Source organism: Bacteroides sp. 14(A) (assembly GCF_000526555.1).
Classification (GTDB): Bacteria; Bacteroidota; Bacteroidia; order Bacteroidales; family Bacteroidaceae; genus Bacteroides; species Bacteroides cellulosilyticus.
The window spans coordinates 519,043-576,713 of record NZ_JAGH01000005.1 but is presented as its reverse complement, the minus strand read 5'-3'; the positions used below and the strand labels follow the sequence as shown (position 1 = coordinate 576,713).

Sequence of the window (57,671 nt, the reverse complement as noted above, 5' to 3'; positions counted from 1 at the left end):
AATTGTTGTATGAATCCTGAACGGATTAGGTGCAGCCATTAGTCCGAAAAACTAAGTGCAGTATATAAACTGCATAATATATAATAATTAAAGAATGGCAGTAAAAAGAGTAACATCAAGTAAAAGAGACAGAGAAAAAGCGAAACAGAGTAAGCGAGAAGAAAAACAAAAGAGAAAAGAAGAACGCTTGAGCAGCGGTAGCCGTAGCTTCGAAGAGATGCTGGCTTATGTGGACGAAAACGGTATTCTTCACTCCACACCAGAAGGTGTAAAGCCTAAAGAAGAAATAGATGCTTCTGAAATAGAAATATCAATTCCGAAAAAAGGCGAAGCAGAAGAAGTTCTGCCATTAAACGGACGTATTGAACATTTTAATGTGTCCAGAGGTTATGGTTTTATTAAAGATTTAGGAAGTGGTGAGAAATATTTTTTCCACGTTACTTCCGCTCCCGAAGGGATAACCGAAGGGGATAACGTAACATTTGAAATTGAACGTGGTACGCGAGGTATGAACGCCGTGCGGATCTCAATCATTAATAAATAACAATTTTAACTTACAAAAAGAAATGAACATTTATGTTGCAAACCTAAGCTGGAACACAAACAGTGACAGCTTACAGGAATTATTTTCACAGTATGGCGAAGTAACTTCAGCCTACATTATTAACGACAGAGAGACGGGACGTTCACGCGGTTTCGGCTTCGTAGAAATGCCGAATGATGAAGAAGGTCAGAAGGCTATTGACGCTCTTAACGAAACAGAATTCGAAGGCAAGAACATCGCTATTAGCGTAGCTCGCCCCAGAACAGAAAGACCTGCAGGTGGTAACCGTGGTGGTGGCTATGGCGGCGGTGGCAACCGTGGTGGTGGCTATGGCGGCGGCAATCGTGGCGGTGGCTACGGCGGCGGCAATCGTGGCGGTGGCTATGGCGGCGGAGATCGCGGTGGAAGATATTAATCTTACAACTTAACAAAGAAATGAAAACTGTTCGGGATGATTTCCGAACAGTTTTTTTATGTCCCTGTTTCACTTATTATATATCAATAATATCTATATTTGCATATATGATAACGAGCAAACATATTCTACTGACACTTTCACTGCTACTGTGCAATGTTTGTATCTACGCTGCTGCGGTCAACTACTCCGTACGCGGAAAAGTTATTGATAAACAATCACGCCAACCGGTGGCTTATGCCAACGTTGTGGTTGCAGGTATTCCCGGTAAAGGAGCATCGACAGATTCTCTAGGCATATTTCGTATAGAGCAGATACCCCCTGGCATTTATCGCTTCGAAGCAACACTGATAGGTTATAAAAGCGCAGTGACCTCCGAGTATTTGGTTTCCGCCTCTACGCCTTTCATCGAGATAGAGATAGAGGAAGATGAAAATATGCTATCAGCAATAGTGGTCACCCCCTCTCCTTTCCGGAAAACAGTGGAAAGTCCGGTAAGTATGAGGATTATCGGCTTGCAGGAGATAGAAAAAAGTCCGGGAGGAAACCGCGATATCTCACGCATCGTGCGAGCCTATCCGGGTGTCTCTTTCTCTCCCATCGGTTATAGAAACGACTTGATAGTACGAGGCGGATCACCTTCCGAGAATCGCTTCTATATGGATGGAATAGAAATACCTAATATCAACCACTTTGCCACACAGGGAGCATCGGGTGGCCCGGTCAGTATAGTCAATGCAGATTTGATACGGGAAATCAGTTTCTACACCGGAGCATTTCCGGCCAATCGTTCCGGAGCCATGAGTTCAGTATTAGATTTTCGTCTGCGCGATGGTAACCCGGACAAACAGACATTTAAGGCAACCCTGGGAGCATCCGAAGTTTCTTTCAGTGGTAACGGACATTTGAGCGATAAGACAACCTATCTGTTTTCTATACGGCAATCTTATCTGCAACTACTGTTCAAGGCTTTAGGACTTCCTTTTCTGCCAAACTTCATTGACGGTCAATTCAAATTGAAGACCAGACTATCAGCACATGATGAACTGATCCTACTTGGCTTAGTCGGCATTGATAAGATGAAACTGAATACAGACGAGAAAGGAGAAGACGCGGAATACATATTAAGTTATCTGCCTACCATTCACCAGGAGACATTCACAGTGGGAGCTTCATACCGCCATTATGCAGGGAAACATGTACAATCGGTCACCTTAAGCCATAACTACCTGAACAATCGTAATATAAAATATCTGAATAATGATGAATCTTCCGAAGACAATCTGACACTCCGGCTTCGTTCAGTAGAGCAAAAGACCACCCTGCGCTTTGAAAACCAAACGAGATTAGGGCAATGGACATTGAAGGAAGGTGCAGAAATGAATTATTCCAACTATACGAATCAAACGAATCAGCGAATATTCGGTATAACCTCTACACTCTCTGATTACCGGACGGATTTGAACATATTCAGTTGGGGTGGTTTCTTCTCAACAGATTATACCACCGCCAATAAACGTTTTTCCGCATCCGCAGGCATTCGTACAGATGGTAATAACTACAATAAGGAGATGAAAGAATTATGGAAACAGCTCTCTCCCCGCCTCTCCTTATCTTACGAACTAACCCAGCAATGGACATTAAGCGGAAATGCAGGTCTATATTACCAGCTACCACCTTATACAGCATTAGGTTTCAAGGACAACGACGGTCTTTATGCAAATAAGAATTTAAAGTATATGCAAGTGATGGAAACCAGCCTCGGACTTGATTGGCATTTACAGGATAGGTTGATGATTTCGGCAGAAGGTTTCTTTAAGCGTTACAGCCGTATGCCTCTTTCTCTCCGTGACGACATCGCTCTGGCATGTAAGGGAGACGATTACGGCACAGTAGGTAATGAGGCATTGATACCGACCGCACGAGGGCGTGCTTATGGTGTAGAAACCATGTTGCGTTGGCAGATACCGGAGCGCTTCAACTTTGTATCTTCCCTTACTGTCTTCCGCAGTGAATATAACAGCATCGCTTCTGCTTGGGACAACCGTTTCATTCTTAATGTAAGTGGTACGTACAATTTACCACGCCGTTGGAGTATCGGAGGAAAGCTAAGTTATATAGGTGGTGCTCCTTACACTCCTTACGATGAAGAAAAATCCTCACTGGTTGAAGCTTGGAATGCACAGGGGCGTCCGTATTATGATTACTCAAAGTACAATACGGAGCGTCTACCCAATTTCGCCCAACTTGATATTCGTGTAGATAAATCTTTCTATTTTCATCGCTGCATGGTAGGTTTTTATCTCGATTTGCAGAATATCACAGGAAGTAAGTTGAAGCAGCAGGATGTGATTATGAGTACAGGAGTTATTGAAAACCCGTCTGCGCCTGTAGGAGAACAAAGATATAAGATGAAATATCTGAAACAGGAAAGTGGAACGATATTACCGTCGATTGGAATTACCGTAGAATTCTAATGCCAGGCCTTTGTTATTGACCTACAAAAAGTAAAAAGCCGGAATGATCTCAAATAAATCATTCCGGCTATTATAATAAAACTATGGCACTTTTCTTTTTATTGAAATATCATTTATTGATGTTGTTCTCTCAGCAAATCATTCACCGTCTTTACCGGATTGAACGTACTCAGAGAAACTTCTACAAACACCGTATTCCAATCGCTCATGGCACCGTTCCACAGACCGGGAAGTTCAAGTGCTTTAAGATCCTTGCCATTCTTCGATTTATAAGAGATGAAACCGGTAGCCTTATCTACGAAATTAACAAGATCAAACTTATGACCCTTATAATCGCGCACAGCACAAACCAAATCTACAGGATTAAAGTGCGTACCCTTTTCGAACATCTCTTTTTTCTCCGGATCGTCCATATCAATTTGAGAACTTTCAAGAATTTGCAGGGAAATAGTACCGTCACTATTATATGCCAGGAACGGACCGCCACCCGGCTCTCCTACATTTTTCACCATACCGCATACACGCATCGGACGATTCAGTTTCTCTTTCAGATAAAGTACGAGTTCAGCATCTTCCAGATTCTTGGTCTCAGGATTTTTACAGAACAATTTCTTTTGCAGGAATTGCAGAATTTCAAGCACTTGTTCGTGAGTATATCTGCCGCTATCCAAAAGTTCCAAATAAGCAAATGCTTTTTGTTGCAGCGCCACTAATACTCCGGCAATCAACTTCTTATACAACACGGTGTCACCTTTCAGTTTATCAGGCACTACATTGTCGATATTCTTGATAAAGATAATATCTGCATCAAGATCATTCAGATTCTCGATCAGCGCACCATGACCACCCGGACGGAATAACAACTTGCCGTTATCACGGAAAGGCTGATTATTCATATCGGCAGCAATAGTGTCCGTACAGGGCTTTTGTTCAGAAAAAGTTACATTGTAATCTACACCGTATTTCTTGGCATAGACAGCTGCTTTGTCTGCCACCAGGTTTTCGAACAAGCGGCGATGTTCAGGAGAAACGGTAAAATGCACATTGACTTTTCCATTCTTGTTAGCAGCATAGAGAGCACCTTCCACAAGATGTTCTTCCAATGGAGTACGGCTTCCATCTTCATATCTGTGGAATTTCAACAAACCTTTCGGAAGCGCACCATAATTCAGTCCTGCCGCCTCAAGCAATGCAGCCACTACAGCTTTATAATCACCCTCAGCCGTCAATGCGGGAATGTTCTTCTCGAATGCTTTCTCACAGGCGGCATTCAAGTCATTATAGAAAGCAAACTTTTCAATCTGCTCAAAGAATGTTTTTTCGAATTTAGTTTCGGGCACATCATAATCAGCCCCGAGAAATTCGAATAAATTCTTGAACATACGGCTTGCCGCACCTGAAGCAGGAACAAACTTCACTACTACTTTATCTGTCCGCGTATATGCATCCCATGCATCGAGATAGAGCTTCTGCTCTTCTGCTGCAGGTGCCAGAATACCTTTTTCCAATGAAGCGGCAGCAGCCAGCTTTAAGTACGGGAAACCTTTCTCAAAACAGGTCAGCTGTTCAGCTATCTGCTCTTCTGAAATACCTTTTTGCCTAAGCAACTCTTTGTCTTGCGGTGTTATCATACTATCTATTTTTTATTAATTGATTGCCAAAAATACAAAAAAAGCACAAGCCTTATAATAGAAAGGAAGAAAAAAACTACCTTTGGGCAACAAAAATGGACAATTATGGAAAGAGATGAATTTTTCACTACTGAAGAGAAGGAATTGCTCTTCTCTCTCTACAGAAAATTATTGCAGTTGACCGGTGAGACATTACAGAAAGGTGACTGTAGAAAACTGAAAACACATCTTATCAACTCTATAAAGGATAACCGCGTTCAGCGTGACACTTTCGGACTGAATCCACTGGTTAAAGATATGCAGACTGCCGTTATCGTGGCCGAAGAAATCGGAATGAAACGGGCGTCTATTCTGGGCATCATGCTGCACGAAAGCGTGAGAAACGGAGCTTGTACCCCCGAAGAAGTGCAAGCCGCTTTCGGTGAAGACGTGGCAGGCATCATCCGCGGGCTTATCCGTGTCAATGAGCTTTACTCCAAAAGCCCGACTATCGAATCGGAAAACTTCCGCAACCTGTTGCTTTCTTTTGCGGAAGATATGCGTGTGATCCTGATAATGATTGCCGACCGTGTGAACATCATGCGGCAAATCAAAGACAGTAAAAATGACGAAGCCCGTCGGCAAGTGGCAAATGAAGCGGCCTACCTGTACGCTCCCCTCGCCCACAAACTGGGTTTATATAAGCTGAAATCGGAACTGGAAGACCTTTCGCTGAAATATACGGAGAAAGAGGTTTACTATCATATCAAGGATAAGCTGAACGAGACAAAAGCGTCCCGTGACAAATATATTGCCGCCTTCATCGCTCCGATGCAGAAGAAACTGGAAGAAGCCGGATTGCATTTCCACATCAAAGGGCGTACAAAATCTATTCACTCCATCTATCAGAAGATGAAGAAGCAGAAATGTCCGTTTGAAGGGGTATATGACTTGTTTGCCATCCGCATTATCCTGGATTCGCCTGTAGATAAAGAAAAGCAGGAGTGCTGGCAAGCATATTCCATTGTAACAGATATGTACCAACCTAACCCGAAGCGCTTGCGTGACTGGCTATCTGTACCAAAAAGCAACGGTTACGAGTCATTACACATTACTGTAATGGGTCCCGAAAGCAAATGGGTGGAAGTACAGATACGTACCGAACGTATGGACGATATCGCCGAACGGGGGCTCGCTGCTCACTGGCGTTACAAAGGTGTAAAGGGAGAAACAGGATTGGATGAATGGCTGACTACTGTCCGTGAAGCATTAGAAAACTCGGATAGTAACGGGTTGGAAGCTATGGACCAGTTCAAACTGGATTTATACGAGGATGAGGTCTTCGTATTCACTCCGAAAGGCGATCTGTTTAAGTTAGGTAAGGGAGCCACGGTGCTGGATTTTGCTTTCCACATCCATAGCAAATTAGGATGTAAGTGTATCGGTGCGAAAGTAAACGGCAAGAATGCCCAATTGCGGCAAGTGCTGAATAGTGGTGATCAAGTGGAAATTATGACCTCGAATACACAGACACCCAAACAGGATTGGCTGAATATTGTAACCAGCTCCAAGGCACGTACCAAGATACGCCAGGCATTGAAGGAGATGGTTGCCCGCCAACATGCCTTTGCCAAAGAAACGATAGAGCGTAAATTCAAGAACCGGAAAATAGAATATGATGAAGCCGTAATGATGCGCCTGATCAAACGTCTCGGCTTCAAGACAGTGACAGACTTTTATCAAAGCATCGCAGATGAAACACTGGATGTGAACGAAATCATCGATAAATATCTGGAACAACAGAGGAGGGAAAGTGATACGCATGACGACATCACATACCGCAGTGCCGAGGGATATAATCTGCAACAGACACAGAACGACGAAATCACCCGTTCGAAAGAGGATGTACTGGTAATTGATCAGGATCTGAAAGGACTGGACTTCAAGCTGGCACGCTGCTGTAGTCCGATTTATGGAGATGATGTTTTCGGTTTTGTTAGTGTGACCGGCGGCATCAAGATACATCGTAGTGACTGCCCTAACGCCACACAGTTACGTGAACGATTCGGATACCGGATTGTAAAAGCGCGCTGGGCCGGTAAATCGCAAGGTACGCAGTATCCGATTACGCTGCGCGTTGTGGGACATGACGATATAGGCATTGTTACAAATATCACTTCGATCATATCCAAAGAAAATGATATCTCATTGCGCTCTATCGGTATTGACTCCCATGATGGTTTATTCTCCGGAACGATGACGATTATGGTAGGTGATACAGGACGACTGGAGACACTGCTCAAAAAGCTGAGGACGGTGAAGGGAGTAAAACAAGTTTCAAGAAGCTAAGTTAGCTACGAGTGACAGGCTACGAGTGACAAGAGTTTACCCCAGACTGAAGACCCATCTACCCGCAGACTAACGTTTAGTCTACCCTAGACTAGACGTTAGTCTAATAGCTAACAGATACTAACAAAAAAAGAGGTAAAGTGAAATATAGTTTAAAAAAGCAGATCCGCAGTTTCGGATATGCCTGGAAAGGTATCCGGCAATGTGTAGGGAAAGAACAGAACTTAAGTTTTCATCTCATTACTACAGCAGTGGTGATAGCTGCCGGTTTTTTCTTTGGCATAACACGTACGGAATGGATAGTCATTATCTTATGTATTGGCGTGGTAATAGCCGCAGAATTGTTTAATACAGCCATTGAGAAATTGGTGGATCTGGTTTCTCCCGAGCGTCACCCCATTGCAGGGCAGGTAAAAGACATTGCCGCCGGAGCAGTGCTGGTGTGCGCTGTTGCGGCGGCAATTATCGGGATTATTATTTTTCTCCCGTATTTAAGTTAAGAGAGAGGGGAAAGAAGTATGAATCCGATAGATTGGCGGATTTACAAGTTTCATCTTACTTTTTTCCTCTTATAATAAGGATACGTCAGCAAAAAGAAAAAAGCCAAAGCTACCAGAATTCCAATACCGATTACCTTATAAATCAACTGAAAATCAGTATATAGATAAACATCTGCAATACCGGTCCCATCTGCAAATTCAGAATACATTTCTCCATGATTCGATAGAAAACAACAAACTGCAAGACCAATCAGAATACCAGTTTCCATAGCCAAATGGCAAGTTGTATTCGCTGTTCCCCGTTGACAATGTTGCGAGAGCTTAACAAATATCTTCGTAAAAGGTATCGTAAGCACTACTAGAACAACGAGAAAAAACAGTGCAGCATAATCCCCTTGTTTGATTAACAATAATGCAATCCCGGGAATAAAAGCAATCAGTACCAAATTGAGGGCGGGAAGCCAACCCCGCAACAACAAAAAACGATCAAGATTGCAATGCCCCACTCCTATCGGTGCACGGAAAGCTACATATACCCGCAATGCAAATAGAATACTGAATATACTGCATAATATAGAAAAATATGCCGTCATACTGAAACCTTTGAGCTGGAACATCCATATTCCCGCTGCCACTCCTACCAGCATACCCAAGCGGGCTGCCAGTGCAAAGCCCAGATTTCCGGCACTACGGCGCGAAGCAGTAGTGATATCGATGGCCACCGTAATGCCTGCCGTCGCAGCCAATCCGAATGCTCCACCCTGCACAGCAGCAAGCATCAGCAACCTCGGAAAAGTATCGACAAAGATATAGCCTAAAGTCGTTCCCAAAATCACAAATATGGAATAGACAAGTACACGTTTCCGTTTATACTCATCTCCCAGATATGCATGGAACGGCCCCACCAGGAACATCGCCGCTGCAAATACCAGAAACATGCTGCCAGCCTGCCCTGTGGAAATGCCCAATCGGGACATCATCACCGAGGGAAGCACCGGGAAAAGCATGTAGATGGATGCAAAAAGCAGGAAATTGGCAAAGCATATCCTCATAAAGCCCAGTGACCAAAGATTATCAGTATTGCTCTTTCTCATTCGGGAAATCTAAGTTCTTGACATCAGATACATAACGGCTGATAGCATCAGTCATCACAGTATGCAGATCGGCATAACGACGCAGGAAACGAGGACGGAAACCATTGTTCATTCCCAGCATATCCTGAATCACCAACACCTGGCCATCTACTCCACCACCGGCACCGATACCGATAATAGGAATGGTCAGTTCACTTGCCACACGTTCGGCTAAAGCGGCAGGAATTTTCTCCAGTACAATGGCAAAACAACCGGCTTCTTCCAGCATGTGAGCGTCACTGATCAGTTTTTCAGCTTCCGTATCATCTTTCGCACGAACCGTATAAGTACCGTATTTATTGATAGATTGCGGCATCAGTCCGAGATGTCCCATAATAGGAATACCGGCACTGAGGATACGCTTCACCGTACCTATAATTTCTTCACCACCCTCCAGTTTCAGAGCGTCTGCATGACTCTCTTTCATAATACGGATAGCCGAAGCAAGACCTTCCATCTCATTACCTTGGTAAGATCCAAAAGGCATATCTACCACCACCATAGCACGTTTCACACCACGAACTACGGATTTTGCATGATATATCATCTGGTCGAGGGTAATCGGAAGCGTAGTCACATTACCTGCCATCACATTACTGGCAGAATCGCCTACCAGGATTACATCCATGCCTGCACCGTCTACAATCTGTGCCATAGTATAGTCATAAGACGTCAACATAGATATCTTTTCGCCTCTCTGCTTCATCTCTACAAGGCGATGAGTAGTCACTTTTCGAGTGTCATCTGAAATATAACCAGCCATAATTTTAATTATTTAGTTATTGATTGCTTTTTCACCACAGATTACACAGATTGGCACAGAGCAATATCATCCTCAGCATATTATCTGTGTAAATCAGTGTAATCTGTGGTGAAATCGCCGCAAAGGTAATGCTTTTTCCCTTTACTTATGCAATTCTGTTAATTTATCGTAAGTGAACCCTTGGAAATCATCTAAAACATAATGACACAACGGAACTATTTCTTCGCGTGAATTGGTAGTGGCCAAACCTATTACTGTAGCTCCGGAAGCCATACCCGCTTTCAGTCCGTTGAAAGAGTCTTCGAAAACGTAAGTTGTTTCCGGTGTGGTGCCAAATACTTTCATGCCAAGCAAGAAGCAATCCGGTGCAGGTTTGGAAGCTGTGAACATTTCAGCCGTAAGAATACGGTCGAACATAGTTTTGATTTCGGGTTTGGCACGATATACAGCTTCCATCTTTTTATCATTGGAACTGGTGACCACAGCCATCTTTACACCATTGCGACGGAGATCGGCAATAAAAGATTCTACACCGGGAATAAATTCGAATGTCATTTTCTGCTCAAAGCGGTCGAGGCCGGCGGTAATTTCTTCCTGTTCTTTAATCATACCGGGAAAGAAGGTGTTATAGATATACACCAAAGTTTGTCCCTTTACGCGGCTTTCAAGGTCTTCCATACCCAAGTAATCTACTCCCATTTTGTGCCAGAAGATGCTATACTGCGTCTCTGTGTCGACAACGACACCGTCGAAGTCGAAAAGAACGGCGATGTTTTTTGTTTCAGTCATATAAACTTCCTTTTACCTTATAATGTTAATACCTTATCAATTACGATACAAAGGTCTGAATAATCCTTGAACAGAGCAAATAAATGAGTAACTTTGCTGCAAATACAGATACGCGGACGGCACGGACCAGAGCGGACGAACGCGGATTCATTACTTTCTTTAGATTAATAGTTATGGATAATAACCCTCACATATTAGGTACCGAACGTATAGGTAAACTGCTGCTACAATATTCTATACCCGCCATCATCGGTATGACGATTACTTCACTGTACAACATCATCGACAGCATTTTCATCGGTCACGGTGTGGGTGCAATGGGTATTGCCGGATTGGCCATTACTTTTCCGCTGATGAATCTTGTGGTAGCATTCTGTACATTGGTGTCGGCAGGTGGATCTACAATCTCATCCATCCGTTTGGGGCAGAAAGATTTGGATGGAGCTACCGAGGTATTGGGAAATACGCTGATGTTTTGTCTGATCAATGCTGTTGTTTTCGGCGGACTCGCCTTTTTGTTTTTGGATGAAATATTAAGGTTCTTCGGTGCCAGCCAGGATACACTGCCCTATGCCCGGGATTTCATGCAAATTATTCTTGCAGGAACACCTATTACTTACACGATGATCGGATTGAACAATATCATGCGTGCCACGGGATATCCTAAAAAGGCAATGTTGACTTCCATGGTAACCGTGGTTTGTAACATCATCCTTGCTCCTATCTTTATCTTCCATTTTGACTGGGGTATTCGCGGAGCTGCCACGGCAACCGTTATTTCGCAGTTTATCGGTATGGTGTGGGTAGTGAAACATTTCCTTGATAAAGACAGCTTTGTGCGCTTCCGCCCGGACTTCTGGAAACTAAAGAAGCGCATCATCAGCAGTATTTTCTCGATCGGAATGTCACCTTTCTTGATGAATGTGTGCGCCTGTGTCATTGTGATTATCATCAACAACTCTCTGCAACGCCACGGAGGTGATATGGCCATCGGAGCTTACGGCATCATCAATCGCCTGCTCACTCTCTATATAATGATTGTATTAGGATTAACCATGGGTATGCAGCCCATTGTGGGATATAATTTCGGGGCACAGAAGCATGACCGTGTGAAGCAAACCTTGAAACTGAGTATCTTGACCGGTGTGTGCATCACGAGCAGTGGTTTCCTCATTTGCGAGCTTTTCCCGCATGCTGTGTCCGCTATCTTCACAAACGATCAGGAACTGATTGACATTGCTTCACGCGGTGTTCGCATTTGCGTGCTGATGTTCCCGTTGGTGGGTGCGCAGATTGTTATCGGTAACTTCTTCCAAAGTATCGGAAAGGCTAAAATCAGTATTTTCCTTTCACTTACCCGGCAACTCTTATATTTACTTCCCGGTCTGATCTTCTTCCCCCGCTTTATAGGATTGGATGGTATCTGGACCAGTATGCCGGTGGCTGACTTTTTCGCTTTCCTAACAGCACTTGTAGTGTTATGGACGTATATTCGAAAGAAAAACAAAGAGAGTATCGCGTAAGTAATTTGTACCACTCAAACAGAAGGTATAACCTTCAACTAAAAAGGGTGTAGCCCTAAGCACCAAAGGACTACACCATCCTTATCAAAGGGTGTAGCCATCCGATCTGAAAGGCTACACCCTTTTTATTCAGCTTTACAGATAGCTGTAGGCAAGGTTAAAGCATTAAATTACCTCTATTCGCTCTTGATGCTCTGTACTGGATTTTCATTGGCAATGCGCCAGGCTTTAAGAATCACCAGAAGTACAATAAGCACCAATAAGCCCACTGCCAGCAGAACAAACCACACCGGTGAAGGCAGTGTACTATCGGCAAACTGTTCCAGCCAGACACCGGAAACATACCAGGCAAAGCCGGTGCCGAGGATCACCGCACCAATAGCCACTTTTAGTATGTCCATTGCCAGTAAGCTAAGAATAGAAGGAGCTTCGGCACCATTCACCTTACGAATTGCAATTTCTTTGGAACGACGTTGAGTCTCATCGTTCACATAGCCAATAAGTCCCATGAGTACAATAAAGAAAATGCAAAGAGAAGTGATCCATACAGTATTACGGAAACGATACACATTGCTGTAATTTTCCCGTTGGATATCCATATAGGTTATAAACTCCAATGCAGCTTTCGGATATGCTTCTTTGACAAACTCATTCAGTCGCGCAAGATTTTCATCTACAGGTTCTTTTAAGCGGACGTTGTAAGAACCGTTACGTTTATCCGAAAGGATGAAAGCCGTACAAGTCTGTTCCATAAAAAAGCCCATATTACGCACATCTTCTACGATACCCACCACCGTAGGTTGGCTATCAAGACCCACCCATTGTGCATTGACTGGTAAGCGTTGTCCCAAGGCTTTATCTCCCCACTTCATCGTTTCCACCACTTTACGACCTATTAATGCTTCGCCGATATGTTCAGGCCAGGCACCTTCCACCAACTGCATACCTACTGTTTGCGGAAAGTCTTTCGCAACATTCTGGAAGTGTAGCGGACAAAGGAAATTACCTTGAATATCTGTCAGCCCTGTAGTGCTGTAATGTGAAAGCAGCGAATTACTATTACGTGCTACAGACTCCACATAAGGTTGCCTGCGAATGTCATCTTCCACTCCTTGTCCGCTCAGATTTTCCGTGGTGCGCAACTGCCCCACCGCCAATCGCTCTGTGCGAAAACCAACACTTCGTGTCATCAAATCATGATACTGCCAAATTGTAGTAACCAACACTCCCAGGATAAAAGATACGCCAATAAACTGTACGAACAACAACCCCCGTTTCCATGAACGCTTACTGTCAGTATATCTACGGAAAATCTGTGTTACAGGAATATTAGCAAACATTCTACCCGGTAGAACACCTGCGACTAAGAACAACAGAAGTACAGTCAGACCGGGAACCCACAGATTTTGCCAGGTAAAGAGTTCTGCAAGGCGGACATGCAACATATCCTCTATCCCTTCACGGAAAATATACATCAACACCAAACAGGCTATAATAGAAGTAGCAACTAGTATTCCTGTTTCCCACATGAACATACCCAACACATGCGTTCCGTCAGCACCACAACACTTATGTACTCCCACTGCTTTGGCACGACGACTAAACGAAGCCACTGCGGCCAGCACATAATTCATGATAGAAACAAAGAAGATAGAAAAGCCCAGTACACCCAGTATTACCAGACGTCGTACATTGTCAGAAGAACTGAGATAGATATCCGACAATGGCAAGATGCTGAATTCCATTACATCCGTTCCTTCTTTAGTCTCGGTATAACGCTCTACGGCTTTCTGTATGCGATTATTCATCGCCTCTACGCTTTCAGGACTTTTCAGGCGGAAAAGAACGTTATAAATATCATTCGACTTCCATGTGCCACGTCCATAAATATATTCTTCAAGAGTAGGCAGTGAAATGACTGTGTTATGCGGATATACCGTATTGCCGGGAACATCCTGATAAATACCACGTACAGTGACATCCAGCATTTTACTCATGGAGAAAGTCTTTCCAACCGGCTCCTCGTCACCAAAAAGTTCGCGTGCTTTACTCTGTGAGAGAAAGACAGACAAAGGTGTAGCCAATTCGTGTGGGTCGCCACGTAATATTTCCAAGCCGATGGTCTGGAAAAAAAGCGTATCTGCAAACATGACCTGCATATCTTCCAGTTTCTTATCGTCAATATAGCAGTCGGGCTGATAGAAATTAACGGAAAGACTGGCAGATTCTATCAAATCCGGCAATGCCTCCCAAAGATCAGCGGCGGCAGGGCGAAAAGTGCTGTCGTCATAGTCTTTATCAGGAATTCCATCCTTCACCCTGCGGCAACGCATTAAAGCTACATTTTCCGAATCTTTATAAAAATTCTCATAACTCAATTCATAAGCTATTTGCGAGAAAAGCAAGATGCCTATCAGCAGCCCTAGTGTCAGGGACACCAGTTTAATGAAATTACTGCCCCGCCCACGAAGCAAAATCTGAACCGTATAATAAAGTTGTCTCATATCTTTCTTTTTTTACTCGCTTTTAATACTGTTTACCGGATTTTCGTTCGCTATCCGCCATGACTTCCAGATGACGCAAGCGAGGATAAGTAACAGGATAACTAATGCTATCAATATATATACCGGCCAGGAAAGCGGCACTTGTTCGGCAAACTGATCCATCCACATTCCATTGATATATGCTGCAGATATAATGCCGATAATAACAGCCGGAGCCGCTACATAAAGGACATCTTTCGAAAGCAACTCCAATATTCCCAAAGATTCCGCCCCATTCACCTTACGAATAGCGATTTCCTTGGAACGACGACGCACTTCGTCTGTAGTATAACCAATCAGGCCCATCAGCATGACAAAGAACATAGTCAATGCCGCCAATATCGTGGCGTTACTGAAGACACGAACCGGATTATACTTGTTCAAAATCTGATCTTCCATACTATAGAAGTCAACCGTCTTGTCAGGATAAGCCTCAGAGACGTCCTTGTTCAGACGACGTAAATTCTCGGCAAAGGGTTCCTTGAGACGTACATGAACAGTATTACCAAAGGTACGGGTATAGCCAAACATAATGACATCCTGTGGCTGATAGAAAGAGCCTATATGGAAATTCTTCAGCACACCTACTACTTTCAAATTTCGACCTTCGGCACGCAACGGATGATTCAGCGCTTTGTCTCCCCAACGCATCCGTTCCGCAAAAGCCTCATTCACGACTATTTCGTCCGATGCACGCGCCGGACGCCCTTCCTTCATCGTCATCCCCATCATCTTAAAGTAGTCCTCAAGTGCATAACTGAATCGGGTCGAGAAGAGCGATTGTCCACCCTCACCTTCAATCATTGAACCGCTATAGCTCCATACTGGGGTACTGACAGCAGAAGATACCTCCTCCACATAAGGCAGTCCGCGGAAGAATTGCAAGGCAGGGCCACTCGCTTCTTCACCACCGAAATAAACATTTCCGATAGCAACACGCTGTGGATTGTAGCCCATATCTTTATCTTTCACATAATTGTACTGCGCCATCACCACATACATCAGTCCACAAATGAAGGCCACACCCGCAAACTGAACGAAAAGTAACGGACGTTTCCACCCCTTCTTACCTTCTGTATAGCGGCGGAACACCTGAGACACAGGTATGCGGGCAAACAGCCTGCCTGGCAGAATTCCACCTACAATGAACAGAACCAGCACCACAACAAGCGGCACCCAGATACGATCCGGTGCAAAAAGTACACTCAACTTGGCTGCGGTAGTATCTTCTATGAACTCCTGGAAATTGAGTAATATCAACCCCATCAACACCAAGGCCAGCGCAATAATAATTCCCGTTTCCAAAAGAAACATTGAGAACACCGTACCTCCACTTGCACCGCTGCACTTATGCACACCCACCGCTTTGGCACGATACGTGAGCGAAGAAATAGAAATGAGCACGTAGTTCAGTGACGCGATAAAAAGAATAGCCAGAGCTAAGATACTCATAATGCTGTCCATGCGTTTCACCTGATCTTCGTCACGATACACATCACGGATAGGTTTCACAAAAGCAGTGTAACCGTATGCTTTCTTATCTTCTTCCGGCCGATACTTCTGTATCATGGCATCCAGACGGGTATTCACCACTTCCTTGTCAGCTCCCGGACGGAAACGGATATATTCGTAATAGCTGTCGCCTCCGCGCCAGGAATAGTTACCCCAGTCACGGCTCCAAGCCGTAGGCATGGAAATAACAGCTTCCGGACGCATAGTAGCGTTCTCGGGCAAATCGACATAAGTGCCCTTTACCGTCAGTTGCAACTCCTTATTATAACTAATGACTTTTCCAATAGGATTCTCACCACCATATATTTTCTGAGCCAAATCGTCACTCAAAAATATGACATCGTTCTGCATCAGATCTTTTTCCGGATTGCCACTCAGTACCTCAATACCCATAGTCTTGAAAAAAAGTGAATCGGCTAATATTTTCCGGGCATCGATGCGTACACTGCCATTGTAAAGTGGTGAAGAAACAAAATACGCAATGCTGGCAGCCGCCTCTACCTCTTTGGGAAAATTCTCCAAAATGGCACCTGCCACAGGACCACAGTTTTGTTTTTGCGGTTCAAATTGTTCACCTTCAGCCGAGAATATGGAGTATATCTGATAAAGATCATCATAGTCCTTGTAGCAAGTATCATAGCTTTGTTCAAAAGCCACACGTGAAAACAGCAGAATACTCATCGTCAATCCCAATCCAAGGGAAATGACTTTGATTATATTCGAACCGCGCCCACGCAACAGGGTACGTATGACATAATATAGTTGTTTCATAGTTCAATCTCTTTATAAACTTATACTCCTTGTGCCGCAATACTGGCCACCACGCTACCATCAAACAAATGTATCGTACGATGTGCAAACGAAGCGTCATGCTGAGAGTGTGTTACCATAATAATTGTCGTTCCCTCCCGATTCAATTCCGTCAACAGATTCATGACTTCTGCACCATTCTTAGAATCCAGATTACCGGTCGGTTCATCGGCAAGTATTAATTTAGGATTAGTTACCACAGCACGGGCAATAGCTACACGTTGCTGCTGACCACCGGACAATTGTTGCGGGAAATGCTTGGCACGATGGCTGATATTCATTCGTTTCAATATATCCTCCACCATCCGACGACGTTCGGAAGCCTTAATGCCGAGATACGTCAAAGGCAATTCCACATTTTCATAAACATTCAGTTCGTCTATCAAGTTAAAGCTTTGGAATACGAAACCTAGTTTACCTTTCCGCACACGGGTACGTTCTTTTTCTTTCAAGTCTCCAACTTCCTGTCCCAGAAGTTTATATGAACCTTCCGTCGGATTATCCAGCAATCCCAAGATATTCAACAGGGTTGATTTACCACAACCTGACGGTCCCATGATGGCTACAAATTCTCCCTCTTTCACCTCAAGATTCACATGGTTCAATGCTACTGTTTCTACTTCCGTTGTACGGAATACTTTGCTGATGTCATTAATTTCAATCATGATGTTTATTATTAAAGTCTTATATAATATTCTGTTTATATAAATGCAGAAAGTATGCCAAAACTTAATATTCATTCATTATCAACAATTTATCTTTTTAAACGTATACAAATAGTGTCTAATAATTAGACACCTCCGTCTAAAAAATGGACAATTATGGAAATTAGTACAGCACGAAGGAACAGAAAAAAGGAAAATAAGACAATCATTTATCTAAAAGAAAACTCTATCTTTGCAATCAGTTTTCAATCAAAGAGATTATATAATATTAATATCATACACATGAAACTATCTAAACTCCTGTTCATTCCGCTTACCGGCCTGTTTATGGGCGGTTGCGATATGATAGATTACCATCCTTATGATGTCCGCATCAGTGGTCAGACAAATATAAATAATCATAATATAGAAAAGATAGAGGCCAATTGCAAGGATAAGGCAACTATTCGTTTTGTCACTATGGGTGACTCCCAGCGTTGGTATGATGAGACCCTGGACTTTGTCAATCACCTTAATAAACGGGATGATATAGATTTTGTCATTCATGGCGGAGATTACAGCGACTTCGGTGTTACAGACGAGTTCCTGTGGCAACGTGATATCATGAATAAGCTGAAAGTTCCCTATGTCGGTCTGATCGGTAATCATGACTGCCTCGGTACAGGCGAAGAAACTTTTCGTATTGTATTCGGTGACCCCAATTTTTCTTTCATAGCCGGTCGCATCAAATTCATTTGTCTGAACACCAATGCTATCGAATTCGACTACTCCCGCCCCATCCCTGACTTTGAATTCATTAATGCCCAGTTAGATGATCGCCGCGACGAGTACGACCGTACTATCTTCTCCATGCATATACGACCGTTTTGCATGGAGTTTAACAATAATGTAGCTCAAGTGTTTCAATATACCATTAAGCAATTTCCCGGCTTACTATTCTGTACTGCTGCGCATGAACATCGCGTATTCGAAGAAGATTTTTTTGAAGATGGCGTGATGTATTACATGAGCGACTGTATGAAACACCGCAACTATTATATATTTACTGTAACCCCTGATGGATATGAGCGTGAAGTGGTCTATTATTAAAGCACTGACGTGCTTCCTTCTTGTATGCTCATCAACCGGCTATGCGCAAGAAGCCAGTACAATAACCATAGAGCCACGCCGGGTATTCAGAGATACCGTTATCATCACAAAACATGATACCGTGTGGCTGGAGAAAGAAAAAGTAAAAATAGACAGTGCCGATATCAGTAATAAACGTTCCAGCCGTTATGATAAGCGCGTCCATCGCTATCGTAAACACTGGGAAAGCCTGATACCAACACATACAAAGCTGCAATTTGCCGGTAACATGGGATTGCTATCTCTGGGTACAGGATGGGATTATGGAAAACGGAATCAGTGGGAAACAGATATCTTTTTCGGTATTCTGCCTAAGTACGACTCCAAACGTACCAAAATCACCATGACTCTGAAGCAGAACTATATGCCATGGAGTATAGCTCTTGGAAAAGAATTTGCTGTCGAACCACTTGCATGCGGCATGTATTTCAATACAGTATTCGGCAATGAATTTTGGACACATGAGCCCGAACGTTATCCAAAAGGTTATTACGGCTTCTCATCCAAGGTACGCATTCATGTATTCCTGGGACAACGTCTGACTTATAATATTCCCCCACGTTGGCGTCTGGGAGCAAGAGCCGTTACTTTTTATTATGAAATAAGTACCTGTGATCTGTATGTAGTAAGTGCATTCACCAACAAATATCTGAAGCCCAAAGATTATCTCAGCTTATCGTTCGGACTGAAGACACAACTCTTTTAACCTTCTCTATAACCACAAAGTCATGTCTGCTCACGCGGACATGACCTCAAGAGAATTTATGGAATCGAACACATGTTATACAAACTCTTCAACCATGTACATATCTGTGACGAAGTCGTCAACAATGTTACCAAGGTTCTCGCAGGCTTCATCAGGTGTTTCACCGTACGCACTGCACATGATATTACTTTTCAAATAGGCGTAATAGCCGCCATCGGTAGTTGCCTCAATAGCATAATCATTTCTATTCAGTTTCATATCTAACTCCTTTCTTTTTTATTACGATGCAAAGATGGAGATTCAGTGTTACGGAAACATGTATAGGATATGACAATGATGTAAAAATGGCAAGGGCTGCATCTTCTTTGTGCGAAGTGCAGCCCTTTACCTTAGATCTTTAGATATCCTATATTTAATAAGAACGAGCGAATAAAGCACGACAAGCAGAAGGTTTGCCTGTCACCATACAGGTACCCGGTTCTTTGTCATCATCCAAGAACGTTTCGAAAGGAATACAACGGATAGTTGCTTTTGTTTCTTCTTTAATCTTCTCCTCTGTTTCAACAGTACCATCCCAGTGAGCAAGAATAAATCCACCTTCTTCAATCTTCTCCTTGAATTCATCATAACTATCCACTTTCGTGATATGAGAGTTACGGTAGTTAAGGGCTTTCTGATAGACATTAGTCTGGATTTCTTCTAACAGGTTCTTTACATATTCTTCGATGCCGTCGCAAGAAAGAGTTTCTTTCTCCAATGTATCGCGACGCATAACTTCCATTGTATTGTTCTCCAAATCACGACCACCCATAACAAGACGTACCGGCACACCTTTCAGTTCATAATCAGCAAATTTGAAACCCGGACGTTTGTTATCAGCATTGTCATACTTAACAGAAATACCCATAGACTTCAGTTTAGCAACAATGCCTGCCACTTTCTCGTTAATCTTCTGCAGCATCTCTGCGTTCTTATAGATAGGCACGATAACCACCTGTATTGGAGCCAGATGCGGAGGCAGTACAAGTCCGTTATCATCAGAGTGAGTCATGATCAGTGCACCCATCAGACGAGTAGATACCCCCCATGAAGTAGCCCAAACATATTCCATTTTGTTTTCCTTATTCACGAATTGCACGTCAAATGCCTTGGCGAAATTCTGTCCAAGGAAGTGCGACGTACCACTTTGCAAGGCTTTCCCATCCTGCATCATAGCCTCAATGGTATAAGTATCCAGTGCACCGGCAAAGCGCTCATTAGCCGATTTTACACCTTTCACTACGGGAACTGCCATGTATTTTTCGGCAAATTCGGCATATACATTCAGCATACGTACAGCTTCTTCTTCAGCTTCCTCACGGGTAGCATGTGCAGTATGCCCTTCCTGCCACAAAAATTCAGCAGTACGCAGGAAAAGACGAGTACGCATTTCCCAACGCATTACGTTGGCCCATTGGTTACACAAGATAGGCAGGTCACGATAGGAATTAATCCAATTCTTATAAGTATTCCAAATGATGGTTTCTGAAGTAGGACGGATGATCAGTTCTTCTTCCAACTTAGCTTCCGGGTCCACAATAACTCCGCTACCGTCAGGAGCATTTTTCAGGCGATGATGAGTAACGACTGCACATTCCTTTGCAAAACCTTCCACATGTTCTGCCTCACGGCTGAGGAAAGATTTCGGAATCAACAATGGGAAATAAGCATTCACATGCCCTGTTTCCTTAAACATATCGTCGAGTTGACGCTGTATTTTCTCCCAAATAGCGTATCCGTAAGGTTTAATCACCATACAGCCACGCACAGCTGACTGTTCTGCCAGGTCGGCCTTTACCACCAGTTCATTATACCACTGCGAATAATTCTCGCTGCGTTTGGTCAGGTCTTTTAATTCTACTGCCATTTTATTTTGTTTTTTAAAGTTTTTCGGATTATACAAAATGAGGAAGCCACAAATCTGTAACTTCCCCATTTTTCGGCAAGAGCGGCAAACGAGGCTCGAACTCGCGACCCTCAGCTTGGGAAGCTGATGCTCTACCAACTGAGCTACTGCCGCATTGCTTTCTTAAAAAGACGGTGCAAAGGTAAAAGAAGTTTTTTTATATTCAAAAATAAAAATGTACTTTTACAGCCACTAAAGTGAAAAAAATATGAAACGGATCATACTCATTACCGGAGGTGCCCGCTCCGGTAAAAGCAGCCATGCGGAAAAACTGGCGCTAAGTCTCTCTCCTACTCCTGTTTACCTTGCTACCGCACGTATTTGGGATGAAGAATTCCGACAACGCGTAATCCGCCATCAACAAAGACGCGGACCGGAATGGACAAATATAGAGGAAGAAAAAGAGCTAAGCCGTCATCAATTAATCGGAAGGACTGTCCTGATAGACTGTGTTACTTTATGGTGTACCAACTTCTTCTTTGATGTAAATGCAGATACAGATAGTGCCCTGACAGCTGCCAAAGAAGAATTCGACCGTTTTACAGCGCAAGATGCTACCTTCATCTTTGTTACCAATGAAATAGGTATGGGAGCTACTTCAGAAAATGAAATTCAGCGTAAGTTCACAGACATGCAAGGCTGGATGAACCAGTACATCGCCGAACACGCTGATGAAGTATGGTTGATGGTATCGGGGATTCCGGTGAAAGTGAAATAGAGAGAGGAAAAGATGATAGAATGGTAAGATGATAAGATTCAAAGTTATAAATATTGCATATGAAAACATTTAAGATAATACGTCCGGACGAGAATATCCGTCCAGCATTGATTGATAAAATTAATAATCTGACTAAACCCAAAGGTTCATTAGGTACTCTTGAAGAGCTGGCCTTGCAAATAGGCTGGATACAACAAACTCTGTCTCCTACCCTGCAACATCCACAGAATATAATCTTTGCCGCTGATCATGGCATTGTAGACGAAGGTGTCAGCCTTTCGCCCAAAGAAGTTACCTGGCAACAGATTAGTAATTTCTTACATGGAGGTGCCGGAGTGAATTTCCTTTGCCGACAGCATGGGTTTACCTTGAAAATAGTAGATGCCGGTGTAGATTATAATTTACCTTATGATACAGGTATCATCGACATGAAAGTACGGAAAAGTACTCGAAATTATCTGCATGAAGCTGCAATGACAGAAGAGGAAATGGAACTATGTCTGGAGCGCGGTGCAGAAGTGGTACGCAATTGCCATAAAGAAGGTAGCAATATACTCAGTTTTGGGGAAATGGGTATTGGAAATACATCTTCCTCATCCCTGTGGATGACTTGCTTTACAAATATTCCTCTGGAACAATGTGTAGGTGCGGGAAGCGGACTGGATAATGTTGGTATCCGTCATAAATATGAAGTATTAAAACAGTCATTAGATAACTACAGAGGAGATCGTTCTCCCCATGATATCATCCGCTATTTTGGAGGCCTGGAAATGGTGATGGTAATAGGTGCTATGCTTCAAGCAGCCGAACTTGGAATAGTTATTATGGTAGATGGATTCATTATGACAAACTGTATTCTAGCTGCCAGCAAATTATATCCGGAAGTACTGCATTATGCTATTTTCGGACATTGTGGAGATGAAACAGGTCATAAACTACTACTCGATCACATGAAAGCCAGACCGCTTTTAAATTTAGGTCTGCGTTTGGGTGAAGGGACAGGTGCCATCTGTGCATATCCCATTGTGCAGTCCGCCATACGTATGATTAATGAAATGGATAACTTCGCGCATGCTTCTATAACAAAGTATTTCTAAACGTATGAAAGTCCTAGCAGCATTCATCTTCTTCACCCGGCTTCCTTTTTGGAGAATCAAAGAAGTCCCGGCTAAATACTTCAAACGTATTGTTCCATACTGGCCATTAGCCGGATGGCTGACGGGTAGTATTACGGTTGGAGTACTGTGGATAGCAGCTCAGATACTTCCCATTTCCATCGCATGGGTACTTGCCATCCTCTCCCGATTGCTTATCACAGGCTGTCTGCACGAAGACGGACTGGCTGATTTTTTTGATGGCTTTGGTGGAGGCACCACCAAAGAACGGACACTTGCCATTATGAAAGATTCCCAGATAGGAAGTTATGGTGTCATAGGATTAATAGTCTATTTCTTGCTATTATTCTTACTTCTGGAAAATCTACCTTTGAAACTGATTTGTGTACTCGTAATTTGTGGCGACTGCTGGTCTAAATTCTGTGCTTCACAGATCATCAATTATTTGCCTTATGCACGGAAAGAAGAAGAAAGCAAGGCAAAAAATGTATATGACCGCATGACCTGGCAAGAATTACTGACGGGATTCATCTGTGGATTTTTACCTATTATATTATTCTTACCGATAGATTTCTGGCCGGTTATGATCTGCCCCATTTTAACATTCACCCTATTGTATCGGTTGATGAAACGTCGTCTTCAAGGTTATACAGGAGATTGCTGCGGAGCTACATTCCTGCTTTGTGAGCTTTCATTCTATTTGGGTGCAGTAATCTTGCTGTATGCACAGATCAAATACGGTAACCCGAATTTTATTAATGTTTATTTAAAATAATAATTATATGGAAGTTATTTTTATCAGACATACCTCGGTAGATGTCCCTCCCGGAGTGTGCTACGGACAAACAGATGTTCCTTTGCGAAACAGTTTCGAACAAGAAGCTGCCGTCACATCCGGAAATTTAAAATCTTACCGTCCAAAAGGGAGAGATTTCGATTATGTATATACTAGTCCGCTATCCCGTTGTGTACGTCTTGCTACCTACTGCGGATATCCTGATGCCGAACGTGACAACCGAATTATGGAAATGAACTTCGGGGATTGGGAAATGAAGAGTTTTGATGAAATAAGTGATCCAAGACTGAAAGAATGGTATGCCGACTACATAAACGTACCTGCTACAAACGGTGAATCATTCGCCATACAGTATCAACGTGTCGCCAGTTTTTTGGATGAACTGAAAGAAAAGAATTATGAGAAAGTAGCCATATTTGCACATGGAGGCGTATTGATTTGCGCCCAACTTTATGCAGGAGCTATAAAACAGGAAGAGGCATTCAGTGCTTTGACTCCCTATGGAGGAATCATTCAGTTAAGACTTGATTAGATATCCGAATACTAAACAAGACCAATGGTCCTTCTGAAGCCCCTTCCTGCACCTTATAAGTACCATTAAAGGCATGAATGAAGTGCGCATTGATTTCATGACGGATCAATGCTGTCTTGTTTTCAAAGCGTGCTTTGGCCAAAGGCGTACCTGTCACTTTAAAGAACAACATATTCTTTTCTTTATCGTGTCTGATCCGAATAGTAATATTGTATATATTCTCATCATTCTCCGATGGTATCAACAGACTGGACAACAAGGAAGAAAACCTATTTTTATCTATACTTATCGCCATACTTTCTATATCCGTCTTCAAACGAATACTCACTCGCCCATTATCGGTATGTTCTGCAATGGCTATTTCTTGCCGACACAAGGCCATCACTTCACACTCCTCCTGTACATACTGTGTCTTACCGGATTCCAAACGAGAAAGTTCCAGGATACTATTGACATACTCCAACAGATTTTCCGCATTTTCCTGAATCATTTTACCATATTCCACCTTCGCTTCCGCAGTGAGTTCTTTCGATTCCGTCAAAAGTTCGGCAAACCCTACCACCACATTCAGCGGAGTACGTATGTCATGGCTGATTTCAGATTGCAAGCGATCTTTAGTAACATTATCCGCTTCTGCCTGCATAGCCGCATTTGCCGTTACTTTTTCAGCCACAGCAATCTTCCGGGACAAATAACGAGTATAAAGATAGAACAAAAGCACTAACACTAACAATGTGATAAGAAACAGGAAACCACGCTGATAATTGGTATCCTTTATTTTCTGCTTTTCCAGAAGAAGATCATCAATATGATAGATTTCCTTCATTTGTCGTAACTGATTTGCTGAAAAAACATTATCCAATGAATCCTGAGTCCGTATCAGGTAACGCCTGGTTTCAATAGCTCCGTCAATATCACCCTTATCAATCTGTGTAGATGCTTTATAATTAATGAAAGTAGCGAATATGGAAGCATCATGATTCAGCACCACGGAAGTCACCTCATCTATCAACGCAATACTTTTATCATATTCCTTCGTACGAGTATAATACTGTAACTGAACTAACTGAACATTCAGCCAAAACGCTATATCGACATGACTGTCCAGCAATGCTTTAGCCTTATCCATATGTTCCAATGCCACAGGAAAATTCCCCTGTTCCATAAAAAGGAACACATATTTAAGTTGGCAGTCGATTTCAAAGTTTGTCCAATTCTTACGGGCTTCGGGTTCACGGGAAATGATTTCCTGCAAAGTCTCATCCATCTGTTTGAGATAAAAATGTTTCAGACTATCCTGCCCGGCATTGCTATACATTCGGATAATGCGTGAAAGGATATCCACACGCAAAGCAGCCTTAGTCTGTGGGGTCAAACGCTGACAAGCTTTCTGGAAGATCTTCAAGGCTTCATCTCCTCTACTGGATATTCCATAAGCACACCCCAGACTATTGTACGATGCAATTTCTCCATTATTACAATGATGTTCCAAAGATTCTTTTAATGCTTCCTTAGCTATATATACAGCCTTCTCTACCTGTCTCTTGGAAGCCAATGCGCGACTGATAGCGGCCTTCTGCTCCAGATAATAGTCATAAGTGCCTACTTCCGGAGCATACTTTTTCAGTTCATTCACCCAATAAGTCAGGCTGTCCGGATCATGTAGTTTATCATAGCAGGAAGCTAGATAATACGCTCCCTGATTTTCATACGTCACATTCTTCTGGGCACAGGCCTCCTCGTACAAAGCGGTAGAAAAAGTTTTGTTATAAGGGGGATATTGATGCCTGTAAGCCATATCACGTAAATAAGTAAGTCTGACAAGTGTATTCGGCATCGCATGTGCTATTTTCAGAATACTATCCTGATATTGCTGTGCATTGGCATCTTCTGCATACAGCACACAAGAATATAGCATACTCAGCAAACAAAACCATATTACTACGATATATCTCATCATACAGCATCCTCCCCTTTTGATTTATACTTCAACGGATGTGTAAAGCAGAAACGTGCACCTTGCGTATAGTTGCTGTCCACCCATATTCGTCCCCTCATATAGGTCACAATCAGTTGACATATAGAGAGCCCCAAACCACTACCCTGTGCAAAGTCATTCAGTTTCTCAAAACGCTCAAAAATCAAGCCCTGTTTCTCAAGCGGGATACCGCAACCGGTATCAGTTACAGAGAAGAAAGCCGTATTAGGATCGGATAATTCCAACTTCAATACGATAGAACCTTCTTTAGTAAATTTAGTGGCATTCACCAACAGATTAATCAAGACCTGGCGAAGACGGGCATCATCCGTATCTATCATCAGTTCAGAAAGTTCGGTATCATAACGTAGTTCCACTTCAAGTTTACGAGAAGCAGACACTGTTTCCGAAGCCTCTCTACAAAGTTTCACGGCATCATAAGGACGTATATTGAACGTTATATTATCATTCTCAAAATCAGAAAAATCAAGAATATCATTAATCAGTTTCAAAAGCTGAAAAGAGTTGACTTTAATGATTTCACAAAACTCTTTACGAGACTCTTCGTCGAAAGAGTCATCATCTGAAGCCAACACAGCCGAGAAGCCGACAATGGCATTAAGCGGGGTACGCACTTCATGGCTCATATTAGACAGGAACATATTCTTCTTCTGGATAGCCCGTTCCGCCTTCTGTATCATTACTTCCTGCGAATGCTTCGATTCTTGCAGACGGAATATCTTCTTCCAACTGAGATACAGGAAAAGAAATAAGACCAGCGTGCAAACAATAATACCTCCCAAGTAAAAACGATAGGAAAACAAGCGGTCACGCTCGTTCTGATAAGTCAGCCGGTCGGCTTGGAAGCGGGTGGTCAACTGATCTATCTCTTTAGGATAATTTTTCTCAAAAGACGATTTAATGTATGAAAAGACCAAACCGTATTGCTTATATGCTTCTTCCTTACGCCCCATTTTCACAAGCAGGTCAGCCTTGTCTTGCAGGACTTCCTTGTACAAGCTACTGTTGATTTCAGCATAGTCCGTATGTAAAAAAGCATCATAAGTTGTCAGAGATTTCTCATATTCACCGATACGTTCCCAATACATAGCCTCGGCTATCAAGAAATGTTGCATAATACCCGGAATCAGTTTTTCCCTCAAATGCTCCACTTCATCCAAGTGTTGGCGAGCTGTCTTCACAGAACCCTTAAACAGTTGACAATAGGCATTGAAAATATGTCGGACAGCTTGCTCCTGTTCGGAAAGACTATCAGCGGGAAAACGATTCAGGCGGGTCATGAAATATGCTGCCTCCGTAAAATTACGAATACGAAGATTGTGCTCTACTAATTCCAACAATAACATCCGGACATGTATTCCCTCACCGGACATTTGATCGAACATCTCTAATGCCTGTACATGAGCACTTCCTGCTTCCTGGTTTCGTCCGGTATAAGAATACACCTCACTAATGGCATTCAGTGCAAGAGCTGTTCCCAAAGCATGCGAGAGTGCACTTGCTTTTGAATACATCTGCTCACTCCAATCAATGGCCAGGCGTATTTCTCCACGAAAAAGATATGATTTTATAAGTATACGTTCCAGTTCAAAGTACGTATTATATTGCTTGGTAGATTCCAGATAATTGAGGATACTATCCAGATTGATAGCTGAGCTTTCTTCCTTTGTCAGATAATCAAAGCCCATACTGTTGTGAAAAGCAGATATCACTTCATCTTGAATGGTAGCACGCTCGACTTCTGCCAGGCTATCCTCCCCTGCTGATAATGGGAAAACGCATCCAAAGCATACTATATGGAGAACGAGATATTTCAGTAAGTTTCTCATGAAGTTTGTTTGTTTCGTGCTGTGTGGTGTTTGTGCTGCCATTCACCGCATACGCTGGCAAATATATTCAATATTTCCCAAGAAGCCAAAAATTGTGAATGACTAAATGAAAAAAGAAATCAAAGTAGTAGTTATTATCAGAATTACTATCATTATTCCTTCGGCACGGCGATTGATACGAACAGCTACTTTCATGTCTTCCGTGGTTAAAAGACGATCATTACTACCGATGTAAGGCTTCCAGACTTCTTCACCGAAATAATTGTGCGGACCTCCGAAACGGCAATCCAGAATACCGGCAAGAGCAGCCTCGGGATAACCGGAATTCGGGCTGGCATGTTGACTGCCATATATTCCAACGAATCTCAACAGAGCCCCAAACCGGCCTCGAAGAAGAAAAGCAAGTATCATGAGAAAAGCTGTCAAACGGGCAGGAATATAATTGGAGACATCATCCAGGCGAGCGGCAAAACAGCCGAAAGCACGGTAACGCTCGTTACGATAGCCAATCATGGAATCCAGAGTATTCACCATCTTATAGGCAAGCATACCGGGAATACCTAATAACATATACCAAAATAGGGGAGCAATTACTCCATCACTCAGATTCTCTGCAAGCGTTTCAAGTGCTGCCGTACGTACTTCCTGTGCAGAAAGTCCGGAAGTATCACGACCGACTATACGAGCTACCTGCTTCCTGCCTTCTTCCAACGAACGATCTACAGCTTCGAATACCATACGAACTTCACGGATAAGTGTGGTACCCGCCAGACAGAAAAAAATGGTAAGTATCTGTAGTGCCAGAAGTAGTCCCGGAGAAAATGACGCTATCCAGTGAAATAGATAGTATGCCGCAAAATAAACGGCAAGAACAAGAACAATAGCTACGAAAGCACCTTTTAGTCCTCGTCTTGAACCTTTATTCAACAGATGTTCGCAGAATGAAATCATCTTTCCGAATGCAACTACAGGATGAGGCAACCAAGCAGGGTCTCCCAGCCAGCGATCAAGCAACCAGGCAGCAAGCAAGGGCAAGCTGAGGACAAATACGGTGTTTAAGATAAGAAGAATATTTTCCATTGTGATAACATGTAATTGGGGGCTTTTCTATACGGTTATGAATTAATTAATTCACCACAGAGTAACACAGAGTTTCACAGAGTTTAATCAATTTGAAATCAAAAGAATAGAACTCCGTGAAACTCTGTGTTACTCTGTGGTGAAAACTCATTACCATACTGTATTATCAATAAGTCGCAAACCATCGTTCTATAGCCTGTACGAGCCGATCATTTTCCTCAGCTGTCTGGGCAGCAATACGAAAGAAATGTTCATCCAGACCTTCAAAATTAGAAGCATCGCGAATTAGTATGCCGTGTTCATTGGCGAGGTAATTCTTGAGAGCGGAAGCCTTGCCAATGCGAAGACGAACCAACATAAAATGAGTTTCCGTCTCCCATACCTCAAGACCGCCCAAGCTCTCCAAAGCATGACGTAAACGAGCCGTCTCCTGCAAATAAACAGAAATATTCAAGGGATTAGGCACATCGTAAGCCAGCAGATAGATCCCGGCCTCAATAGCTAACTGATTGACAGACCAAGGCATACGATGAGTACGCAAACGACTGAGCAAGCCTTCGTCAGCAGTTATATATCCCAGTCGTAAACCCGGAACAGCATAGCGTTTCGTCATGGAATGAAGCAGCAGGACATTCGGAAAGTTGACTGCTTCATCTGGCGAAAACAAAGGCTGTACAGTAAAGAACTCGTAAGACTGGTCGATAACAAAACAAACCTGTGGATTACGGGTAATCAATTCTTTCAGATAAGCTTTCTCTATGACCGTACCGGTAGGATTGTTAGGATTACAAAGCCATAGCATACGGATATCAGGCGGTAAGAGATAATTGGTTTCTGCTGTCGGAAGCTTATAGAGTGACGTCACCCGATGACCATGCATGCGGCAAGCGTCAGCATACTCACTGAATGTAGGTTGAAAAATGGCTGTATTAGTACCACGAAAAGTTTGTGCTATAAGATAAATAGCTTCTGTAGCACCATTCGTCACACAAACAGAGGCAGCAGTAAGGTGATACTTCTCTGCCAGACGACCTTCCAGAGTATAAGGTTCCGGTTCCGGATAAGAAGAAATACCGCTGATACAGCTACACAAATGAGCCTGAAGTCCGGATAAATCTACACGATTATACACATTGGAACTGAAATTGGCCGTTATAGGCCGCTCGAATTTATAGGAATCATCTCCGTGTCCTTCAATCATGAGTTGTCAGTATTTTATAAATAAGTGGCAGATCAACATGACTACGCACATGGTCGGCCAGTTTATTGTATTGTTCTTCTTTGAATTGATGATAATCGAAAGATTTTCCCGCATCGGCAATCTTGTCGGCAAAAGGTTCCAGAAGGAAGTCGATGAATGAGGGATTGTCAAGAATACCGTGGATATAAGTTCCTATACAGGTACGATCCAGGAAATAACCGTCTGCACCGCCATCTTCCAAAAGATTCAGAGGGGAAACCGGTGCATCATAAACAGGAACGGTGGTACCCATGTGGATTTCATAACCTTCCAAATTTGCCTGCATTCCGTCAGTAGACAAATGGCTGTTTTCCCTTGCAGCAGCGGAAAGGCGGAATTTTATTTGCCGGGTAATCTTCTCTCCCGTCATATGTGTACTGACAGGTAAAAGCCCTAAACCGGGTAAACGTTCTATTTCTCCTTCCACATGGTCAGGATCACACACTTCCTGTCCCATAATCTGATAGCCGCCACAAATGCCCATAACGGTGGCGCCTTCACGATGGGCACGTATCACAGCTTGTGCCACACCATTACGACGCAATTCGTGCAAATCGGCAAGGGTACTCTTGCTGCCGGGTAATAAAATGATATCGGCTTTCGCCAATTCATCTACATTATTCGTATAGAAAAGATGTACCCGGGGATCGCGTTCCAACACATTAAAGTCGGTAAAGTTACTGAGATGACGCAGCAATACAACCGCTATGTTTACTTTACCCTGCTCTGTCTGCACGGATTTCGTGGCAAGGGCCAGCGAATCTTCTTCTTCAATATAAATATCTTTATAATAAGGAACAACGCCTACCACAGGGATACCACAAAGTTCTTCAAGCATCTTTACTCCGGATTCGAACAAACGGATATCACCACGAAATTTATTGATTAGTATGCCCTTGATCCGCTCCCTTTCGTAAGGACGCAGCAACATTAACGAACCATAGACACTAGCAAAAACCCCTCCCCGGTCAATGTCTCCTACGAGGATCACATCTGCTCCGGCATGTAAGGCCATAGGTAGGTTGACCAGATCCGTATCCCGAAGATTTATCTCGGAAATACTTCCGGCACCTTCCATCACAATGGGGTTATAACGGGTGGCAAGACGGTCGAAAGCTGAACAGACCTCGTGACGCAACTCTTCACGACCTTCAACACGGAAATACTCATAGGCACTACGGTTACCGATGGGACGTCCGTTAAGTACCACTTGCGAGGTATGATCAGAAGAGGGCTTCAACAGCAACGGATTCATATCTGTATGGCAGGGAACTCCTGCCGCTTCGGCCTGAACAGCCTGGGCACGACCTATTTCCAGCCCTTCAGGTGTAGCATAGGAATTAAGTGCCATATTCTGTGCCTTAAATGGTGCCGGATGATAGCCATCCTGACGGAAAATACGGCAGAAAGCCGCGGCAATAATGCTTTTACCCACATCACTGCCGGTACCGGCAAACATAATAGGATGAAGTTTCTCCATAAGAAAATGTTTTTTAGAGAGGGCAAAGATAATGCAAATCGAGTGCAGAACTTTCATGCTTGCATGAAAAAGTTATGCTGAGGTATTAGTAATAGGTATTAAACGCTCCTTGTAATAGGTATTAAACAATCTATTCAATAGGTATTAAACGGTCTCTTTAATAGGTATTAAACGGTCTTGGTAATTATCCGAACAAAAAGAAGCTTTCATTTTCATGCCGCCATTGAACAATAGAAACGAACGAGTGTTTGAGATAAACGAACCTAAACCAACAACTTGACGTATGAAACATATTTTATTGATCGTTCTGTTGGGAGCAAGCCTATCTGTGACGGCGCAAACGAAACTCTCCCTCAGCTACGACGACGCCCTACAAATGCTGCAAAAAGGCAATCAAAGCCTGAAGATTGCGGACAAAGGTATTGAAACAGCCCGCACAGAGCGGGATAAACTGAATGCTTTGTGGTATCCGAGCCTACAGGGAGCCGGTACGTATGTCCACATGTCCGAAAAGATAGAAGTGAAACAACCCCTATCCCAATTCACAGATCCGGCAAAGGATTTTGTACACGACATCATACCGGACGATAAATTCATTAGCGGAATACTGGATCAGATAGGTAGCTACACTCTGGCTTTTCCTCTTGCTCCCCGTAATTTGACCACTGTAGGCTTAACTGCCGAATGGGTGGTCTTTTCCGGTGGAAAGCGTATACGGGCAGGCAAAATCGGAAATCGGTTGATTGACCTTGCCCGGGAAAACCGTGCACAGACAGATGCCACACAACGAACCCTATTGGCAGAAAGTTATTACGGTCTCAGCCTCGCCAAAGAAGTTGCAGCAGTCCGCCAAGACACTTATAATGGTTTGAAACAGCATTATGAAAATGCTCTTAAACTTGAAGCTGCCGGAATGATTGACAAGGCCGGACGCCTCTTTGCACAAGTGAATATGGACGAAGCCTGGCGGGCACTGGAAGCCGCACAGAAAGAAGTAACAGTCGTGGAAAGTGCTTTACGTACTTTGCTCAATCTGGAGGACACCTGCAAAATTGAACCTACGTCTCCTCTCTTTATCAATTCCACACTCCCGGCAAAAGAGGAGTTTCAGCAGACTATGCGTTCGGGAAACTATATCCTGAACCAATTGTCACTACAACAGAGCATTGCTAAACAACAATTACGTATAGACCAAAGTGGTTATCTGCCTGACATTGCCCTGTTCGGCAAACAAACGCTTTACGCCCACGGGATACAAAGCAACCTCGTGCCACGCACGATTGTCGGAGTAGGTTTCACCTGGAACCTTTTCGACGGATTGGCAAGGGAGAAACGTATCCGCCAGTCGAAAATTACCGAACAAACTCTTGCTTTGGGAAAAGATAAGGCACAAGATGACCTTTCAGTAGGCATAGACAAACTATACACAGGATTACAAAAGGCACAGGATAATGTACAGGCACTCAACTCAACCATTGCCCTGAGTGAAGAACTTGTACGAATTCGTAAGAAATCCTTTGCCGAAGGCATGGCAACCAGTACCGAGGTAATAGATGCTGAAACCATGCTTGCCACCGTTAAAGTAGCCCGCTTGGCGGCTTATTATGAATATGATGTAACACTAATGAACCTGTTGGCACTTTGTGGTACACCGGAACAATTCAGAAACTATGCTGTTAAATGATAATTTACCAGCGTAGCGCTGGAGCAAGGTTCTCCTTCGGCGTGCAAGTAATCTTTCAGACACGGATGACACGGATGACGCGGATTCTTTTTTCCTTCGGTGTGATATGCCGGTATGTATAGCGCAGCTTTAAAAATCCGCGTCATCCGTGTCATCCGCGTCTAAAAGATTAAAGTCCGTGTTCGTCCGCCTTATCCGCGTAGTCCGCGTACCCATTCCCTCGCCGCTAAATTATCATTTAACTGTACAACAAATATATAACAATTATGGAACTATCAAAAAAAAGCATCAGCATCGCATTTGTCATCATATTGGCAATCACTATATTAGTCTCTCTCTTGGGAATGTTGCTCATGAGTCATCAGCCCCTTGTGCTCCAAGGACAGATAGAAACAACCGAAATCCGTATCAGCGGTAAACTTCCCGGGCGTGTAGATTCATTCCTTGTCCGCGAAGGCGACTGGGTGCAGGCAGGTGATACACTTGTCGTCATCAATAGTCCGACGATAGAAGCCAAATACCGGCAAGTAAATGCCTTGGAACAAGTTGCCCAGGAACAGAATAAGAAAATCGATGCCGGTACCCGCCGACAAATCATTGCCACTGCCGGGCAACTCTGGAATAAAACCAAGAGTGACTTGACTTTGGCGCAAACAACCTACCAACGTATCCTGGCACTGTACAAAGACAGTGTTGTCACTTCGCAACGAAAGGACGAAGTAGAAGCCATGTACCGTGCCGCACAAGCCGCCGAACGTGCCGCCTACGAACAGTATCAGATGGCAGTAGACGGTGCACAAAGTGAGGACCGTGCATCGGCACGAAGCATGGTAGATGCAGCACGAAGCACAGTGGACGAAGTTTCCGCCCTCCTTGTCGATTCACGCCTGACAGCACCGGAAGACGGACAGATTGCAACCATATTTCCTAAACGCGGAGAGCTTGTGGCACCGGGTACCCCTATTATGAATCTTGTCGTCATGAACGATGCACATGTTGTACTCAATATACGCGAAGATCTGATGCCCCAATTCAAAATGGACGGAACATTCCGTGCGGAAGTCCCGGCTATCGGCAAAAAAGATGTGGAATTCCGTATTTATTATATCAGTCCGTTGGGCAGTTTTGCTACCTGGAAATCAACTAAACAGACAGGAAGCTATGACATGCAGACATTTGAGATACACGCCCGTCCTACCCAAAAAGTAGAAGGATTGCGCCCAGGAATGTCAGTGCTATTGACCATAGATGATTAATATATGTAATCATTGAAATAACTTTGTAAATGATGAAACATCCATTATATAACGTACTCTGTCGCGAACTTCGCCGCATGACTTCCCGCCGACTTTATTTCGGGGTATGTCTCGTGCTGCCCCTGTTCTGCCTGTTCTTCATGGCAACCATTTTCGGCAGCGGACAAATGGAGAATATCCCTATCGGCATTGTCGACCAGGATAACACCACCACATCCCGGCAAATAGTGCGAAACATTTCCGCTGTACCAACCTTCAAAGTAACCCGGCACTTCACCGATGAAACAGCCGCCCGACAAGCCGTGCAACGGAAAGAAATCTATGGTTACTTGTCCATCCCCACGGGCTTTACCCAACGGGCTACGACAGGAATGAATGCCACACTCTCTTATTATTATCATTATGCCCTTCTTTCCGTAGGTAGTGAACTGATGGCAGCTTTTGAAACGGCACTGGCACCTGTCGCCCTCTCTCCCATTGCTATGGAAGCCGTCTCTTTGGGAGTCAGCCAGGAGCAAATCACCACATTTCTCCTACCCGTGCAATCCAGTATGCACCCTCTTTATAACCCTGACCTCGATTACTCCATTTATCTGAGCCAGCCTTTCTTCTATGTCTTGTTCCAGATACTTATTCTATTGATAACGGTTTATATCATAGGTAGTGAATTGAAGTTCCATACGGCACAGGAATGGCTGACAACAGCGCGGGAAAATATCCTCACAGCAGTTGTCGGGAAGTTATTGCCTTATACTTTCATCTTCTCCGTAATCGGTATTTTGGCTAACTATATTCTATACGGTGTACTGCATATACCCTTCCATGGAAGTCTGCTGATGATGAACCTTATGACAATACTCTTTATTATTGCCACACAGACACTTGCCGTATTCATCTTCTCTATTTTTCCACGGATAGCTTATATCATCAGCATTGTATCCATGGTCGGTTCACTTGGTGCCACACTCTCCGGAGTCACTTTCCCAGTGACGAGTATGTACCCTCCTGTACATGCCGCATCCTACCTGTTTCCTGTCCGTCATTTCACGGAAATAGCACAATCCATGCTCTATTTTGATTCGGGATTCGGGTATTACTGGCAATCGGCAGCCATACTTTGGCTTTTTCCGTTGGTGGCGCTACTGATACTACCTAGATTGAAACATTGGATTCTGAAGGATAAGGAAGAACTTAGTATTTGTGAGAATGAAACACCGCTTCCCCGCGTACACAACACTCCTCACTACTCAATAGCAACTGTCATTTTCCGCGAATGGCGCTCCATCAGCACCAATGCGGCTATACTGTTAGTACTAATGGGAGGTATCTTCGCTTACGGACTTTTATATAACTTGATGTATGCTCCCAACCTTGTGCGGAAAACACCGGTTGCCATCGTCGACAATTCCCATTCCGCCCTCAGCCGCGAATATATCCGTCTGCTCAATGCCACCCCACAAGCATCAGTCTATGCACTTACTCCGAACTATCTTGAAGCAAAAGAATGGCTGAAACAGAGTAAAGTAGATGGTATTCTTTACCTCCCCGCTGACTTTGATGCCCGCGTCGGTCGCGGTGAACAATCAGTCTTTACCGTTTATGCCTCCACGGATGCTTTCTTGAATTTTAAGAATCTACAAGAAGCTTCTTCCCGTGTAATGCTTGCCGTAAACGATGCGCATCGTGCAGAAGGTGTTGTATTCTTACCTCCTCAGGGACTGCTGGCAGTAGCCTCATCGGCACCTGTAAACGTGTCGGGTACAGCCTTATATAATTATACCGAAGGATACGGTTCGTACCTCATCCCCGCTGTTATGATTGTCATTATTTTTCAGACATTACTAATGGTGATAGGAATGGTGACGGGAGAGGAGTACCCGAAGGGGAAGATGGTAGGTAAGCACAAAAAACTTACTTGGCTTCAAGCATTATATAACATTTCCGGAAGAACTTTCGTTTACGTTATGCTTTACTTCATCTTTGCCTTATTCCTGTTAGGCTTGCTTCCTCACTTTTTCAGCATTCCCAATATAGGAAATGGCAGGGATATTATTACGATGATGATTCCTTTTCTGTTAGGGACAAGTTTCTTTGGGTTGGCGGCATCACGCTACTTCACTGATTCAGAAGCTCCCCTGCTGATGATTGCCTTCTTCTCCGTAGGATATATTTTCCTGTCCGGAGTTTCCTACCCGCTTGAACTGATGCCATGGTACTGGCAGGCAGCACACTATGTAGTTCCGGCAGCCCCTGCCGTGTTGGCCTTTGTCAAATTGAATTCAATGGGAGGAACCCTGGCGGACATTCGTCCGGAAATGATAACGCTGTGGATACAAGTTATAGTATATTTCCTGTTGAGTCTGTGGGTCTTCAAAAAGAAGGTATTCTATTTTAGGCATTAAGGCTGTTTTCTCTTTCTCTTATAAGCAAACGCTTGCCATCGTTCCTCGTCCCATCCTTGTCGCTGCATCTCCATGCGTGCCATGACAAAGAAAAGGTCAGAAAGACGATTGATAAAGCGCAAAATATCTTCCGGTACAGAGTCTTCCCGATTCAAAGTCCAGAGCCGTCGTTCGGCACGACGTGCCACGGCACGGGCAAATTGCAATTGCGCTGAAATCTGGGTTCCCCCCGGCAAGAGGAAATAATCATTATCTTCCAACTGAAGCATCATGGCGTCCATAGCCTGTTCGCACTGCACAGTCATTTCCGCTGCATGCAGTGGGTTCGGATTACCGCTCCCCGGACGTTCAGGATCTGCATCCCGCAATGCAGAAGGAGTAGCAACGTGGCTCATCACTACCATTAACTCACGTTGTATATCATGCAACAATCCCTGCCAAACATCATCTATCGGCAGCAACGACCTGACAATACCTATTACAGTGTTCAATTCATCAATACAGCCGTTAGCTTCTATACGGATATCATCCTTCGGAACACGTTCTCCACCGTGGATACCTGTCATTCCCTTATCTCCCGTTCTGGTGTAAATCTTTCTCATGATACTAAAATTTTAGAATAAAAACGGATTTCCCGGGACCGGTTCAAACAGTTTCATGAATCCAGTCTCTCCCCAATATAAATGTGTATAACTTGCAATCAGATTCTTATAGTGATAGACCGGTGTGTTCACCGGCTGTCCCTTGGCATTATATACCTGTGCTGCCGAGGTTAGTTCCTCATCCGATTCAATGACCTGCGAGTAATGGAACTCATGCCCACGTATCTTCATTCCTCTAAATTCAAAGCTCCTATACCCCAGTGACAAACGCATATCACCCTTAAATGCGGATACCTTGACGGGCAGTACACCTGCCATATTGTACTCCATACGGGTATCAGTACCTGTCATCAAAACAGATGTAAGATACATCATCCCCCCACACTCTGCCAGTGTATATCCACCTCGCTCTATATAGTCTTTGATGGAGTTCATCACATTCGTTGCCGCACTCAGTTGCCTGGCACGGTTCTCCGGATAACCTCCGGGCAGGTAGAGTATATCCACATCATCCGGTAGTACAACGCTATTATCCTCCGGATCAAAATAAGTAACTTTCCCCAAGCCATTCAACCACTCCAGATGCTCTGCATAAATAAATGAAAAACTCTCCTTATTGCGGGCAATCCATATATTCATACTGGCAAGCGCTCTCTTTCTTCTCTCCAGTTTATCAGGAACATCCACACTTCGTCTTGTCATCTCCAGCAATAACTCAATATCCAGTTGACGTTCCAGTTCTTTCATCATTGTTTGGGTGATACTTCCTTTCTCTTTCCGGCTAAAGTCCAGTCCCAAATGACGACTTTCTTCTTTCAGCACATCATACTTCCGCAAACACCCGAAACAAAGAATATTCAGATCTTCGCAGATTTCACGCAGCATCTCTTCATGCCGGTCACCGCCCACCTGGTTGAAAATGACACCTGCCACCTCCACTTGCGGATCAAAATCCACATATCCTTTTATCATTGCCGCCAATGAGTAAGCCGCCGCCTTAGCACTTACTACCAGCACCACAGGCAGACGAAGCACCTTTGCTATCTCTGCCGACGAGCCTTTACTACGGTCGTATCCGTCAAACATTCCCATCATGCCTTCTACAATACAAACATCCGCATCTACTGCATGATGATTATATACCTTACATACATGATGCTCGGAAGCCATAAAAAGGTCCAGATTGTAAGACGGAATTCCGCAAGCTTTTTCATGATACTTCGTGTCGATATAATCCGGCCCGCACTTATAGGGCTGTACACGTAGTTTTTTCTGCGTCAATAACGTCATCAGCAATCGGCTGACAGTGGTTTTTCCAGTGCCCGAAGTAGGCGCCGCTATCAGAAATTGGGGAATATTTCTTATCATACCGCACAGATTTATTTCCCGCAAAGGTAGTATATATTCCCCAAAACTCTTACCTTAGCTGCCCAAATAAAAGTAAATTACTATGATTACTGAAGAACTTAAGAAATTATATTGTACGTATACCGGACACGAACCGGAAACTATTGAAGAACTTCCTTCATCCGGCTCCAACCGTCGTTACTTCCGCCTTACAGGCATCCCTACCCTTATCGGTGTCAGCGGAACTTCCCTCGAAGAGAATCAGGCTTTCCTCTATATGGCAGACCATTTCCGCAAGAAAGGACTGCCCGTGCCACAAGTCATAGCAAAGAGTGATAACGATGCATTTTATCTACAGGAAGACCTGGGAGACACTCTCCTGTTCAATGCCATCGAAAAAGGACGCAAGACCAGTGTTTTTGATGAAGAAGAAAAGCAGCTTCTGCGCAAAACAATACGCCTGTTGCCAGCCGTACAGTTCTCCGGTGCAGACGGAATGGACTTCTCATATTGCTACCCACAGTCGGAATTCAACAGCCGCAGTATCTTATGGGACTTGAATTACTTCAAATACTGTTTTCTGAAAGCTACCGGAATGGAGTTTCAGGAAGACCGCCTGGAAGATGATTTCCAGAAGATGGCGGACGTATTGATGCGCAGTAGTTCGGCTACATTCATGTATCGTGATTTCCAGAGTCGGAACGTTATGATTAAAGAAGGTGAACCATGGCTCATCGACTTCCAAGGCGGACGTAAAGGTCCGGTTTATTATGATGTAGCTTCCTTCCTGTGGCAAGCCAAGGCCAATTATCCCGAGAGCCTTCGCAAAGAACTTTTAAAGGAATACTTGGACTCTCTGTGTAAATATCAGCCTGTGGACGAGAAATATTTCTATGCTCAATTACGTCATTTCGTATTGTTCCGTACCATGCAAGTGCTGGGTGCTTATGGCTTCCGTGGCTATTTCGAGAAGAAACCCCATTTCATCCAAAGCGTCCCCTTCGCTATTGAAAACCTGCGACAACTATTGCAGGAACCCTATCCCGAATATCCGTACCTCTGCCATGTGCTGAAAGAACTTACTGAGCTGAAACAATTCACTGACGACCTCCAGAAGCGCCGCCTTGTAGTAAAGGTCACCAGTTTTGCATATAAAAAAGGTATCCCTGAGGATTCAAGTGGCAACGGTGGTGGCTTTGTATTCGACTGTCGTGCCGTAAACAACCCTGGTAAGTACGACCGTTATAAACCCTTTACCGGACTGGATGAGCCTGTTATCCGCTTTCTGGAAGACGATGGAGAAATAACCACGTTCCTCGAACATGTATACGGTCTGGTAGATGCTTCCGTGAAACGATATATGGAACGTGGATTTACGAACCTTTCCATTTGTTTCGGATGCACTGGCGGACAACACCGTTCGGTTTATTCAGCACAACACCTGGCAGAACATCTGAACCAGAAATTCGGAGTACAGGTAAATCTGATGCATCGGGAACAGAACATTGAACAGACATTTAAAGCGAAAAGCTAAAGACTATCTCCTAATAACCCGCTCCGTACCAAGTCCGTACCTGCTCCGTATCTATACGAACAGCCTTTATACGGAGATAGTACGGAGTTGATACGAACCTAATACGGAGTTGATATGGAGATGGTACGGAGATCATACAGAGATAGTACGGAGTTGGGGTATAAATCTCCTTCTTTTTCAATCCGCTTATGAAACTTACATTTAAAATCTTAATTCAATTTATCAGTAGCTCAAGAATTTAAAACAATGAAAGCAATGATATTCGCTGCAGGCCTCGGCACCCGCCTGCGCCCACTGACAGACAATATGCCCAAGGCACTTGTCTCCGTAGCAGGCAAAACGATGCTGGAGCGTGTCATCTTAAAACTAAAAGATGCCGGCTTCCATGATATCACCATAAACATCCACCATTTTGGAAGTCAGATTATAGACTTCCTTCGTGCAAACCAGAACTTCGGTGTGGATATTCATATCAGTGACGAACGGGGTGAACTGCTGGATACCGGTGGTGGTATCAAAAAAGCCCGTCCTCTGCTGGAGAGCAACGAGCCTTTTCTTATACATAATGCCGATATCCTGACAGACCTGGATCTCAATGCTTTCTACCACCACCATCTGGAAAGTGATGCAGATGCCACTCTGCTCACGAATCACCGGAAAACATCCCGTTATCTATTGATGGATCAAGATAACCGCCTTTGTGGTTGGACGAATATTTCTACAGGCGAAGTACTCCCCAAAGAACTCGATTATCCCAGCGATCATTATCAGTTGCAAGCTTTTGGTTGTGTCCATGTTCTTTCTCCCTCTATTTTCCGCTATATGGAAGATGAACGCTGGACAGGGAAATTTTCCATTATTCCATTTTATGTGGATATCTGCCCGAAAGCACGCATTCAAGGATTTCCTATAGACAGCGAAAACTGGTTTGATGTGGGCAAGCCAGAGACACTGGCAAAGGCAGAAGCCTATTATGCGTCTTTATAAAACAGGTTTCATCTTCACCAACTGCCCCTGGGCATCAAATAAGTATTCGTAATTGAAAGAACCGTAAATACGATACTCCCAGCGGGCACTTTTCTCAAAACGGCGACTGTCATCCAGGATGGTCGCCTGATAGTCGGTCTCCAGTTCATGAATGAACTCTTTAGATTCCGGATCCGGGTATCTATAAGTGGGGACAATTACACGTATATCGGGATATTGTTCTCGCAGTTTTTTGATTTCTGTACGGACAGCATCTTTTTCATTGGGCTTCAGAAAAAAGAGTAAACACACAGGATGTCCCTGCCCTGCAATATCCGAAAAGAGCAAACTGTCTTTCTCTGCATATTCCACTTGTTTGAAGTCAATAAAATGATCTCCCGGCTTCAGGCTACGGGTAACATCCAGCATCCGTTTCAGTCCTATCAATACAGATGTACTGTCGCGCATTTGTGAAGGAGTTTTCTGATACAATGTCTCCAGTTCATCCGGATAGATCACTGCCCAACGATCAAACACCATCCATCCAATTGCGTTCCGGGCATTGTCGAATACAAATTGCCGCGTAGCTTCCAGCGGAAAATCATCTTCATGCCAAAGTTTCCAAAGACGTACGTTTTGTGAATGGGGATTGGTACTTTTATCCGGTACAGGCATTGTCGGCGGGACTACATTTGTCAACGTCAGTTTTCCTCTTTCTGGATAAAAGAAATTCATGCTACCGGGATGCTCCATTCCATAGATATGCAACGTATCTTCTTTTCCGGAAAATGAAACTTCTCCGTTTCTGATAATAGCGAAGTCCAGGGGAGCTTTCCCATAATCACGGTCACCCGTCATACGGTCGGCACCATATCGCCACAGGTAGACCGTATCTTCTTCGTAAGCGCCCAGTCCGGTGCAATGCACAGTAAAAGTCTGTTCTTGCGATTGGCAACTGATGAGTCCCAGAAACAAAGAGTAAAATATCCATTGATTGATTTTCATAAAGCACAGATAGATTGAGTAAACAAACACATTGCACAAAAGAACAATCTTTTCAGTAAAGATGCAAGCAAAAAAGACAATATATAAAAGCAATTGTTAATGAAATATCCATATATTTGTGACATAACATTAAAAAGACTGACTATGAAACGACTGAGATTAGGACTATGGGCATGTTTCTGCCTTTGTGCAGCCACCACCCTTATGGGACAAAACAAGGTGAAAACAACTGCCGAAAAGGTAACGCTGTTCATTGACGGTGCCCAAGTGACGCGTACCAAACAAGTAGATATTCCGGCAGGAAATTCAACGCTCATCTTTACCGGATTATCCCCCTATATGGATGCACAAAGTATGCAGGTCAGTGCCAAGGGAAAACTCACCGTTACGGCAGTCAACCGGCAATACAACTATATAGACAGCCTTGCCGTCAGCGAAAAACAACAAAGCCTGCAAAAGGAGCTTAAAAAAATAGAGAAACAGCAAAAAGAACAGAATGCCGAGCTTGGACTTATCAATGCCGAATATGAAATGCTGAAAACAAATTGCTCCGTCAACAATAAGAATACCGCTATTTCTCTGGCCACTATCAAAGAAGTGAATCAATATTACTCCGGACAATTGAAAACTCTGAAAACAAAAGAACTGGCCATCAATGAACAGATAGCCGAACTTGCCATCAAACAGGGACAACTTAACTCTGAACTGGTACAACTAAGCGGTAAATCTCTAACCCCTATGAGTGAAATTATGGTCAATGTAAATGCGCCAGCAGCTTGTAAAGCTACATTCACTCTGAACTATTATGTAAAAAATGCCGGTTGGTTCCCCTCTTATGATGTTCGTTCCGGTAGCCTGGCCGAGCCTATCTCCATCATTTACAAAGCCAACATCTTTCAGAATACCAAGGAAGAGTGGAAGAACGTAGAATTATCCCTTTCCTCCTCTAATCCTTCCACCGGAAGCGTAGCCCCCACTCTGTCTACTTACTGGTTGGATTACGGACTTGCAGCACCACGCTACAATTTGAATCTTAATGGAAACACTGTTTCAGGAGTCGTTCTTGATAATGAACGTACGCCCGTAATAGGTGCTACCGTTACCATTCCGGGGACTACGATAGGAGCCATCACCGACATAAGCGGTAAGTATTCCATAACTATTCCCAATGGGCAAAACAAACTTCAATTTTCATATATTGGCTATCAGACTCAGACCAGAGATATACAAGGAAATATTATGAATGTTACCCTTCAGGAAGATACACAGGCATTGGATGAAGTAGTGGTAGTAGGTTACGGCGCTGAAAGGAAATCTCTTATGGCAGGTGCTGTCTCCGGTCTTAAGGTAAACCATAAAAAAGATATTCAATACGAAGAAGAGGCCAGCATGACCCTTGACGTTGAACAAAGCCAGGGACAGATGGGCTACGAATTTGAAATAAAAGTGCCCTACACCATTCCTTCTGATAACAAACCTGTAGTTGCTGAAATCGGTCATTACGAATTACCCGCTTCCTATACTTACCAAAGTACTCCGAAGATAGATAAAGATGCTTTCCTGATTGCCCAGGTAACCGATTGGGAAAAGCTGAACTTACTTGAAGGCGAAGCAAATGTTTACTTTGAGAATACTTTCATTGGCAAGTCCATTATGAATGTCACCCAACAGAACGACACACTATCCTTCTCTTTAGGTCGTGATAAACGTATCATGATACAGCGTACGAAAGAGAACGAATATACCTCACGCAAGTTTATGGGTTCCAATCAGACGCAATCCATTGCATGGAAACTTTCTGTCCGCAATACGCGTCCCGAACCTGTCATCCTTACGCTTTACGACCAGCTACCCGTATCACGCAACAATAACATTACCGTAACAGCAGAAGAAATCAGCGGCGGCAGTCTGGATGAAGCGAAAGGTATCATCACCTGGCAAATTACCTTACAACCCGGCGAACAACGTGATTTAGCTTTACGCTATAAAGTGAAGTACCCTAAAGGGCGAAACTTAATAATAGAATAATGCTTTTCTTATGACTCTAAGACAGAAAATATCTGATATTCCCCTGTATCTGCAAATCCTGATAGGAATGATTACCGGTATTATCATCGGCCTCATCGCCTTACAGGTAGACGGTGGTGATACATTCATCCGCCACTGGATACAGCCTTGGGGACAAATCTTCATCCGCCTTCTCCAACTGATCGCCATTCCCCTGGTCTTTATATCTCTGATAAAGGGAATGACCGGACTGAAGGACATCAGTAAATTTTCCCGTATCGGCGGAAAGACCATCGGAATATATATCTGTACGACTGTAGTCGCTATCCTCATAGGTCTTGCAATGGGGCTACTGGTGCAACCGGGCAAACTGGTAAACCACGAACAAGTAGCCCATCTGCAAGAACAGTTCATCCGTGCCATGTACCCCGTACAACTGTTTGCCTTCACAACAAGTAGTAGTGCCGCCTCTTTGCCCGTAACCCTGAAGACTGTAGAACAAAAATTAGGTATTTCAGAAGAAGTCAGTTCATTTGTCCTGCCTGTAGGCGTTACCATAAATATGGACGGCACTTCCTGTTATCAAACCATTGCCATTCTTTTCATCGCACAAGTTTTAGGGATCGATCTGAGTTTCTCCCAACTCTGTATCATCGTTGCTATGACCGTACTTTCTTCTATCGGTACCCCGGGTATCCCCGGAGGCAGTTATGTCATCTTGGCAATGGTGCTCACTTCCGTAGGTATTCCGGTAGAAGGTCTGGCATTGATATTGGGGGTGGACCGACCATTGGACATGCTGCGCACCGCAGTAAATGTAACCGGAGATGCAGCGGTATGTTCCATTATTGACAGATAATTCATCACATTAGAATAGTTGCTAAAGTATTTTCACAAATACCTTCTGATTTCTAAAAATATCTTTATCTTTGCAATCGGAATTGGCAATCGGAAAGTATATCAATGCGTCCGACTCAAGGGAATCCGGTGTAAAACCGGAGCTGTACCTGCAGCTGTAATCCTCATTAAGAAAAAGTCTGTAACCACAAAAGCCACTGACGCCGCAATGCGATGGGAAGGCGATACAGACAGGGGAAAGCCAGAATACCTACCAACTTCCATTACTTGAGCACTTAGCTTTCAGGATTAAAAGCGATGTCACCCCTATACTATAATTATAGGCAAAACTATTTTTATTCTTCCGGGTCATTAGTATTCGCATACAGAAGCGATGTGCCGTTACGTTTTTATTAAACAGAAAATCGGCAAACGATGAAGCACAAGTATTTACTTGGAGCGGTGTTTGTGTGTGCGGTGCATGCTGCCTCCGCCCAAAGCATCCTCGAAAACAAGAATGAAGAAGAACTGTCACTTATGTTGCAGGAAGTAGTAGTGACCGGTACAGGTACCGAACATTACCTGAAAGACGCGCCTGTGCAAACCGAGGTTATCTCGCATAAAATGTTGGATAGCTACGGTGCCTCCTCCCTTGAAGACATATTAAGTGGGTTATGCCCCTCTTTCGACTTCAGTTCCAGTGACATGGGGTCGAATATGCAATTGGGCGGATTGGGAAACGGCTATATCTTGCTCCTCATCGACGGCAAAAAGATACATGGTGACGTAGGCGGGCAAAATAACCTAGGACTGATAGATCCGGCACGCATCGAACGTATCGAGATTGTAAAGGGAGCCGCTTCGGCACTCTATGGCAGCGATGCCATTGCAGGTGTAATAAACATCATCACCAAGAAACATCGTGAAAACGTTCTGGTCACAAACACCACACGTGGCGGATCATACGGCGAATTCCGACAATCCAATGCTTTCCAATTCAAGTCAGATAAATGGACCTTTGCCACCAACTTTCAGTTGAAACATTCCGACGGATGGCAGAACACTACTTACGAAGACCCAAATCGATATGAAAAGCCTGTCACCAATTCCATCAATAAAACCGTGAACCGATATACCGACTGGCAAGTTTCACAACACATCGACTATCAGGCTACCCAGACACTCAGCCTGTATGCAGACGGTAGTTTCTACCGCAAACGCGTATACCGCCCTTGCGGAATACCCGATTACAAAACATACGATTTCCTTTATCGCAACGCTTCAGCCTCAACAGGTGGTAAAATGAAGCTAAAAAATAATAATAGCATTACAGCCGATATACATTATGACAGTCATGCCTACTATTATGCCTATACCCACGAAACCTGGGACAAAGAATATGACGATAACGGCAAGGAAATCAGTTTCCCGTATTCTCCCGGTGACAAGGGTCTGCAGAGTGACCAAAGCCGTCTGCTCATCCAGACTAAAGGAATATTCAACCTCCCCTATTTCAACCGTTTGAGTGCAGGAGTTGATATGGAAATAAACTGGCTGGATGCTCCCCGCCGACTGGACGAAAAGAATGTTTCCGACAACACAGGTTCCTTTTATCTTCAGGATGAGTGGTCGCCTTTTAGTCAGCTGAACATCACAGCCGGTGCACGATTAACGCTGAACAACAATTTCGGTATGCGCGCCACGCCCAAAGTGTCGGCTCTCTACAAGCTGGGCGACTTTAACCTGCGCGCCACTTATTCCGAAGGCTTCAAGACTCCGACTCTGAAAGAACTCCACTACCGTTATATTCGCCAAATGTCTCTCGTTATCCTAAACTTAGGTAACAAAGACCTGGAACCTCAAACCAGCCGTTATGTTTCCGGTGGTGTAGAATACAACGGTACTGACTTTAGTATCAGTGCCACAGGTTACTGCAACTGGTTAGACAACATGATAACTCTTGTGACGATTCCGACCTCTCAGGCTCCAGGTGACCTCGTCGTCACCTACGACCCGGCTCGTGTTCGCCAATACCAGAATATGGATGACGCACGCACCTGCGGCATAGATATCAACGCCAAGTGGATGCCTTTCAAAACGCTTACCTTGGCGGGCGGTTACAGCTATCTGGACACAGAAGCGAATCAGTACGATGAAGAAGACGAAGTGATGAAACACATCGTCATAGATGGTATGGCTCACCATCGCGGCACCGTCAGTGCCGTCTGGAATTATGATCGGAAAAACAGCAATTATCGACTCAGCGTAGGCCTGTATGGCCGTTTCCAGAGCAAACGCTATTATCAGGATGACGGTAACGGCAAAAGCTACCACCTCTGGCGCCTGAACACACGCCACCAGTTCAACCTGGGCAAGCAATGGGATGCAGAAATCAATGCAGGCATTGACAATATACTGAATTATTATGAAACGACCTACCATGGACTGAACTACGGAACAAACACGGCAGGAAGAACCTTTTACGTCTCATTGATGGTACAATTTGGACAGAAAAAGAGAAAAACCACATAGTATTAACCCTTTTAAAAACAATTAATGACATGAAACAATTCAAGTTAATGATGATGGCGGCACTGGCTGCTCTGATGTCTTTCTCCGTAGTATCTTGCTCGGACGATGACGATGACTCGGCACAATCCAAACATGATAAGAAAATGGAAGCTGTATCTGCCGAAGTAAAAGCTAACAAAAAGCATGACACTGCTTTGCTGCTTGTTACTTTCGGAAGTACTTGGGACGCACCGCAGGAAACCTTCAAAGGCATGAAAGAACAATTCGCCAAAAAGTTCTCCAACATGGATGTCTATTTTTCTTTCACTTCAGAAATCTGTATGACCCGTTGCGCAGCCAAAGGCTGGAACTATTATGCTCCGTCTTTCTATCTGGAAGCTATCGGACTTGCAGGTTATAAAACAGTTTGCGTACAGTCTTTACACGTTATCCCGGGTGAAGAATATCTCCGGGTGCAAAATTCCGTGAAAGACTTTCACTACAGCGGTGACCACCCTGAATTTGGAGATATAAAGGTATACTTGGCCGGTCCGTTGCTGGAATCGGAAGATGATGTGAAGGAAGTGGCAACTATTCTGCACAAAAACTATAAAGCAAAAGTAGATGCAGGCAAGATTGTTACGTTCATGGGGCACGGTAACCCCGAAGGCTGGAACTACGGAAACGGTAACTCCCGCTACACCATGTTGGAAGAAGAACTTCAGAAGACTTACAGTTCCAATTATTTTGTGGCAACGGTTGATATGGAAGATAATTATGTAGATAACATGATTTCCCGCATGCAAGCAGCCGGAAAAGCATCGGGAGATGTCATCTGCCATCCATTGATGTCCATTGCCGGAGATCATGCCAACAATGACATGAAAGGCGGCGTAAGCGAAAACGATCCCGAAGAAGGAAGCTGGCGTTACGAACTAAACAAAGCCGGATATACTTGTCCACTCAGCAATTGTGATATCAAAGGACTGGCCGACTATTCTGAAATTGTAAACGTATGGATCAGCCACATGTCGGCAGCCCTACAGAGTGAACCGATGTATGACCCGGACGCAGAAGAATAAACATTAATCTCTCTCTTTAATTACTTCTTGAGAAGGTGTATGGCGGCAGTTTACTGTTCGTTATGCACCTTCTCTTTATTATTAATTCAGGCACTAAATCTCATTAATAAATATTAATGCGCGCCATAATAATATAGATTACACGCATCTTTTTAATTTTCAGATTGTTTATTCAAGTGATATTGAAACAAACGGAACAAAAAAAGAATAAGTTATGAAAAAAATTATCGTATTATTGATGTTAGTTTTTATAGGTGCATCTACAACAATCTATGCACAGGAAAGTAAAAGTGAAAGTCGCCGTGCTGAACGTAAAGCCCAACGTGATGCAGAAAAAGCTCGGGAGAAAATAGAAGAAGAACGAGCATACACTGATGCAGTACAAGCCATAAAGGAGAGAAAGTTTGTATTGGAAGCGGATCGTGTGACATTCAAAAGAGGCCGTAGTGCTTTTGTTACATCCAATACCAATTTTATCCTTTTAAATGGTGACCGGGCATCCGTACAGATTGCTTTCAACGGCGCCTTTGCAGGTCCTAATGGAATTGGAGGTGTCACAGTGGATGGCACTGTAGGTGAAGTAAAAACCACCACTGACAAAAAAGGGAATGTAACTTGCAATTTTAGTGTGACAGGTGTAGGAATCTCAGCACAAGTTTCCATTAGGCTAACTCATGGCAGCAACAACGTATCCGCCACAGTAAATCCGAATTTCAACTCAAATAGATTGACGCTGGATGGCAAGCTCATTCCACTGTCCGAGTCGAATATATTTAAGGGACGGTCGTTCTAATAATTGCCATTGAACACTTGCGGCTGCGATAGCCTACGCTTGTACAAGTGAACGTTCACACTTGTACAAGCGCAGGCTATCGCAGCCGTAAGTGTTTCTTATACCTTCTTATACCCCCCAATATAGAACTTTTTTATTTATCATTTATTCTTTTGATACCTTTTTATACACTCTTTCATTGTTTTTTCTTCTGAATTCATATCTTCCGCTTTATAAACGTACAAATACATTACTTTTCAGCCTGTACCTCTATTTATGTTATAAAAAACATTTTCAGATATTTTCATTGTTCAGACTGACTTTTTATATATCTTTGCAGCGTTTTTGGTTTCGCATCTCCTTGGCTCTATGGGAATGCGATGAAAAGGGAATCAGGTGCAAGTCCTGAACAGACCCGCTGCTGTAAAATCCTTTCAAAATCTTGAATATACTCCAATAGCCACTGTCTGCTGGTCGGATGGGAAGGCATTCAAAGATGGATAAGTCAGAATACCTGCCAAGAACAACATAGTTTTAATGCTTTCGGGAAATGAAGCAGAAAAACATCGAGGCTGGTAATTCTTTATGAAAGATAAAGAATTCTTTTTCTCTATGCACATACTCCCGTAAAGTAAGTCATAAATGCTTTAACTAAGAGATTGAAATGAAAATTATTTCATGTGTACTATTTATGTTAACCTGTTTATCGCAGATAGGTGTAATAGCGCAAAATACGATTACTCTATCGGGAAAAGTTACAGACCAACACGGTACCCCTTTATCATTAGTTACAATTGCAGTAGAAAATACCACATCCGGAACTTATACGGATGATAACGGACGGTATTCCCTGAAAGTATCACCTGGAAAATGTACACTTGTCGTATCTTTAATAGGTTATCAAACTGTAAAGTCCACATCTAATATCCAACAAAACAAAACGCTCAACTTCACATTACAAGAAAGTGCTGTTACTTTGAACTCCGTTGAAGTTTATGGAAAGACACAGACACAGAAAGTAAAAGAAGGAGTTTTTTCCGTCAATGCTCTCGATATAAAACCTATAGTAAATTCGCTAAATAACCTCAATGACCTTGTAAACCGTACAACAGGCATTAAGGTGAGAGAAGAAGGAGGTGTCGGTTCAGACTTTGATTTGTCTATAAATGGTTTATCCGGCAATTCTATTCGCTACTTTTTAGATGGAATGCCGTTGGACACTAAAGGAAGTGGAGTTTCACTTGCTAATCTTCCGGTGAATATTATAGACCGGATTGAAATATATAAAGGTGTGGTTCCTGCCAGCTTGGGAACGGATGCATTGGGTGGTGCCATCAATATTATAACCAAACAAGAAAAGAAAAATTATCTGGATGTCTCTTATGGCATCGGTTCATTCCATACGCACAAAGCAGACTTGAATGCACAATTTGTAGAACCTAAAACAGGATTGATTATCCGACCTACTGTGGGAGTAAATTATTCAAAGAATGATTATAGGATGAAAGACGTGCAAATGCGGGATGAGAGTGGTGACAATTTCATATATGGTAATCCTAAACGCTTCCACGATGACTACTTCTCCTTACTGGGGCAAATAGAGGTAGGAGTTGCCAACAAGTCATGGGCAGATGCATTCTTCGTTTCCGCTTCCTATTCCAAGACAGATAAAGAATTACAGACGGGGGCTGTCCAGACCAAAGTATATGGAATGGCGGAAAGAAATTCAGATGCCTGGAATATTTCAGCACATTACCAGAAGCGTAATTTCATTCTGAAGAATATGCAGCTGAATGCAGCTCTCTCCCAGACTTGGGATCACTCATTGACCGTGGACACCACCTACCGAAAATATTACTGGGATGGTGGATACATAGATGGCCAGCGTAATGAAATTATGGGCAAAGAACGATCCATGCGCCATTATAAGCGCCCACTGACTGTGGTTCGAGCCAACCTGGATTATAAACTGAACAATCATCATAACTTTAACTTGAACTATCATCTGAGTCGTACCGGCAACGACCGTTATGATGATTTGGCTACCACTTTCGAGCCATCCAACGATGTTGTGTCCAAACATATCCTGGGCTTTTCTTACAATCAGTCGTTATTGGATGGCAAGATGGAGAATGTGTTTTTCATAAAGGATTATATCAATCACCCGAATATCCGGCAGACCGATCAGCCTAGCGTGACCGGTTCTGAAGCGGTACAAGGTTCCACAACCAAGAACTATCTAGGCTACGGTGTCGGACTTCGGTACACTGTAGCGGAAGCTTTAGCCGTGAAAGTGTCCTATGAGCATAGTGTGAGACTTCCCATCGCACGCGAACTATTGGGAAACGGTACTAATATCTACGCCAACGTAGCACTGAAACCGGAAAACAGTGATAACTTCAATGCCGGTCTATTCGGTACGTGGCATCCGGGTACCGGACATACCTTCTACTACGAAGCAAGCGGATTCTTCCGCAAGGTTGACAACTATATTCAGAGCGAAGTTGCTGAAAAAGAAGGTACAATGAAATATACCAATGTACCCGCAGTCCACATTAAGGGTGTGGAAGGAGAGGTACGCTACGATTGGCAAGGTAAGCTGCAACTTGCCAGCAACGTCAGCTATCAAGATGCTCGCGACCAACAGAAGTACAAGAATGGCGGAAAACCATCGGCTACCTACAACAACCGTGTACCCAACCGTCCTTGGTTGTTTGGTAGTGCGGAAGCATACTATACTTTCCGTAACATGGCATTACCAGAAAGCAAGCTACGCCTAGGTTGCACTTATCAGTGGATACACTGGTATTACCTTTTGTGGGAGGCTTATGGTGCCACTGAAGGCAAGGCACGCATTCCGGCTCAACATATCTGCAATGCTGATATTACCTACTCATGGAAACGCGGACGCTACAACATTGCTTTAGAGTGTACCAATTTCCTCGACAAGACAGCCTATGACAACTATAAGTTGCAAAAACCCGGACGTGCTTTTTTTGCCAAGTTCCGATTATTCATTAACTAATCATTAATAATTATTCAAGATGAAAAAATTCAAATTTACACTCTTGGCCTTTATGGCAGCCATGATGGCAATCTCATTTACGGCTTGTTCTGATGATGATCCTACTCCTACTCCAGATCCGGGTATCAATGAAGGTGATTATCACTTCGACCTTTTTGTAACCGTAGGTAAGCATGGTGGTATGAGCAGTAAAAACACTACTATTGTCACTAGTACCAGTACATTGACGGCTGATAGAGGTGTCATCACCGTTGAAGGAGTAGGATCGGAACTCGGAGATTACTCTATGGAGTCTATCTCAAAAGGGAAATACTATTATCAAATCCCTGGTTCCGCTGACCGCTTCGTAAAGTATCAGATCAAGAATAATAAAATCGATGTGATTGCAGAGCGCCCTTTCAAGACTAATACTTATAAAGTACGTGCCTACACACATGCCTGGATTGACGATAACACACTCGTTATCATATCTACCAACGGCGACAAGGATAAAGTTCTTTATACGAAACTGAAAGCAGACGATTTAACTATCCTTGATGAAGGTGAAGTAACTATACCCGCTCCTACCGACTGGAAAAAGCTGACAAGTTCAGGTATTCTCACCTACCGCAAGTCAGACAATAAATTATATTACTTCTATTACTGGAAAGAAAAGGCAGGCCAAACTGTTGCAAGTGAACAAGAGCCTAATTTTCATGCAGCCATCATCAACCCATCAACTATGAAGGTGGAAAAAGATATTATTTCTCCCGTTGAAGGTGAAATGGCAGGAAGTGCTTACGGAGAATTGATGCAGGACTGCGTAGCATATGACGAAGCTGGTAATCTTTATCTGGCTTGTTTCCATGAAGAAGCAAGCGGTCTTGAAAAAGGTATGTTGCTGCGTATCAAAGCGGGTGAAACAGAGTTTGATACCTCTTACAATGGTTATTCCAATGCAGATGGTAAGTTGATGACTGTTCAGTATTTAGGAAATAACAAAGCTCTGGTATATGCTCGCAACGATAATGCACCTATTAGCGACAAAGCTGCTGCTGCAGGAATAAAGAAACCTACAGTTATTGATGCATTCTCACATTACTATGCCATCATTGACCTTACTACTGGAACCAAAACTCGCCTGAGCTACAATGGCAAAGAAATTGCTTACAGCGGTGGCCGCTTCTCGCAACGTTCCGTTATCTTTAACGATAAAGCCTACATCGGTGTAGATACAGAAGAGGATGCCAATGCTATTATCTATATCTACGACATTAAGACCGGTACCGTAGAAAAGGGAGCAGAAGTGGAAGGTAAATTCTACTTCGACATGATACGTGTCGTTGAAAACGATTAATCATCATATATTCAGGTACAGGTTATACGATAACAAGAATCATTAATCTCTTTCTTGTAATTTTCGTATAATCTGTACTTAAAATATAAATTGACACATAACCTTTTTCAAAATATTTAAAAAGCATCATTTCTACCTTATGAAAAAGCTATTTATCCTTTTATTTCTTTGCAACCTCACTTTCCTATGCTCTGCGCACGAGGGGGAAAACTTCGTAGCAAGCGATATGCTCGCAAGTATGAAACCCGGTGATAAAGCCGCCCTGCTGATGGTACACTTCGGTACTACACACGATGATACCCGTGCCCTGACTATTGACGCTATCAATGCGAAAGCCCGCGAAGCATTCCCTGATCTGGAAATGTGTGAAGCTTTTACTTCCCGTATCATTATCCGCCGTCTTAAAGCACGCGGCATAGAGAAACTAACTCCGCTGGATGCTATGCTCCGTCTGCGTAGTGAAGGTTACACACATGTTATTGTGCAAAGCTCGAACATCATTGACGGCGTAGAAATGGAGTCACTTCGTCGAGATATGGAAAGTGTACAACCTTTCTTTAGGGAAATCCGTATCGGCACTCCCCTGCTCTATTCAGTGGAAGATGCAGAAAAGGTAGTTGAAATATTGAATAATAGACTCACCGATACGCAAAATCAAAAAGTATCCGCTAAGAAAGGTGAACATTTCGTACTTGTCGGTCATGGCACCTATACTCCCAGCACCGCCATTTACAGCCAGATGGACTATATGCTGAAAGCTAACGGACTGAGTAACTTCCACGTAGGTACCATCGAAGGATATCCTTCATTTGAGACAATGCTGGCACAGTTGAAAGCCGGAAAGGCGAAACAAGTTACCTTGGTACCATTTATGTTCGTAGCCGGAGATCATGCCAAGAATGACATCGCCGAAGATTGGAAAGAAGCACTCGAAAAAGAAGGCTACACCGTGAATGTCCGTATAGAAGGACTGGGACAGGTACCCGAGATACAGGAAATTTTCATCAACCATATCCGCTTTATGCTGAAACATCGCATGCTGAATATCATGGAAAAGAAAGCCGGATATGCTGCCGGAAAAGATGTGGAATAACAGATGAATATCATTACCAAATTAATGTACTCTTTACATAGGATACTGGGCACACTGCTTTGTATCCTATTTCTTATGTGGTTCCTCTCCGCTTTTGTGATGATGTACCACCGCTTTCCACGTGTCAGTGCAAAGGAAAAACTACAAAAGCAAGAATTACTCTCCGCCTCAGGCGACTCACTGCCTGATATCACTTCTGTCCTTTCACGTCTGCCCAAAGGAGAAAAAGTGAAAAAACTCACCTTAGACCGCAGTCTGGGACAAACAATCTTCCATATCCGTACCAACAAAGGAATACATGAACTTCACCTGGACCCATCGGACACCTTGTCGATAATCGACAATGAACGTATCCGGCAAATAGCCACCTTATGGTCCGCCTCCCCCATTGCATACATTGACACCCTACATACACTGGATCAGTGGATACCTTTCGGTGAACTGAAAAAGGAAATGCCCATTTATAAGATACATTTTGCTGATGATGCAAAAACACAGCTTTACATAAGTTCACAAAGCGGAGAAGTATTACAACTTTCCAACAAGAACGAACGCTTCTGGGCATGGCTGGGAGCTATTCCCCATTGGGTGTATTTCACTTGGCTACGGCAAGACGCCACGTTGTGGAGTAAAACCGTTATTTGGTTATCCGGCATAGGTTGCCTTATGGTAATTGCAGGGATATGGGTTACAGTCGACGTATGGCACAGGACACGTAAGAGTCATCGCCAAGGGTTCTCACCTTACCGGAAGAAATGGTATCATTGGCACTATGTCAGTGGCATTTTTTTCGGAATATTCGTATTGACCTTTACTTTCAGTGGCATGATGTCCGTTGCCGACATTCCGGAATGGATTCATAAACCGGCTTTGAAGAGCAGTCCGCTACGTACACTGCAAGCAAAGGCGCCCCAACCAGAAGATTACACGCTGGATTATCGCACCGTGATTACCAGTTTCCCGGAAGTGCGGCAGATAGAATGGAGCAATTTCCGGAAACATCCCTACTATACCGTTAAAGATGGAAAGGGAGAACAATATATTGATGCTACGGATAGTGTACCACATACTCTGCAACTTCAGGAAAAAGAGATTCGGGAAGGTGTGGAAAGTGTATATGCTGCCGACAGTATTCCGGCACATCAACGTCCGGAGCTACACATGACACTACTGAACCATTTTGAAACTTATTACCGCGATATGAGTAGTATGTATCGTGGACGAAGTCAACTTCCCGTCTGGAAAATAACGGTGGATGATCCTGACCGGAGTGTTTTCTATATTCATCCAGAAACAGGTATCATCCGTTATGTCAATACCTCTTCCCGTTGGAAATACTGGAGTTATACGGCTATGCACCGGATGCGTCTTCCGGGCTTGAATTCAAATACCACTTTACGTAAGACAGTACTATGGATATTACTACTGGGTGGAACAGTAACTTCAGTAACCGGTATAGTGTTGAGCATAAATTATGTTCGAAGAAAATGTCGCAAAAAACAAAAACGCTTACTATGAACAAGAAAAGAACAGGAATAATCCTTGGCTGCATAATCGCCGTGGTCATCGCTTGCTTTGCAGCCTACAATTATTGGTGGGCACCTACCCGCATCCTCATCATCAATCCCCTGCCCGCACAAGCAGCAGACATCGCACTGAATAATGATTGCAGCCATATCCGCGTGAAGTGCATCAAGATGGAGGAAGTGAAAGACCTTTCCGGCTATGATGCCATCATGATGTACGGACGAGGATTGTTTCTGGACGAAACACAAGTAGCGGAACTGGAACGGGTAGCTGCCAAAGGTATTCCAGTTTTTACCAATGCGCTAAGACATTTCAACTTCATCGTCAACCACAATATCACTCCTGAACAACAGGAGACCCTGCAAATGTATTTCCAAAATGCTTGCAGACAGAATTACAGGAATGCTTTACGTTATCTGCGACACATTTCCACTCCTCATCGACTGGGTGACCGTTCTTTTGAAAATCCCATAGAATTACCCAA

Annotated in this window: 44 protein-coding genes, 1 tRNA gene and 2 riboswitches (1 of these 47 running past the window's edge); of the genes, 27 read left to right on the top strand and 18 right to left on the bottom strand. The window is 43.6% G+C overall.

From position 1 onward, the window contains the following. Positions 1-94 precede the first annotated feature (94 nt). From K429_RS0125260 to K429_RS0125250, 3 genes are all read left to right on the top strand, one after another. A complete protein-coding gene (locus K429_RS0125260; protein WP_007213973.1) occupies positions 95-544 on the top strand; it encodes a cold-shock protein in 450 nt (149 codons plus the stop codon). Between the two features lie 22 nt (positions 545-566). Then, positions 567-959: an RNA-binding protein gene (locus K429_RS0125255; protein WP_007213972.1), complete on the top strand. Its 393-nt coding sequence runs from the start codon at positions 567-569 to the stop codon at positions 957-959. Between the two features lie 107 nt (positions 960-1,066). Further along, positions 1,067-3,436, top strand: a complete 2,370-nt coding sequence (locus tag K429_RS0125250) for a TonB-dependent receptor domain-containing protein (RefSeq protein ID WP_231501915.1) — start codon at positions 1,067-1,069, stop codon at positions 3,434-3,436. 113 nt (positions 3,437-3,549) lie between these two features. Here the strand turns inward: K429_RS0125250 and K429_RS0125245 are convergent, their stop codons facing one another. Then, positions 3,550-5,067, bottom strand: coding sequence for a DUF4301 family protein (locus K429_RS0125245; protein WP_029328554.1), 1,518 nt, complete (start codon positions 5,065-5,067; stop codon positions 3,550-3,552). Between the two features lie 105 nt (positions 5,068-5,172). Between K429_RS0125245 and K429_RS0125240 the strand changes: the two genes are divergently transcribed. Together K429_RS0125240 and K429_RS0125235 are read left to right on the top strand one after the other, a co-directional pair. Next, on the top strand, positions 5,173-7,395 hold the full coding sequence (locus K429_RS0125240; protein WP_007218348.1) for a bifunctional (p)ppGpp synthetase/guanosine-3',5'-bis(diphosphate) 3'-pyrophosphohydrolase: 2,223 nt from the start codon (positions 5,173-5,175) through the stop codon (positions 7,393-7,395). Between the two features lie 140 nt (positions 7,396-7,535). After that, the gene (locus tag K429_RS0125235; protein WP_007218347.1) at positions 7,536-7,895 is read left to right on the top strand and encodes a diacylglycerol kinase family protein; all 360 of its coding nucleotides are present in this window, start codon (positions 7,536-7,538) and stop codon (positions 7,893-7,895) included. A 50-nt stretch (positions 7,896-7,945) separates the two neighbouring features. On the opposite strand, the gene K429_RS0125230 is transcribed toward K429_RS0125235, so the two are convergent. The 3 genes from K429_RS0125230 to K429_RS0125220 form a co-directional block, all read right to left on the bottom strand. After that, complete coding sequence (locus K429_RS0125230; protein ID WP_029328553.1) at positions 7,946-8,989, bottom strand: MFS transporter; 1,044 nt, start codon at positions 8,987-8,989, stop codon at positions 7,946-7,948. Continuing rightward, entirely contained in the window at positions 8,970-9,791 is an 822-nt protein-coding gene (panB, locus tag K429_RS0125225) for a 3-methyl-2-oxobutanoate hydroxymethyltransferase (protein ID WP_007213965.1), read from the bottom strand. The genes K429_RS0125230 and panB overlap by 20 nt, the downstream gene beginning before the upstream one ends. Positions 9,792-9,932: 141 nt before the next feature. Beyond that, positions 9,933-10,580 (bottom strand): HAD family phosphatase, encoded by a 648-nt coding sequence (locus tag K429_RS0125220; RefSeq protein ID WP_029328552.1) that lies wholly within the window; start codon positions 10,578-10,580, stop codon positions 9,933-9,935. A 173-nt stretch (positions 10,581-10,753) separates the two neighbouring features. Here K429_RS0125220 and K429_RS0125215 point away from each other — a divergent pair, with 173 nt between their 5' ends. Beyond that, entirely contained in the window at positions 10,754-12,103 is a 1,350-nt protein-coding gene (locus K429_RS0125215; protein WP_022209294.1) for an MATE family efflux transporter, read from the top strand. A 176-nt stretch (positions 12,104-12,279) separates the two neighbouring features. Here the strand turns inward: K429_RS0125215 and K429_RS0125210 are convergent, their stop codons facing one another. The 3 genes from K429_RS0125210 to K429_RS0125200 are packed head-to-tail and all read right to left on the bottom strand — an operon-like array spanning position 12,280 to position 17,633. Beyond that, positions 12,280-14,607 (bottom strand): ABC transporter permease, encoded by a 2,328-nt coding sequence (locus K429_RS0125210; protein ID WP_029328551.1) that lies wholly within the window; start codon positions 14,605-14,607, stop codon positions 12,280-12,282. 12 nt (positions 14,608-14,619) lie between these two features. Continuing rightward, the gene (locus tag K429_RS0125205; RefSeq protein WP_007218343.1) at positions 14,620-16,929 is read right to left on the bottom strand and encodes an ABC transporter permease; all 2,310 of its coding nucleotides are present in this window, start codon (positions 16,927-16,929) and stop codon (positions 14,620-14,622) included. 20 nt (positions 16,930-16,949) lie between these two features. Further along, on the bottom strand, positions 16,950-17,633 hold the full coding sequence (locus tag K429_RS0125200; protein WP_007218342.1) for an ABC transporter ATP-binding protein: 684 nt from the start codon (positions 17,631-17,633) through the stop codon (positions 16,950-16,952). A 282-nt stretch (positions 17,634-17,915) separates the two neighbouring features. Between K429_RS0125200 and K429_RS0125195 the strand changes: the two genes are divergently transcribed. Both K429_RS0125195 and K429_RS0125190 read left to right on the top strand, forming a co-directional pair. Next, positions 17,916-18,722 (top strand): metallophosphoesterase, encoded by an 807-nt coding sequence (locus K429_RS0125195; protein ID WP_029328550.1) that lies wholly within the window; start codon positions 17,916-17,918, stop codon positions 18,720-18,722. Further along, positions 18,697-19,467 (top strand): hypothetical protein, encoded by a 771-nt coding sequence (locus K429_RS0125190; protein WP_029328548.1) that lies wholly within the window; start codon positions 18,697-18,699, stop codon positions 19,465-19,467. Before K429_RS0125195 ends, K429_RS0125190 begins: the two co-directional genes overlap by 26 nt. A 75-nt stretch (positions 19,468-19,542) precedes the next feature. Here K429_RS0125190 and K429_RS0125185 read toward each other — a convergent pair whose 3' ends face one another. The 3 genes from K429_RS0125185 to K429_RS0125175 form a co-directional block, all read right to left on the bottom strand. Further along, a complete protein-coding gene (locus K429_RS0125185; protein WP_022209299.1) occupies positions 19,543-19,725 on the bottom strand; it encodes a hypothetical protein in 183 nt (60 codons plus the stop codon). A gap of 154 nt (positions 19,726-19,879) precedes the next feature. Beyond that, positions 19,880-21,373, bottom strand: a complete 1,494-nt coding sequence (gene proS / locus K429_RS0125180; protein ID WP_007218338.1) for a proline--tRNA ligase — start codon at positions 21,371-21,373, stop codon at positions 19,880-19,882. Between the two features lie 80 nt (positions 21,374-21,453). After that, positions 21,454-21,526: transfer RNA gene (locus K429_RS0125175), tRNA-Gly, on the bottom strand. Positions 21,527-21,620: 94 nt separating this feature from the next. Here K429_RS0125175 and cobU point away from each other — a divergent pair. The 4 genes from cobU to cobC are packed head-to-tail and all read left to right on the top strand — an operon-like array spanning position 21,621 to position 24,573. Then, positions 21,621-22,130, top strand: a complete 510-nt coding sequence (gene cobU / locus K429_RS0125170; protein ID WP_007218337.1) for a bifunctional adenosylcobinamide kinase/adenosylcobinamide-phosphate guanylyltransferase — start codon at positions 21,621-21,623, stop codon at positions 22,128-22,130. A 59-nt stretch (positions 22,131-22,189) separates the two neighbouring features. Further along, positions 22,190-23,227, top strand: coding sequence for a nicotinate-nucleotide--dimethylbenzimidazole phosphoribosyltransferase (gene cobT, locus K429_RS0125165; RefSeq protein ID WP_007218336.1), 1,038 nt, complete (start codon positions 22,190-22,192; stop codon positions 23,225-23,227). Between the two features lie 4 nt (positions 23,228-23,231). After that, positions 23,232-24,020 (top strand): adenosylcobinamide-GDP ribazoletransferase, encoded by a 789-nt coding sequence (gene cobS / locus K429_RS0125160; protein ID WP_029328547.1) that lies wholly within the window; start codon positions 23,232-23,234, stop codon positions 24,018-24,020. A gap of 7 nt (positions 24,021-24,027) precedes the next feature. Beyond that, positions 24,028-24,573: an alpha-ribazole phosphatase gene (gene cobC / locus K429_RS0125155; RefSeq protein WP_007213952.1), complete on the top strand. Its 546-nt coding sequence runs from the start codon at positions 24,028-24,030 to the stop codon at positions 24,571-24,573. On the opposite strand, the gene K429_RS0125150 is transcribed toward cobC, so the two are convergent. The 5 genes from K429_RS0125150 to K429_RS0125130 all read right to left on the bottom strand — a co-directional run bounded on the left by K429_RS0125150 (position 24,551) and on the right by K429_RS0125130 (position 32,201). Beyond that, positions 24,551-26,533 carry a sensor histidine kinase KdpD gene (locus K429_RS0125150; protein WP_029328546.1) on the bottom strand — a complete coding sequence of 661 codons (1,983 nt, stop codon included), beginning with the start codon at positions 26,531-26,533 and terminating at the stop codon, positions 24,551-24,553. The two genes, cobC and K429_RS0125150, sit on opposite strands and share 23 nt — an antisense overlap. Then, complete coding sequence (locus K429_RS0125145) at positions 26,530-28,401, bottom strand: HAMP domain-containing sensor histidine kinase (protein WP_029328544.1); 1,872 nt, start codon at positions 28,399-28,401, stop codon at positions 26,530-26,532. The genes K429_RS0125150 and K429_RS0125145 overlap by 4 nt, the downstream gene beginning before the upstream one ends. A gap of 102 nt (positions 28,402-28,503) precedes the next feature. Then, on the bottom strand, positions 28,504-29,481 hold the full coding sequence (gene cbiB / locus K429_RS0125140) for an adenosylcobinamide-phosphate synthase CbiB (protein WP_029328543.1): 978 nt from the start codon (positions 29,479-29,481) through the stop codon (positions 28,504-28,506). Positions 29,482-29,647: 166 nt separating this feature from the next. Continuing rightward, positions 29,648-30,682 carry a threonine-phosphate decarboxylase gene (locus tag K429_RS0125135; RefSeq protein WP_007218331.1) on the bottom strand — a complete coding sequence of 345 codons (1,035 nt, stop codon included), beginning with the start codon at positions 30,680-30,682 and terminating at the stop codon, positions 29,648-29,650. Then, a complete protein-coding gene (locus K429_RS0125130) occupies positions 30,675-32,201 on the bottom strand; it encodes a cobyric acid synthase (protein WP_029328542.1) in 1,527 nt (508 codons plus the stop codon). The genes K429_RS0125135 and K429_RS0125130 overlap by 8 nt, the downstream gene beginning before the upstream one ends. 283 nt (positions 32,202-32,484) lie before the next feature. Here K429_RS0125130 and K429_RS0125125 point away from each other — a divergent pair, with 283 nt between their 5' ends. From K429_RS0125125 to K429_RS0125115, 3 genes are all read left to right on the top strand, one after another. Beyond that, positions 32,485-33,885, top strand: coding sequence for a TolC family protein (locus tag K429_RS0125125; RefSeq protein ID WP_022209306.1), 1,401 nt, complete (start codon positions 32,485-32,487; stop codon positions 33,883-33,885). A gap of 266 nt (positions 33,886-34,151) precedes the next feature. Continuing rightward, positions 34,152-35,141, top strand: coding sequence for an HlyD family secretion protein (locus K429_RS0125120; protein WP_007218328.1), 990 nt, complete (start codon positions 34,152-34,154; stop codon positions 35,139-35,141). A gap of 32 nt (positions 35,142-35,173) precedes the next feature. Next, the gene (locus tag K429_RS0125115) at positions 35,174-37,543 is read left to right on the top strand and encodes an ABC transporter permease (RefSeq protein WP_029328540.1); all 2,370 of its coding nucleotides are present in this window, start codon (positions 35,174-35,176) and stop codon (positions 37,541-37,543) included. Here K429_RS0125115 and K429_RS0125110 read toward each other — a convergent pair. After that, positions 37,540-38,145, bottom strand: a complete 606-nt coding sequence (locus K429_RS0125110) for a cob(I)yrinic acid a,c-diamide adenosyltransferase (protein WP_007213943.1) — start codon at positions 38,143-38,145, stop codon at positions 37,540-37,542. The genes K429_RS0125115 and K429_RS0125110 overlap by 4 nt on opposite strands. 12 nt (positions 38,146-38,157) lie before the next feature. Beyond that, positions 38,158-39,513 carry a cobyrinate a,c-diamide synthase gene (locus tag K429_RS0125105; RefSeq protein WP_029328539.1) on the bottom strand — a complete coding sequence of 452 codons (1,356 nt, stop codon included), beginning with the start codon at positions 39,511-39,513 and terminating at the stop codon, positions 38,158-38,160. 82 nt (positions 39,514-39,595) lie between these two features. Between K429_RS0125105 and K429_RS0125100 the strand changes: the two genes are divergently transcribed. Then, positions 39,596-41,026 (top strand): RNase adapter RapZ, encoded by a 1,431-nt coding sequence (locus tag K429_RS0125100; protein ID WP_029328538.1) that lies wholly within the window; start codon positions 39,596-39,598, stop codon positions 41,024-41,026. A 246-nt stretch (positions 41,027-41,272) separates the two neighbouring features. After that, positions 41,273-42,013: a nucleotidyltransferase family protein gene (locus K429_RS0125095; RefSeq protein ID WP_029328537.1), complete on the top strand. Its 741-nt coding sequence runs from the start codon at positions 41,273-41,275 to the stop codon at positions 42,011-42,013. Here K429_RS0125095 and K429_RS0125090 read toward each other — a convergent pair. After that, the gene (locus K429_RS0125090; RefSeq protein WP_029328536.1) at positions 42,008-42,997 is read right to left on the bottom strand and encodes a DUF4369 domain-containing protein; all 990 of its coding nucleotides are present in this window, start codon (positions 42,995-42,997) and stop codon (positions 42,008-42,010) included. The genes K429_RS0125095 and K429_RS0125090 overlap by 6 nt on opposite strands. 144 nt (positions 42,998-43,141) lie before the next feature. Between K429_RS0125090 and K429_RS0125085 the strand changes: the two genes are divergently transcribed. From K429_RS0125085 to K429_RS0125030, 10 genes are all read left to right on the top strand, one after another. Further along, positions 43,142-45,025 (top strand): mucoidy inhibitor MuiA family protein, encoded by a 1,884-nt coding sequence (locus K429_RS0125085; protein WP_029328535.1) that lies wholly within the window; start codon positions 43,142-43,144, stop codon positions 45,023-45,025. A gap of 10 nt (positions 45,026-45,035) precedes the next feature. Continuing rightward, complete coding sequence (locus K429_RS0125080; RefSeq protein ID WP_029328534.1) at positions 45,036-45,863, top strand: dicarboxylate/amino acid:cation symporter; 828 nt, start codon at positions 45,036-45,038, stop codon at positions 45,861-45,863. A 66-nt stretch (positions 45,864-45,929) separates the two neighbouring features. Then, positions 45,930-46,135, top strand: a riboswitch (cobalamin riboswitch). Positions 46,136-46,276: 141 nt separating this feature from the next. Further along, positions 46,277-48,373, top strand: coding sequence for a TonB-dependent siderophore receptor (locus tag K429_RS0125070; RefSeq protein ID WP_029328531.1), 2,097 nt, complete (start codon positions 46,277-46,279; stop codon positions 48,371-48,373). Positions 48,374-48,402: 29 nt separating this feature from the next. Continuing rightward, positions 48,403-49,434, top strand: coding sequence for a sirohydrochlorin cobaltochelatase (locus K429_RS0125065; RefSeq protein ID WP_029328530.1), 1,032 nt, complete (start codon positions 48,403-48,405; stop codon positions 49,432-49,434). A gap of 214 nt (positions 49,435-49,648) precedes the next feature. Beyond that, complete coding sequence (locus K429_RS0125060; RefSeq protein ID WP_029328529.1) at positions 49,649-50,227, top strand: DUF4251 domain-containing protein; 579 nt, start codon at positions 49,649-49,651, stop codon at positions 50,225-50,227. Positions 50,228-50,535: 308 nt separating this feature from the next. Continuing rightward, a riboswitch (cobalamin riboswitch) is annotated at positions 50,536-50,743 on the top strand. A gap of 127 nt (positions 50,744-50,870) precedes the next feature. Beyond that, positions 50,871-53,231: a TonB-dependent receptor gene (locus K429_RS0125050; protein ID WP_029328527.1), complete on the top strand. Its 2,361-nt coding sequence runs from the start codon at positions 50,871-50,873 to the stop codon at positions 53,229-53,231. A 19-nt stretch (positions 53,232-53,250) separates the two neighbouring features. Then, a complete protein-coding gene (locus tag K429_RS0125045; protein ID WP_007218318.1) occupies positions 53,251-54,567 on the top strand; it encodes a hypothetical protein in 1,317 nt (438 codons plus the stop codon). A gap of 139 nt (positions 54,568-54,706) precedes the next feature. Further along, complete coding sequence (locus K429_RS0125040) at positions 54,707-55,660, top strand: sirohydrochlorin cobaltochelatase (protein ID WP_029328526.1); 954 nt, start codon at positions 54,707-54,709, stop codon at positions 55,658-55,660. A 3-nt stretch (positions 55,661-55,663) separates the two neighbouring features. Beyond that, complete coding sequence (locus K429_RS0125035) at positions 55,664-57,178, top strand: PepSY domain-containing protein (protein ID WP_029328525.1); 1,515 nt, start codon at positions 55,664-55,666, stop codon at positions 57,176-57,178. Further along, on the top strand, positions 57,175-57,671 hold the 5' end (the start) of the coding sequence (locus K429_RS0125030; protein ID WP_029328524.1) for a cobaltochelatase subunit CobN. The gene runs 3,415 nt beyond the window's last position; only the first 497 of its 3,912 coding nucleotides appear in the window; its start codon is at positions 57,175-57,177; its stop codon lies off the right edge, out of view. The genes K429_RS0125035 and K429_RS0125030 overlap by 4 nt, the downstream gene beginning before the upstream one ends.

Bases quoted from the DNA above. Each gene is read 5' to 3' on its own strand.
- K429_RS0125130 (WP_029328542.1), bottom strand. From the start codon at position 32,201: ATGGAGAAACTTCATCCTATTATGTTTGCCGGTACCGGCAGTGATGTG.
- K429_RS0125205 (WP_007218343.1), bottom strand. From the start codon at position 16,929: ATGAAACAACTATATTATGTCATACGTACCCTGTTGCGTGGGCGCGGT.
- K429_RS0125215 (WP_022209294.1), top strand. From the start codon at position 10,754: ATGGATAATAACCCTCACATATTAGGTACCGAACGTATAGGTAAACTG.
- K429_RS0125220 (WP_029328552.1), bottom strand. From the start codon at position 10,580: ATGACTGAAACAAAAAACATCGCCGTTCTTTTCGACTTCGACGGTGTC.
- K429_RS0125135 (WP_007218331.1), bottom strand. From the start codon at position 30,682: ATGATTGAAGGACACGGAGATGATTCCTATAAATTCGAGCGGCCTATA.
- K429_RS0125210 (WP_029328551.1), bottom strand. From the start codon at position 14,607: ATGAGACAACTTTATTATACGGTTCAGATTTTGCTTCGTGGGCGGGGC.
- K429_RS0125260 (WP_007213973.1), top strand. From the start codon at position 95: ATGGCAGTAAAAAGAGTAACATCAAGTAAAAGAGACAGAGAAAAAGCG.
- K429_RS0125060 (WP_029328529.1), top strand. From the start codon at position 49,649: ATGAAAAAAATTATCGTATTATTGATGTTAGTTTTTATAGGTGCATCT.
- cobU (WP_007218337.1), top strand. From the start codon at position 21,621: ATGAAACGGATCATACTCATTACCGGAGGTGCCCGCTCCGGTAAAAGC.
- K429_RS0125245 (WP_029328554.1), bottom strand. From the start codon at position 5,067: ATGATAACACCGCAAGACAAAGAGTTGCTTAGGCAAAAAGGTATTTCA.
- K429_RS0125110 (WP_007213943.1), bottom strand. From the start codon at position 38,145: ATGAGAAAGATTTACACCAGAACGGGAGATAAGGGAATGACAGGTATC.
- K429_RS0125190 (WP_029328548.1), top strand. From the start codon at position 18,697: ATGAGCGTGAAGTGGTCTATTATTAAAGCACTGACGTGCTTCCTTCTT.
- K429_RS0125040 (WP_029328526.1), top strand. From the start codon at position 54,707: ATGAAAAAGCTATTTATCCTTTTATTTCTTTGCAACCTCACTTTCCTA.
- K429_RS0125090 (WP_029328536.1), bottom strand. From the start codon at position 42,997: ATGAAAATCAATCAATGGATATTTTACTCTTTGTTTCTGGGACTCATC.
- K429_RS0125145 (WP_029328544.1), bottom strand. From the start codon at position 28,401: ATGAGAAACTTACTGAAATATCTCGTTCTCCATATAGTATGCTTTGGA.
- K429_RS0125105 (WP_029328539.1), bottom strand. From the start codon at position 39,513: ATGATAAGAAATATTCCCCAATTTCTGATAGCGGCGCCTACTTCGGGC.
- K429_RS0125255 (WP_007213972.1), top strand. From the start codon at position 567: ATGAACATTTATGTTGCAAACCTAAGCTGGAACACAAACAGTGACAGC.
- K429_RS0125200 (WP_007218342.1), bottom strand. From the start codon at position 17,633: ATGATTGAAATTAATGACATCAGCAAAGTATTCCGTACAACGGAAGTA.
- K429_RS0125240 (WP_007218348.1), top strand. From the start codon at position 5,173: ATGGAAAGAGATGAATTTTTCACTACTGAAGAGAAGGAATTGCTCTTC.
- K429_RS0125195 (WP_029328550.1), top strand. From the start codon at position 17,916: ATGAAACTATCTAAACTCCTGTTCATTCCGCTTACCGGCCTGTTTATG.
- K429_RS0125115 (WP_029328540.1), top strand. From the start codon at position 35,174: ATGAAACATCCATTATATAACGTACTCTGTCGCGAACTTCGCCGCATG.
- K429_RS0125065 (WP_029328530.1), top strand. From the start codon at position 48,403: ATGAAACAATTCAAGTTAATGATGATGGCGGCACTGGCTGCTCTGATG.
- K429_RS0125125 (WP_022209306.1), top strand. From the start codon at position 32,485: ATGAAACATATTTTATTGATCGTTCTGTTGGGAGCAAGCCTATCTGTG.
- K429_RS0125085 (WP_029328535.1), top strand. From the start codon at position 43,142: ATGAAACGACTGAGATTAGGACTATGGGCATGTTTCTGCCTTTGTGCA.
- cobS (WP_029328547.1), top strand. From the start codon at position 23,232: ATGAAAGTCCTAGCAGCATTCATCTTCTTCACCCGGCTTCCTTTTTGG.
- K429_RS0125050 (WP_029328527.1), top strand. From the start codon at position 50,871: ATGAAAATTATTTCATGTGTACTATTTATGTTAACCTGTTTATCGCAG.
- cbiB (WP_029328543.1), bottom strand. From the start codon at position 29,481: ATGGAAAATATTCTTCTTATCTTAAACACCGTATTTGTCCTCAGCTTG.
- K429_RS0125120 (WP_007218328.1), top strand. From the start codon at position 34,152: ATGGAACTATCAAAAAAAAGCATCAGCATCGCATTTGTCATCATATTG.
- K429_RS0125080 (WP_029328534.1), top strand. From the start codon at position 45,036: ATGACTCTAAGACAGAAAATATCTGATATTCCCCTGTATCTGCAAATC.
- K429_RS0125035 (WP_029328525.1), top strand. From the start codon at position 55,664: ATGAATATCATTACCAAATTAATGTACTCTTTACATAGGATACTGGGC.
- K429_RS0125185 (WP_022209299.1), bottom strand. From the start codon at position 19,725: ATGAAACTGAATAGAAATGATTATGCTATTGAGGCAACTACCGATGGC.
- K429_RS0125230 (WP_029328553.1), bottom strand. From the start codon at position 8,989: ATGAGAAAGAGCAATACTGATAATCTTTGGTCACTGGGCTTTATGAGG.
- K429_RS0125150 (WP_029328546.1), bottom strand. From the start codon at position 26,533: ATGATGAGATATATCGTAGTAATATGGTTTTGTTTGCTGAGTATGCTA.
- panB (WP_007213965.1), bottom strand. From the start codon at position 9,791: ATGGCTGGTTATATTTCAGATGACACTCGAAAAGTGACTACTCATCGC.
- K429_RS0125070 (WP_029328531.1), top strand. From the start codon at position 46,277: ATGAAGCACAAGTATTTACTTGGAGCGGTGTTTGTGTGTGCGGTGCAT.
- K429_RS0125045 (WP_007218318.1), top strand. From the start codon at position 53,251: ATGAAAAAATTCAAATTTACACTCTTGGCCTTTATGGCAGCCATGATG.
- cobC (WP_007213952.1), top strand. From the start codon at position 24,028: ATGGAAGTTATTTTTATCAGACATACCTCGGTAGATGTCCCTCCCGGA.
- cobT (WP_007218336.1), top strand. From the start codon at position 22,190: ATGAAAACATTTAAGATAATACGTCCGGACGAGAATATCCGTCCAGCA.
- K429_RS0125250 (WP_231501915.1), top strand. From the start codon at position 1,067: ATGATAACGAGCAAACATATTCTACTGACACTTTCACTGCTACTGTGC.
- K429_RS0125100 (WP_029328538.1), top strand. From the start codon at position 39,596: ATGATTACTGAAGAACTTAAGAAATTATATTGTACGTATACCGGACAC.
- proS (WP_007218338.1), bottom strand. From the start codon at position 21,373: ATGGCAGTAGAATTAAAAGACCTGACCAAACGCAGCGAGAATTATTCG.
- K429_RS0125095 (WP_029328537.1), top strand. From the start codon at position 41,273: ATGAAAGCAATGATATTCGCTGCAGGCCTCGGCACCCGCCTGCGCCCA.